This window comes from Paenibacillus sp. LS-5 (genome assembly GCF_056121505.1).
Genome location: NZ_JBWAVA010000016.1, coordinates 55,668 through 113,338, shown reverse-complemented (window position 1 = coordinate 113,338; position 57,671 = coordinate 55,668). Strand labels below are relative to the sequence as shown.

Sequence of the window (57,671 nt, the reverse complement as noted above, 5' to 3'; positions counted from 1 at the left end):
ATCCCCCTCGTGCACAAAAGTCAGACGCTCCGATTCAATGACATCCTCTCGGTGGGTGATACCCCCCTTCTCGTAGTAGAGCGCACTATGCAGCGCTACATCTGCGACCACCTCGAACGGGTTCTGCCGAACGGTCCGCAATGTACGGACGCCTGTCTCGGAACGAAGCGGAGTAATGCCTCGCCGCTGGTACCACTGCGCCAGACGGCGGGAACGCTCGCCCTGCTCCACGAGGAACCGCGGGTCCTTGACAGCACTTCTGCGCTGCTGATCAGCTCCCGGCGCCACACGGCCCTTATTCACTTGATCTACGTATACGTAGAGACTTTTTTTCCACTGCTGTTCCATTCTATTCCCCGCCCTTCACCCCTGTTTGGCTGCTGTTCTATGTATATGAGGAAAACCTCGCAGCTATACAGATAGCAAAAAGAAGAAACACTTTAGAATATCTCCTTAATAGATAGAGGTTTTTGTTACAGCAATCCCTTTATTCCCCAGGTGCCAAACCTCACATCCCATTGAACAATCTGGGCGTTTCTGCGGCAAAAAAAACTTTACTCGCCCCTTTGTAACCGTTATACTTAAGGTACACGAAATATTGAAATGTAGTTTCACCAGATGAAACAAGGAGGCGCATATATGCCAAGCAAGGACCATTTTTCGCTGGCCCGTACCCTGGAGTCAGGCGGCAAAAGCTATCGCTACTATCATCTTAACTCCCTGGAAGAACAAGGTGCAGGGAACATCTCTTCTCTGCCGTTTTCCATCAAAGTATTGCTGGAGGCCGCTGTCCGCCAATATGACGGACGGGCGATTACAGAAGAACATGTGAAGCAGTTGGCGGATTGGTCTGGCGGTATCGACCGCAACAAGGAAATCCCCTTCATTCCTGCCCGGATCGTACTACAGGATTTCACCGGCGTACCGGTGGTTGTCGATCTGGCCGCTATGCGCGATACCGTTAAGAAAGCCGGCGGTGACCCGAAAAAGATCAATCCGCTCGTACCGGTTGACCTGGTCATTGACCACTCAGTTATGGTCGATGCCTTTGGCACCGCAGACGCGCTTGAATACAATATGAATGTAGAATTCGAACGCAATGAGGAGCGCTACCGGTTCCTGCGCTGGGCGCAGACAGCCTTCAACAACTTCCGTGCGGTTCCACCGGCAACAGGTATTGTTCATCAAGTTAACTTGGAGTATCTGGCTTCTGTGGCAACCACTAAGACTGTGGACGGTGAAACCTTCGTCTACCCGGATTCCCTGGTTGGCACCGACTCCCATACAACGATGATCAATGGTCTCGGCGTTGTAGGCTGGGGTGTAGGCGGCATCGAGGCAGAAGCCGGCATGCTGGGTCAGCCGCTTTATTTTGTGACACCGGATGTAGTGGGCTTCAAGCTTACCGGCAGTCTGGTAGAAGGAGCTACGGCAACCGATCTGGCGCTGACCGTCACCCAAATGCTGCGCAAAAAAGGCGTAGTCGGCAAATTCGTTGAATTCTATGGACCGGGCCTGGCCAACATCAGCCTGGCGGACCGCGCAACGGTAGCCAATATGGCACCGGAATATGGCGCAACCATCGGTTTCTTCCCTGTGGACGATGAGACGCTGGCCTACCTGCGCAGCACCGGCCGTCCGGATGAGCTTGTAGAGCTGGTTGGAGATTATTACAAGGCTCAAGGTATGTTCCGTACCGCAGGCACTCCAGATCCGCAGTTCAGCGACACCATTGAGTTAGACCTTGCTTCTGTGGTTCCAAGTCTTGCCGGACCGAAACGTCCGCAGGACCGTGTTGAGCTCACACATATGAAAGAAAACTTCGAAGGTATTATCCGCACTCCGGTCGACAAAGGTGGCTATGGCCTCAGTGACGAGAAAATAAACGAAGTAGTCGAAGTGCAGCACAAGAACGGCACGAGCAGCAAGCTAAGCACAGGAGCAGTTGTGATCGCAGCCATTACAAGCTGTACCAACACCTCCAACCCGAGTGTAATGCTGGGAGCAGGCCTGCTTGCCAAGAAAGCGGTAGAACGCGGATTGACCAAACCGGGCTATGTAAAAAGCAGCCTTACGCCAGGTTCGCTGGTTGTTACCGAATACCTGGAAAAGGCTGATCTGCTGAAGCCGCTGGAAGCACTGGGCTTCTATCTGGCCGGTTACGGCTGCGCCACCTGTATCGGTAACTCCGGCCCGTTGCCGGATGAAGTCAGCCAGGCCATCGCAGACCATGACATGACGGTTGCTGCCGTTATATCCGGTAACCGGAACTTTGAAGGCCGCGTGCATGCCCAGGTCAAAGCCAATTATCTGGCCTCCCCTCCGCTTGTGGTAGCCTATGCACTGGCAGGCACGGTCAACATTGATCTGAAAACCGAGCCGCTGGGTTATGATCCTCAAGGCGAGCCGGTCTTCCTGGCTGATATCTGGCCAACGTCCGCCGAAATCCGCGAAGCCATCGGCCTCTCCCTGAGTCCGGAAATGTTCCGCCGCAAATACGAGAATGTATTCACGGCGAATGAACGCTGGAATTCGATTCCGGTACCGGAAGGCGAACTGTATGAATGGGACGACAACTCCACGTACATCCAGAACCCGCCATTCTTTGAGCATTTGGCAGACGGTGTCGGCGATATCGAGAATATCCGCAATGCCCGCGTGCTTGCACTGCTTGGCGATTCTGTAACCACTGACCATATCTCACCTGCAGGTAATATTTCCAACTCCGGTCCTGCCGGTGAATATCTGCGGAGCCATGGCGTGGAACGTGCTGACTTCAACTCCTACGGCTCGCGCCGCGGGAACCATGAAGTGATGATGCGCGGCACATTCGCAAATATCCGTATCCGCAACGCAGTTGCTCCGGGAACGGAAGGCGGAGTGACCACCTTCCTGCCGAGCGAAGAAGTGATGTCGATCTATGATGCGTCCATGCTATATCAGTCCGCAGGACAGAACCTGATCGTCATCGCAGGTAAGGAATACGGTACCGGCAGCTCCCGCGACTGGGCGGCCAAGGGCACACTCCTGCTGGGCGTCAAAGCCGTCATCGCCGAGAGCTTCGAGCGGATTCACCGCAGCAATCTTGTCGGCATGGGCGTGCTGCCGCTGCAGTTCCAGGAGGGCCATGGCTGGAGCAGCATGGGGCTCACCGGACGTGAGACCTTCAATATTACCGGACTCGGCAACGATGTAACGCCTGGTCAAGAATTGACCGTCACGGCTACCCGTGAAGACGGCACCCAGTTCGAGTTCCCGGTCATTGCCCGTCTCGATAGCACTGTAGACATTGACTACTACCGCAATGGCGGGATTCTGCAGACCGTGCTCCGCCAGATGCTGGCCGATGCCGCAGCTTCAGATTCCGCGCTTCCGGTGGAATAGACCGTTCATAGAAGACCGGCAGCCTGTATCCCTAGGCTGCCGGTCTTTTTCTATCACAAACAGCCTCCAATCTCTCCCTGCGGGAGGATTGGAGGCTGTTTATATTTTGAATAGGCACACCCGGTTGGAGGGAAACTTCAAGCCCTAAATCTCAATCCGCTCCGAGTTCAGAATTCTATTATAGACAAGGGCAATAATCTGCGAGCGGTCAGTTACGTTCATTTTATCAAAGATACGGCTCAAATGGTTCTTAACGGTATGTTCACTAATGAACAACGCCGCAGCTATATCCTTATTCGTCTTGCCAAGGATGATCAGCTCTAGCACCTCTTCTTCACGGGGCGAGATTCCCCACTCTTCCTTCGGTGACTTAAGGGCTGTATTATTTAGGAGTTTAACGGGCGAGACTGGTTGATTATTGTTGCGCTGTTCCCCGGCCCTGCTGAGCAAGAAAGACTGAAACGCCACCCGCGGCTCGGCATCCATTACAGCCTTCGGATTAAAGTCCATATGAAATCTTGAAGAATCGATCCATTTCCCATTGTTGTCTTTCAGCGTCTCTGACTGCTCCTGTTGGCCTGTATGATGCAGCACAAGCGCCAGCAGCTGGGCTTCAAAGGACAGAACGGGTTTCTCTATCTCAAAATAAAAGGCTGACAATTGATCCACCTGATTCAGCAGCAAAACTTCTTCAGTGTAGTAATCATACTCTTCCAGCACCTCCAGCGGAAAAGGCGCCAGTATACAAGTACGCTTCAACCGCTCGGACTCGCTCTCCGACAGTCCTGCGTAACGGGCAAAATCATAAGCCAGATTCGAGGCATCCAGCGACATGCGCTGCAGTACCGGATTACTGTTCTGCAGATGGTGGAGGAGATTGTTCAAAAAAGTCTCCGCATGTTTAGCATATCTACTGTCCTTCTCCAGAAGACGGATGACCGTTATAGCCAGCGTAGCAAAACACTCTACGAAAGTCCGCCATTCCTGTACATCATTCCGCTGGCGGAATCCGACAGACAACATCCCTTTGTATATATTTTCTGCGATTAACGGGCATTCCAGCAAAAATTGTCCGCCTGGGGTCTCAGTAGTGATTGATGCGATGACAAAGGATTGGGAAGAATATCGCTTCTCAAGTTCCATCACATAAAGGGATTCTTCCTCCTGCCCCCAGCCCCTGGCATAATATGTACTCTGATCGGCTTGCGGGTTCTGAAAAAAGACAAAAACAGACGATGGCGAAAAAGGCATGCTCATTACGGTATCCATCAATTTGTCGCCAAGTTCCTTATAGGATGCCGCCAGCGGCAACAGCCGCACCGCTTCTTTGAGAACCTGGGTTCCTTCTTTCCGCAGTTCTTCCCGCTGCACCAGATTCTGGCCTCTGTCGGAAATCCCCAGCAATGAGGCTACGCACTGTTCCTGAGGATCATAGTTCTCTATATGTTCACTTTTACCGAAGCCAACCGTCAGCAAAAGCGCTCTTCTGCCACCATAGATCGTGACCGGATAACAGGATAAATATTCTGGTTGAGGAAGTCCTCGCTGTGTGAAGAACAGGGATCTCGGGTCCATTGCGCTCGTTCTCCAGTGCCTTGGCTCCCTACCTAGGGCTGCCTGTCCCAGGAATCCGTCACCTTGCTGGAAAGCGGCATTCATTAACATACCCGCTCCTTTGCCAGCGGCATACTTCACCTGAAACTCTCCAGCTTCATTCTCTTTGGCAAAAGCATACAAATCCCCGGCCGAAGGAGTAGCCGCTAGTTGCTGCAGCACCTCCTCAATCTTGAGATAACCCTTCTCCAGATTTGTTAAGAGCCCTGGGATCATATCTCCGAAACCATGCTTGGCAGAAGCTCCCGCGTAATTGGCCAACAACTTGCTAAGGACACGTCCAAGCACAGTGATCTTTTCCCGCACTTCATCAACACGCTCCCGGCTTAGCTCAGGCAGGGCAAGCAGCGCCTTAGACAAATGGTCATATACTGGATGATTCTTCATTTTTGCTTCAAAAGCAGGCATTACCAGCGCTTTGCTGCCCTCTTCCATATAGATGCCCCACCATAAATAATAGACCTGTCCATAACCTGGAAACAATGGAATGATGTTATATTTCAATCCGGGGATCCATTGCTCCAGAACCACAGGATGCGACAAAGGGCCCAATTTACGAATAGTCGGCTTGAAAGGGCTGTCTATATCCTGAAGTGAGGTCAATATTATCTCATAAAACATTCCTGATACTGCCGGACGTGTGAAGACATTCCCCTCTTGATCCGTCAGCACGATAGCCTGCCCAGTAACCATGTTGAATGTTTCCTGGAGCTGCTCCATCTCCTCTATTAATGAATCAGGTACTACCGTTACCATCCTATCACCCCATGCCCCGGATTTAACCACAATTTCCTACAGCTAATGACTTCAAAATTGCCTCCACTTACTAATTACCCCCTAAATCGACTATATAACGGAATTCAAAGGTATTAACCCATCATCAGACCCATTTCTGCAGCTTTCTCCGCCAGAATCACGGCATATTGCTCCAGCGTCTCACGGGAAAGGCGGCTGACGGGTCCTGACAGCGAGAGGGCAGCGACTACATTGCCTGCCCTTCCGGTTATAGGAACCGCTACCGCTGCCGCACCCGGCTCCCGTTCCTCGAAGCTTGTTGCATAGCCCCGTTGTGAAATTTCATTCAGTTGCTCCAAATACACGCTCCTATCTACAGCCTCCGGCCAATTCGGATCAGCCAGCAGGCGGGACTGCACCTCAGGCGGAGCGTAGGCGGCAAGCACCTTGCTCGACGCACCAACCGAGAGCGGGAGTCTGGCCCCAATCTGTGCGACCCGGCGGATCGCCTGCCTGCTCTGAACAGCCTGAATGCGTACACGTTCCAGATCGTCGCGCAGATACAGGCTGACCGTCTCTCCCAATGAGTCACGCAGCTTCTCCATGGCTGGAAGCAGCAGTGCAGCCGGTTCATCCAGCGTGGGCAGATGTGTGGACAACTCCCAGATGCGGATCCCCAGGCGGTACTTCTCCGTGGCTTCCATGCGCAGAAGAAACCCCTTCTCCTCAAGCGTAGTCAGTAGCCGATGCACTGTGCTTTTGTGCAGGCTGATTTTGGAGGCGATTTCCGTCAGGCTCAGCTCACTTTCCTGAGTGAAGCACAGCAATATATCCAGTGCACGTTCTACCGCACGTACAGTCAGTTTTCGGTCCTCCACAACAATCTCCCTTTCAACTGTTTCACTAAATGAAACCCGGTTACATTATTTAAGATATCCATTCTATCTTAGAGCATATGCCCCGGGTAAGTCCAGCAGTTTCAGTGAGCGGAAAAGACTGGGCGGCACTTTACAGTTAGATTACAAAAGCGGCGAATTCATTGACTTTGTAAGGCCATCATCATACGATTAAATATATGAATTATATAGCCTGTAACAGAGAATGAAAAGCCATATTTCTAACGTTCACACTTTATTTTTTTATTTTAAAAGGTTATGTTTCTATACCACAACACAACTTGCTAATTATGGACCATTATAGGAGGGGACCTTATGGACTTAGCAACCACGCATACCGGCACGCCGGTCTCCCGAATGCCAGGTGAGCACAAACCAGGTACATCACCTAAGCTTTCATTGCGGATGATTCGCGTTAAACATATTATAGTTTCTTTGCTCTTGTCGGTGTTTTTCTTTTTTGTCTTTTGCTTCATCGCACTGCATGGCTATATCGCCTGGGTACTGTCCAATCCAACAGTGGCTCCGCTCTATTCCACGCCTCAAGTAGCCAAGGGGTTGAGTTATGAGGACATCACCTTTCCGGCGCTGGATGGCAGCCGCATGATGCAGGGTTGGTACATCCCGTCTATAGGCTCAGCCAAGACTATCGTGTTCAGCCACGGTTATGGCGCTAACCGCGAGGAGACCTGGGTACCCATGTACGATCTTGCCCACTATGCCCACAGCCTGAACTTCAATGTGATCATGTTCGATTACGGCTTCGCCTCCAAGACCAACAAGGATATCGCCACCGGAGGCAAAAAAGAATCGCAGCAGCTCCTCGGAGCTATAAAGTACGCCAAGGAGCATGGAGCCAAAGAAATCGTTGTCTGGGGCTTCTCGATGGGGGCAGGCACCGCCCTTCAGGCAGGGCTTGTCACCAAGGATGTCGATGCCATGATTCTGGACAGCACTTTCCTGCTTGAACCGGATACGCTGTACCATAACATCAAGCAGAATATCAACCTCCCGCGCCAACCCTCCCTGGAGATAATGGAGCTGCTCTTTCCAGTGCTGAACGGTACAGGATTGAACCAGATTCCATATTCCAAGGTCAAAGCAGAGGATTACCCGTTCCCTACACTCTTCCTGCACGGCACCAATGATGACAAAGCGCCTTATCCGATTGCTGAAGAACTTGCAGCGAACCAAAGCAACCCTTACTCCGATTCCTGGATTGTGCAAGACAGCCACCATGAGCTGCTGTTCCGTGAACACCCTCGTGAGTATCTGCGGCGTGTGTCCGCTTTTCTGGGCAATGTTCAGTTGGCTAAGGCTGAGCAGAACAAGCAGACGCTTTCCGCCATCAAATAATACCCAGCCTGGAATTCAACCCGCCTGCTTCGCAATTGTAGTGTGCAAGGATGTTAGTATTACATCCTTGCACGCTATTTTTTTGGAGAGAAACATACTAAGCCGCTGACCCCATACATAGAATGAACTGTTGAAGACTTAGGATGGGAGGACTGCATGCAATGGTAGGGTTATACGGGCCGCAGCTGCCCGCACAGATTCTTGAAGAAATTATTTTCTGGAAAAAACAAGAGCAGGAGCACATGGCGGTCATCAAGGCGATTGTCCCTCATCTTGAGAAGCCGTATGTGCAGCTGCTGGATGAATGGGCCGTGGTCTTGGAGTCCACCGGACATGCGGCGCGTCAGTTGCTCGAGTCTGCTGCAGGCTACAGTCCGGCAGAACTGGCTGCCGGAACTGAACCGCTTCTCCAGGTGGCGCGTTCCCAATCCCGGGAATTAATCCGGCAGCTGTATGCCTTAATGGAGGGAAGCACCGCTGTGAAAGATCAGCCGCTGGCCGGAACCGTTCTGCCTCATATCATCCGGGAATCAGAGTATTTCGTGAATACTCTGGATGCACTTAAGCGGAAGTCACCTCTGACTCTGCCAATTTCCGAGAACCGGGAAACGGGTTCTGTTCCGGTAGGGGGCCACACCCTGCCGCCTCTTCCCTATGCCTATAACGCGCTGGAGCCGTATATCGACGAAAAAACCATGAGAATCCATCATGACAAACATCATCAAAGCTATGTAGACGGGCTTAATAAGGCAGAGAATAAACTGTCTGAAGCCCGAAAAACCAAGGATTACGATCTAGTGAAGCATTGGGAGCGCGAGCTTGCCTTCAACGGTGCCGGCCATTACCTGCATACGATCTTCTGGAACATCATGTCTCCGCAAGGCGGAGGCCGACCGACCGGGACCTTGCTGGACGCCATAGAACATGGCTTCGGCAGCTACGATGCCTTCAAGGAGCAGTTCACAGAAGCAGGGAATAAGGTTGAAGGCGGAGGCTGGGCCATCCTGGTCTGGAGTCCGCGCAGCCGCAGGCTGGAAATTCTGACAGCGGAGAAACACCAGAATCTCTCCCAATGGGATGTGGTTCCTCTGCTAGCCCTAGATGTATGGGAGCACGCTTATTATCTCAAGCATCAGAATAACCGTGCCGAATATATCAAAGACTGGTGGAAGGTTGTGAATTGGCCTTATGTATCCGAAAGGTTCACAGCCGCCCGCAAGCTTGTCTGGCAGCCCTACTAAGGAGAGCAGTCTCATTCTCCCAGGCATAGAAATAGAGCCCTTTCGTCACTTCACAGTGATGGAAGGGCTCTTAATCTTATGAAGCAACGGGGTATTCCCCTGTATTCTATTCCTTGATTAAAGCCAGAAATTCTGCCCGAGCGGCAGCGTCCTCCCGGAAAGTACCCCGTGTTGACATGGTTACCGTCTTGCTGCCGGGCTTTTTGACCCCGCGGGCACACATGCAGAGATGCTCTCCTTCCACAACGACCATCACCCCATGAGGATTCAGAACCTCTGTCATAATGTCGGCAATCTGCGCCGTAATGCGCTCCTGCACCTGCAGGCGCCGGCTTACAGCCTCCACGAGGCGGGCCAGCTTGCTGAGCCCTGCAATCCGTCCGCTCGGAACATACCCGATATGCACTTTTCCGAAGAACGGAGCCATATGATGCTCACACTGGCTATAGTAGACGATATCCTTTACGATCACCAATTCTTCATGAGACTCATCGAAGGTTACACCGAGCGCCTCACGGGGATCAATCGAATAACCGCCAAATATCTCCTCATACATCCGTGTAACTCTGGCCGGCGTTTCCAGCAGTCCTTCGCGGCCTGTGTCTTCGCCAATCAGCTCCAGTATTTTCTCAACGTGGTACTCGATCTGCTCACGGTTTGCAGCAACCTTGTCATTCATGTAATCTTTGGTGCCCCCCATGAAGCCTCCCCCTTCCGTACCCGTATCTAATTCGGCTATATCCGCGACCGGTTACTTGCCTTTGCGGCCTTGTCTTTTGCCAGCAGCTGGCATACGTCCCGGCGGGTTACCGTTCTTCATCATCTGCTGGGCACGCTGCATTTGCTTTCCATTCAAGTTATACCCCATCTGCTTGGCAACCTTCTGCAGCATTTCCGGATCATTCTGCATCGTTGTCATTTGTCTGCGCAGATAATATACCCCGATGAAAAATCCGCCGATCAGACCTACGACAAGCGTAATAATAGGCAATGCAATATTCATCCAAAGTCCACCTCTTACTCTAATGTCTGCAATGCCCGCTATAGGCACGCGAATCTATCATAGCATTTCAACAACTCGACAGCAATTGGTAAATACAATGAAACAGGTCACTGCAAATACTAATAACTGTGTCTAGCAGAAACGGCTACTGAGGATTGGAGCATCCATTGTCTCAGTCTTGCTTCTGAACCTCCTGCGCTAGCAGGAGACTGTCCCGCGAGCGCTCAAGCATTTCCCGGACCGTATGGTCTTCTTCCGCTTGCAGCGCCAGCTGTACCGCCGCAAGCGCTTCTTCACCTCCGATACGTCCGAGCGCCCACGCAGCACTCCCTCGCATCTCCGGGCGGGTTTCCTTCAGCATAATCTCTGTCAGCTTCGGCACAGCCGCAGCATCCTTGAAATTGCCGAGCGCGATTACCGCATTACGCTGAATCGGCTTTTTCCCCCTCCAGGCTGCAGAACTGCTGCCGAACTGCTCCTTGAACTCGCGGTTGCTGAGTTCCAGAATCGGCAGAAGCAGCGGTTTGACAATCTCGGGATCAGGCAGAAGCTCCGGACGATGGTCCCAATGTTTTCCCCGGTTCTTAGGGCAGACGATCTGACATGTATCGCAGCCGTACAGCCGGTTGCCGATTTTGGTCATGTATTCCTCACTCAGAAAGCCCTTCGTCTGCGTCAAATAAGAAATGCAAGCCTGGGCATTCAGCTGTCCGGGACCTACCAGAGCCCCTGTAGGACAGGCATCGATACACTTCGTGCAATCTCCGCAACCTTCCTCTACCTGTGTATCTGGAGGAAAGGGGATATTCGTCACCATCTCACCGAGATATATCCATGAGCCCCATTTGGGGGAGATGATACTGCAGTTCTTGGCACTGAAGCCGATGCCCGCCCGTTCAGCCACGGCCCGATCAACCAATACCCCGGTATCCACCATACTCTCCAGCACCGCTCCAGGTACCCGCTCCCGGATGAAACCCTCCAGCTTGCCCAGCGCCTCGCGCAGGACATGATGATAATCCCGTCCCCAGGAGGCGCGGGCAAGAATACCACGGCGTGCACCTGGCTCCGACTGGGGCGGATTCTCCATTTTGGAGGGGTAAGCTACAGCTATGGCGATAATGGACATCGGCTGCTCACCGGACTGTAGTGCCGGGAGAGTACGCTTATCAAGATCCGGCTCCTCGAAGCCCGAATCATACCCGTTGTCACGGTGCTCCTGGAGAATATTTTTCAAATATAAAAACGGCTCCGCACCCGCAAACCCGATATCATCAATCCCAAGTTCTTGTGCGGCAGCCTTAATCTCAGCTTTGAGACCTTCCCATTTCGAAGGCGGTGGGGCATAGGATGTCTGGATTTTATTGTTCATTACCGCCTTCTCCTTCACTTATAATGCACTTGCTTTGCCAAGGGGCCACCAAATATACGCCGCCTTGCCAACCAGTAGATCTTGCGGAACAGCACCGAAATACCGGCTGTCCTTACTGGCTCCCGCATGCCGGTTGTCTCCCATCACGAAATAGGCTCCCTTATCTACGGTAATCCGGGCAAAGTCCGGGTCTTGTATTTCTGTATCCACATAGGGCTCTTCCGTAAGCTGGTCGTTCACATACAGCTTGTGGTTCCGTACTTCAATCCTGTCGCCTGGCAACCCGATGACCCTCTTTACCAGATACTCCTTGCGGTTCGGTCCCGTGCTGGGGTCATGAAGAACAATCACATCCCCCCGTCTTGGGCTGGCAAAGACTAGTGATATCTTGCTAATAATTAATTTCTCGCCTTCCAGCAGCGTTGGCTGCATGGACTGGCCGATAACCGTGGAGACATTGAACACAAAAATATTGAGCAGCGACATTAATGCGAAAATAACTGCGGCAGTAACAAGCCAATCCCGCAGATCGCGGACCCAGTGTCTTCCCGGTATAGAGCCGGGTTTGCCATGGGTAACGGACCGGTATCTCTGCCGGCGGCTCCGCATGATATCTTCTTCAAGCTCCTGGTTCATAGGCCACCTTCTTGCTTCTCATTGGTCATTCATGTCCATAACAATAGAAAAGCATATCTTCCGGCCATTTGCAATGGACCGTGGGAAGATATGCTTCAGTATAAGGAATCAGACTATGCAAGCACGCTCTCAATAACTATTGAAGACGTAATCATCGCTATAGTTCTCTACTCTAGAAATGTTTCCGCTTACGCAGCACCGGAATTAAGCTTCTCTATCCGACAATGCTAAGCTTCCGTACTGACTTGAAGATTTGATCCTCGCCATAACCCATAGCCTCATACAGCGGCAGTGCAAATGAGTTATGCTCGTCAATCGCTACAAAAATACCACTGACCTTGCGGGCCTGAAACTTGTGTTCCATCGCCGTGACAAGACCTCTGCCAATTCCTCTGCGGCGGTAATCGGGATGAACGGCAATGCGGAAATAACAGCCGTGATTCTTCTCGATTGTACCAATCAACGCACCAACAATCTCTCCTTCAACCTCGGCAACAACAATGAGATCGGAATCCCATGATAGCTGCCTGGAGAAAGGCTCGATAGTGCTCTCGAAACATTCTTCCGATAATGCGGTCTGCAGCAGTTCAGTCACAGGGGTAACGTCGCTTAATTGAAAGGAACGAACGTGCATTCTTTAAATCTCCCTTTTCTATGGCTTAGAATTTAACAAAAAGAAGGAGTTCCCGTAACAGCGTGGAGAGGAAAAAAAGAAAAGCAAAAAATGCCTTTCGAAGAAGTCGCCGAATCTGTAATAGGGAGCAGCTTTTCATGCGACTAAAGAAGTATTAACCTATTGTTAAACAGATTATTGCTTCTTTAAACTTCAAAAAACGAGGAATACCTGCTTTTAAGTCTATTAAAGCATATTTTCCTGCTGATATCATCACTTTTCTTTTGAAAGCGCTTGATATAAAGCGTTTACATCGATTATTGTTACAGAATTTCGTTGAATACTACCATTAAGACTATGTAAACGAATGCCTTGGTGGCCCTTTACGATTTTAACACAGCGTTAACACATATGGGTGGATTTCCAAAGGCCTCCACTTAATAAACATTAATGTTTGTTTAATGTTGCATTATTGTTCCAGATACGGTTTAATAATAGTATCTTATCGGATACAAACCTATAAGATTCGTCGGAAATAAGGGGTTTTGACGTCAAGACCGCCAAAATTCTTTATCCATACAAATTCTAATAACACTCAGGAGGGATTTTTCCATGGCATTTCAATTACCGGCACTTCCTTATCCGAACAACGCTCTCGAACCGCACATCGACGCATTGACGATGGAGATTCACCATGACAGGCACCATAACACATACGTGACGAATCTGAACGCTGCTCTGGAAAAGGCACCTGAACTGCAAAGCAAGAGCATTGATGAGCTTCTTACCGACCTGAACGCTGTACCTGAAGCGATCCGCACGGCTGTCCGCAACAACGGCGGCGGTCATGCCAACCACACCCTGTTCTGGGAAGTTATCGGACCGAACGGCGGCGGCGCACCAACCGGCGCACTTGCTGCTGCAATTGACAGCGAGCTTGGCGGTTTCGATAAATTCAAAGAAGACTTCGCTACTGCGGCAACTACCCGTTTCGGCAGCGGCTGGGCCTGGCTCGTAGTGAAAGACGGCAAGCTGGCAGTTACCAGCACACCGAACCAGGACAACCCGATCAGCGAAGGTGCTACTCCAATCCTCGGACTGGATGTATGGGAGCATGCTTACTACCTGAACTATCAAAACAAACGTCCTGACTATATCAAAGCCTTCTGGAATGTAGTCAACTGGGAAGAAGTCGGCAAACGTTACGACAGCGCTAAATAAGTAAACGCGGCACATTGTGCTGCACCTGAACATATGAAAACGGGTACCCTCTTCTTACGGAGGGTACCCGTTTTTTGCTAATATCACGTGATTCGCCGCATTCAACCAGTCCCCTGATCGGAGTCTTGCTCATCAAAATAACTATTCAGCAGCTTCAAAAAAACATTCGGAAAGGCGTAACTGGCCATATCCTCACGGTTAATCCAACGTACCGCTCCGCCATCCTCAGGGCTTCCGCTGCCGTCGGCGAATGGCTCTGCGGCTATGACGTCTTCAGCGAACAGACCTGGGGAAGCGGGAGTGTACCCGCCGGCATACGCCGCCCGCCCTTCCGCAGCCAGCGGCAGCGCGCGGACGTCCTCCTCCCTGCAGCGGTATACCTGCAGGGTCCACACAATATGGCTGAACGTATGTTCCGCAGCCATCCAGTGCTCTTCAGGCCGGGCAGGAATCCCGGCCTGCCTCAGGGACCGGCGCAGCCGGTCCAGCGCCGCGGCCTCCGGCAGCAGCGCGCCATTCGCGCCGCCCCCCGCAGGCGGCGCCGGCCAGTGCGGCAGCTCCCACATGCGGGCCAAAAGCCCGCTGGATGGCCGCTGCCGGATGAGCACCCGGCCCGCGTGCGCGCCGCGGCCCTCCACCAGAGCAGCCAGCCGCTCTTCGGGGCGCGGCGGCTTGGCCTTGGTCTTGACGGGCAGCGATGTCTCGCAGCCCGCCAGCCGCGCAGCGCAGTGCTCCATCACCGGGCACAGAAGGCAGCGCGGTGATTTCGGCGTGCACACCAGCGCGCCAAGCTCCATCAGCGCTTGGTTGAAATGCGAGGCTTCGCCTTCAGGGATCAGCTCTGCCGCCAGGCGCTCCATGGCAACGCGGGTAGGTCCTTTAGCGATATCATCTTCAATGAGGAAATACCGAGACAATACCCGCATCACATTACCGTCCACCGCTGGCTCGGGCCGATTGAAGGCGATGCTGAGGATGGCACCTGCTGTGTAAGGGCCTACGCCTTTGAGGCCAAATACAGCATCACGGTCATTCGGAACCTGTCCGCCATACTGCTCTTTAACCTGCCTGGCCGCATGCTGCAGATTCCGGGCACGTGAATAGTAGCCAAGTCCCTCCCAGCACTTCAGCACATCTTCTTCAGGGGCGTCGGCCAGCGACTCCACCGTAGGAAAACGCTCAATAAAACGGTTGAAATAAGGAATGACCGTATCTACCCGAGTCTGCTGCAGCATGATCTCCGATATCCAGATATAATAAGGATTCCGGTGGCGCCGCCATGGCAAATCACGTTTTTGATCTTTGTACCATTTCAGCAGAAACCGGCTGAAGAATAACTTGGCTTCCTGCTGTGCTTTACCTGGTTGTTCATGTGTTGTCATTGTTATTCTCCTTGCCGCTCATATAGCATGTAGCCGGTACATATAAGCCGAAATCTATTTTTCCAACTGTTCCACCACCACGAAGGCCGAAGCCAAATCGCGGCTGTGCGTAATGGTGAGATGGATGGTATACTCATGCTCCGTCAACAGGAGCCGGCCCCATGCCTCAGCAGAGAGCGAGACCACCGGCTTGCCCTGGGCATCCGGCAAAATCTCAATATCCTGAAAGCCCACAGTTTTCCCGATTCCACATCCCAGTGCTTTGACTACCGCTTCTTTGGCCGAGAATCGTCCGGCTATGAACTCCGCAGCCTTCCCGCCCCTGCTGCTGGCCAGCACCATCTCCTGACCGGTAAGAATCCGGCGGATAAACCGGGTGCCCGAGCTACCGGCTGCTATTTTTACAATTCGCTGAATTTCCAGCACATCGTGCCCGATTCCGTATATCAAAACTTCACGCCCCTTATGCTTCCGCGATCATTAACTGCCTCATATTGCCTTCTATCCATAACCGTGCTGCTAATGGTATGATCTTCCTACGGATTGCTTTCTGCTATCTTAAAAGAAAAAGCCGCTGAAGTCTATTTTCGCAAGGAAAGGGAGATTGCCTTATGCCCCGTAACTTCGAATTGCCCGCAGGTGAAGATGCTGTCCTGCGTTGTTCCCATTTTCAGTCCCAAGGCACAGCGAGAAGCCTGATTGTCATTGCCCATGGATACAAAGGCTTCAAAGATTGGGGAATGTTCCCTTATGTCGCCAAAGCGCTTAGTGATGAGCATGAGGTTGTCACTTTCAACTTTTCGCATGCCGGAATTGGCGAGGATCTTCAAAACTTTACCGAGCTGGAGAAATTCGCCCGCAACACGGGTCAACGTGAGATCAGGGATTTGGAAATTCTGCTCTCTTATCTCGCCCAGCATCACAGATTCGGAGGTCTGCCCGTATTTCTGCTCGGTCACAGCCTTGGAGGCGGGATATGTCTACTCTACGCGCTTGAACATTCCGATGCAATTACCGGGGTGCTCTCCTGGAACGGGGTCACCAATCTCGATTTGTTAACAGAGGACCAAAAACACGAAATGAGGACAAAGGGACGAACCTATGTGCTCAATGGGCGTACTGGTCAGCAAATGCCGCTGGATGCTGTAATCCTAGATGATCTGGAGCAGCAAGCCGAACGCTACAATATCCTGGAACGGATGAAGCAGGCCAGTTTCCCGGTCATCCTGATCCAGGGTAGCGAGGATGGCGAGCGGCTGCGCCGCGGTTCAGAACAATTAACCCGTATGCGGGCGGATATTGAATGGTTGCAGATTCAAGGCGGCAACCACACCTTCGGGACTGTTCATCCTTTTGCAGGACCCACTCCTGAGCTGGAGCAAGCGATTGCTGCTTCCAAGGCGTTCATCAGCCGTGTTCTGGCATAGCAGCCGTTCACATGAAGAACCGCCGGAGCGGCTGTTATTGAAGACAGCGGCTCCGGCGGTTTCGGTATGCCCTCTTGTTCAGATCCCCGGAATCACATTGCGCTTATGCGCAGTTCTCCGGTACATGCTCTCAAGCTTCTTCGCTGCTTCAGAGCTGACCGGTTTGCCTTCCAGGTAGTCGCTGTTCTCATCATAGGTGATGCCCAGCTCAGCTTCATCCGTCTGTCCCGGCCACAGCCCTGCTGTCGGCGCTTTGGTGACAATATCGGCAGGAACTCCGAGATATGTAGCCAACTGGCGCACCTGACGCTTGTTCAGGGACGATAGCGGTGTAATATCAACCGCACCATCGCCCCATTTGGTGTAGAAACCGGTTATAGCTTCTGAAGCGTGGTCTGTTCCCACTACCAGCAGATTGTTCTCAAAAGCCAGCGCATACTGCATCACCATGCGTGTTCTTGCCTTGACATTGCCTTTGCCCTGATGGGTGATGTGGCGGTGCTGCCCAAGAGATTTCAGGCTGTGTTCCACCTCTAGTGCAATTTCGTTGACCGTTTCCTCGATGTTGGTCTCTACCTTATGCGTCAACTCAAAAGCCTCTGCTACCGCATAACTGTGCGCAATATCCTCTTGTTCGCCATATGGCTGAAACACGCCAAGTGTGATATATTCTGTACCCTCAGCGGCTGTAAGCTCGTCCGTCGCCCGTTTGCACAGACCTGCTGCTACCGCACTGTCTACCCCGCCGCTGATCGCGATCAACAGTCCTTTTGCCCCTGCTTCTAATATATACGTTTTCAAAAAATCCACCCGTTTCCGGACTTCTGCCTCGACATCAATGGATGGCTTAACACCGAGGGCGGCAATAATCTCTTCCTGCATACTCAAGTACAACACCCCGTTTCAACGAAAAGTATAAAGATACATTATAGCGTGAAACATATAAACCCTATTATTTTCAAAAAGTCCCGCAGACAGCCGGACTTCCGGCAGCCTGCGAGACCCTGGTGAATTCGTTATTTTACTGGCACAGACGGTTAAATACATCCTTCAGCTCAGCAGCGATTTCGGAAGCCGAACGGTCCTCAACACCATGACGTTCGATGAAGTGAACAAGCTCCCCATCCTTCATCAGTGCGATAGAAGGCGAAGAAGGCGGATACGGTGCAAAATACTCACGCGCTTTGGCTGTGGCCTCTTTCTCCTGTCCGGCGAATACAGTGAACAGATGATCCGGCAGGATCTCATTCTGCAGCGCCTGCGCTACACCCGGACGGCATTGACCGGCGGCACATCCGCAGACCGAATTAACCACAATTAGTGAGGTACCTTTGGAGGCAGGAAGAGCTGCTTCCACCTCTTCCGGAGTCAACAGCTCCTGAAACCCGATGCTTGTCAGATCATCGCGCATGGGCTGGATGGAATCCTTCATATATTGATTAAATGACATGGACATTCAATGCACTCTCCTTTATCCTTAAATATTTGTGAAACCGCATTGCAGCAGGATTTACTAACTTTATTATACATACATACTCTGTGAAAGCAAGCAAACCAGCCTTATTGTCCATGACCGGTGGGGATATCGCCAGAGGGAAAATCAGAGGTTTCCCGGGTGGCGGCAACTTCCTCGCTGGCCTCATGAATGTATGGAAAAGAAACGATAAAAGCCGTACCTTTTCCCTCTTGGGAATTCACTCTGATACTGCCGTGATGCCGCTCGGCAATGCTTAGGCACAGCGGCAGGCCAAGGCCTGTCCCCTGGCTTTTTGTTGTGAAAAAAGGGGTAAACAACTTATCCAGCTGACTCTGCGGAATCCCGCTTCCCGTATCCTGTATTATTAGCTCTACCTTGTCCTCATTGAGAAGTGTCTCCAGATACAGTACTCCCTTAGGCCCCATCGCTTCCATTCCGTTGCGGGCCAGATTAAGGATAAGCTGCTTGATTTCCCTGGAATTGAGTTGAAGCAGCGGGAGGGACGGACATAATCTCAGCTCTACACTCTGGCCGCGGAGATTAGCATCAGCCCAGAGAAGCGGGGAAAGTTCTTCTATAATATGATGCAGCTGAACCGTCTCCTTGTTCGATATCCGGCTCTGGGCAAGAGAGAGAAAGTCATTAATGATGCCATTGGCCCGGTCCAGCTCTTCCATAACAATCTGATAATACGAATCCATCTCACCGGGGCTTTTTTCCCGCATGAGCTGCAGGAATCCACGTACTACTGCCATAGGATTGCGGATTTCATGGGTAATTCCCGCCGCCATCTGCCCAACCAGGGTTAGCCGCTCCACATGATCCAGCTCGCTGCGGAATTTCTCCTCCTCGGTCAGGTCCTGGACAATCACAACCCTCCCTCCGGATATGCCCGCTCCCCCTTGCTGCAGAGGCACTGAGAATACTTGATAAGTCCTGGCATCGTACTGGAATTTCTCGTTGTAGCGCTGTTTGTGCAATGCATTATCCATCATACGCTTTAAGATCTGGGGATCCATCTCTTTGGAGAGCAGCCGCTCTACCCGCTGGCCTAGAATGGCCTCTCTTGTCATGAGGGGATCATGCTGCCGGAGGAGGCTCAGCATACATTCATTAAGTTCAGTTACACAGCCCATGTCATCCAGAGATATAATATTGACCGGCACAACATCAGTAATCTGCTGAAGCCTGACCGAATCCCTTTCGAACTTTTCTGATATTCCTTTCATCTGCTTCTGGATCTGCAGCCGGTCCCAAGCGGTTTCGATGAAGTAAATAAAACTGCACCCCAAGGTTACCGAGACAAACAAATAGAGCATTGCCACAACCATTTCTTTGGAATGGATATCATACTGGCTGTGCCCGTGCATATGGGGAACAAGAACAATAAACAGCATGCTCGGAAAAAGAGCACCCCATAAAATGGAGATTTTGCTCAGCAGCCCCCCGAGCTTGAACGGCTTCGCCATGCCGAACAACAGCGGATACAGCAGCACTCCTGTGTTCAGCACCAGATTACTGATACCAGGAGGCTCCGAGAATAATAGAGTGCAGAGTACAAAAAATACAGCCAGACTGACCCCCGAACGGGAGCTGGCGTATAGAATACCGATATAAGCCGGTATAATAGCCAAATTCAGATAGATCACACCAAACAACGTGGTGGACAAAACCATGCAGAATACAATGCTTAGTGCACAACTGATAATCAAAAAGGATTGGTCATCCGGGAATTTGCCGTTCCTGCGAACCATATGGCTCTGATCGAGCCACCACTGGAACAGGAACAGAAAGGAGCAAGCAGATGTTATTTGCAATAAAATATCCTTTACCGCGTAAATAATTGCAATCACTCCCCAAATTGGACAAATCATCCTGTTCCATTTGATTAAAACATAAACCCCGATGTTCTGACAATGGATTTTGCCGCTCTTTTCCGGGCCTCTGTCTTGCATCTAAAAAAGCCAGCCTCCATATGCTTAGGAGGCTGGCTTTTTGGGTTTGACATCAGGCGCTTCCTGATAAGTGAGCAGATGAATTGCTTAGCTGTGGCCGCTGCTACCCTTCAATCTTGGCGACGAGTATAGGCCGCCCTCTGGGCTGCTCACCTTGTCCATCCGGCTCAAGTGTAATCGCCACGGTGTCATAGCCCTGGGGGTCAAAGGTATAGTACATCGCACCCGTTCCCCCGGATGATACAAAGGTCCCGGCGCTCTTCTTCACATCGCCCTTGATCAGCCAGACCTGGAACGCTTCGCTTCCGCTGAGCTCAGGCAGCTTCTCTGCCTGCACCAGCAGATGGGTACCTTTGGCATCAATGACGATTGTGGCAAGACCCTTGGCCACAATGTCCTGTGCCGCAGGACCAAGCTGGACTACCTCATTAACCTTTAGCTCCGTGGAAGGAGCTCCGGTCAGCGCAAGCTGCTTCTTCAGCCCGCTTACATCCCGCTGCAGGGAAAACGAATAGATGGCAAGTGCCGCGGCCGTTACAGCCAGGGCTGCACATACACTACGCAGCAAGCGGCTGCGCCTCACAGGGACTGTATGCATTTTGGCAGCAGATGGAGAGAAAGGGGTTTCCGGAGCAGCAACCGGTGGCATGATGGTTTCATGAACAGCCTGTACGGCGTTCTGTTCTTCAGCTTCCGCAAAGGTTGTCTTCTTCATTCCTTCAATTGGCAATACCCGTCCGAGTACCCGCGCTCTCATCCCTTCAGGCGGCAGCACTTCCACCGATGCGAGAGGCAGCACATCTATAATCTCCCTCAGCTCATCCACCTGTTCCCGGCAATCTGCGCAGTCCGCCAAATGCGCTTCATACTCCTGCTGCTGAGCTTCGTCCAGACCGCCCAGCACATACAGCTCTGCCCAATCGCAGATATGATCGTCCGCTTCATCCATGGTAGCCTTCCCTCCTTTCCTGAGCTTTAAAATGCTTCTTCAGCTGTTTCAGGGCCAGCCGCACGCGGCTTTTGACCGTTCCCAGCGGAATGTTATACCTTGCCGCAACCTCCTGCTGTGTCATGCCTCCATAATAAATGGAGTCTATGACCTGCAATTGATCGCGGCTAAGCGCGGCCAGTACTTCACGCATGCGCTGGCCTTCAGTTCTCATTTCAACCACAACCGCAGGCTCGGAGGACTCGTCCGCCACAGCATGCAGCGCAGCGTCTTCCACAGGGATACCCCGGTCCCTGACCGATTTGCGCCGCAGCATATCCACCGCTATATTACGCGTCAGCGCGAACATCCAGGTCGTCAGCTTACCCTGGGATTGATCGAACCGTTCACTATGCGTCCATACACGCAAAAACAACTCCTGGACAACCTCCTCGGCGGCCATGGGGTCCTGTACCATCCTGTAAGCAAAGGAGTATATCACCTTTTCATAACGGTCATAGAGGTCTTCCAGCGCCGCAGGTTCCTTGTCTCCAATGCGTTTCATCAACTCTCTGTCATCCAGAGCTTCTGTCATAAGGGAACCCCTCTCATTAATCTCCCTCTATATTAACCTTCGCGGGAAACTTTGAAGAGGATTACTTTTTTTCGTAAAAAAATCTGGTTAACAGCTGTTGTTATTTGGCAAAACGGAAGGCGCTAAACATACTCGCGATCAGATAACCGGCTGCGCCGCCAATAGGAACAAACAGCAACAGCCCAAGCCAGCCATACAGAGGCAGACAGATGACTGCCGAGCACAGCAGGGCAAACGGCATCAGCATGAGCGGTAGTGCCTTGGTTCCCGCATCCGCTTTTTGTTCTTTGGTGAAAGGCAAAATCCCAATGTAGTCATCTCCTGCAAACAACAGCCAGAAGGAAGACAACCAGTAGGACATTAACGCGATAAGCAGCGCGAAGATCAGCCACTTCAACAGGGAAGGAACGATGAAGACCGCTATCATACCCACTCCGGTAAAAGACAAATACAGCTTCAAATGGGATGGGTTCCGCACCAATGCCTTGATGGCGGCTGCGGTGAACCGGCTCTCAGGCAGCGTAGACTTCAGCAGAGGCTGCGACTTGCGGAAGATCCATGGCTTGTACCGCGTTGGCCGCGGTTTATCGAGCACTCCGCGCAGCATCAGCGCAGCGATTCTCATCCGCTGCTTATAGTCTTCGCGCACATCATTCATGAAGGTGCCGCGTAAGCGCAAGCGATAGTGGACAGCCCAGGCCGTCACGGCTACAAACCCAGCGGTAACCAGCACCAGAAGCAGCGGGCTGCCCTTGAAGTACAGTCCGGCCCGGATATAGATGGCACAGGGTACGGTAACCGCAGGAATCAGCCATAACCAGCGGCGGAAGCCCTGGCGCTGGACCTTGACGATATGCCCTAGCAGCTTGACACACCAGCTGCAGGCAAGCGTCATCGCAAGCAGTGCCCAGGCTGCAGCCGGACTGATGTTGTAGCCGTGGACGATGAAGGGCAGTAGAATGGCATACAGAGCAGCCATCTTCAGGGCCGTGACTACAAGACTGTAAAGCGTTCCCCGCAGCACAATCGTCCGGATCCAGTCCTCCCGCTGCCTGAGGAACAACAGATCCCCTTCCTGCAACAGCAGGACTATCCCTCCAGTGACCGCCAGGATTGCCAGCAGCGTAAGAATGATTCCAAAGGGTAAATGCGATGTCCATGAAGGCAGCTCATTATTCCAGAAACCATAGTAGAACCGTCCGCCCAGCAAACCGCCTGGAATGATTATATACAACAGTACCGTCCAGTCCGCAGCTGTACGGATGATCGCCGATTGTTCACGGAAATGGGAGAACAGCCGCCGCCGAAACAGCTTCTGCGCTGTCGGAAAAGCAAATGCGCTTCTGCTCATGTCAGCTCGTCGAAGCAATCAAACAACGACGCCTCCGCTAGTCCCGCCTGGGAGCGGATATCTTCCAGTGTCCCTGTTGCTGTCATTCTCCCTCCGGAGACCAGCACGAAGCTGTCACAGATTTTCTCAGCCGTGTCCAGCACATGCGTTGACATCAGCACCCCAGCTCCGCGCTTGCGCTCAGCTTCCAGGAGACGAAGGAAATCCTTGGTCGCACGCGGATCAAGCCCGATGAACGGCTCATCCACAATATAGACATCAGGCTGGACCAGAAATCCCAGCATTAGCATCATTTTTTGTTTCATCCCTTTGGAGAAGCCGGCCGGAAGATCATTGCGCACATGATCCATGCCGAACTGGGACAGCAGCTTTTCAGCTGTGGCCTCAAAAGTTTCGTAGGATAAGCCATAAGCGGCTGCAGCCAGGTCCAGATGCTCCCATAGCGTCAGATCCTCATAAAATACGGGCTGCTCCGGCACGTAAGCATACGACCTGTTCTCTCCGCCGAGCTTCACCTGGGCCTTGGCATGCTTCAGCAGCCCTAGGAGAGTCTTGATTGTAGTACTTTTCCCCGCTCCGTTAGGACCAATCAAGCCCAGCAGCTGGCCTTGCTGTACCTGAAAAGCGATATTGGATATTCTCTTATCGCCTGCTTCATAACCCGCTTCTTCAATATAGACATCCAGTACAATGTCCCGTTCCGTACTCTCCAGTTCATGCTCTCCGCCAGATTCAAGTTCCTGTATCTGTGGTGCTTCCGTTTCTCCCATAGTACTCTCCATCTCCTAAACCATAATAGCTGGCGAATTATCCGCCTGTCGGACACTCCGGTAAACCGATCATATCACCCTCAGCCAACCTGTACCAGCTTAGTTCGTGGAGAACCCCTTTAGGCCACTGTTTGCTCAAGGCTTGGCGTCATCCCGTCTCTTTTTTCGATTCCCGGCCGCAGGAAGAGCAGCGATGCTCCAAGCAGGGCTGCCAGCACACCCGAAACAATGAACGCCGAAACCGGACCAGAGGCTGTAACCAGCGCCCCGCCGGCTATCGGCCCCAGAATGACTGCGGCACTGGTCAGGCTGCCCACGATTCCGAATACCCGGCCCGTATAGGCCTCAGGCGTCCGGCGCTGCAGCATGGAGTTGAACGGAATGATAACAAAGCCTGCACCGACACCGGCGAGAACAAACGAACCGAACATCATCATATTCATCCAAAGACCTGCCTGACCGTAAGCAGTCACAAGACCCGCACTCGCAAATACAGAGCCCATTAGAATTGTACCGGTGGCCATGAACACAAGCGGGTATCTGCCGCTTCCCACCCTTCCCACTACAAGGGCCGAGAATAGAGTGCCGAAACCGCTGGCAGCTACACACCAGCCCAACACATCAGCGCCCGCCCCGGGTATTTCCCGGAATAGGGTAACGATCTGGGAATCAGCAATTTGCAGCACCAGCAGGGCTGCTACGATCATCACGACTCCGCTGAGCACCACCGGCATACCGGCAATCAGCTTGAGTCCTGCTCCAGCTTCCTCGCGAAAAGAATGGCGGAGCTTTGACGTGTCAGACCCCTCATTCCCTCTGTCCGTCTTGAACGCCCCCACGCGCGGCAGCGCAAGCAGGATGACAGCCGAAATGAGGTAGCTCACCGAGTCAATGATATAGCAGGCAGAAATTCCGACGGCCGCAACGAGCAGGCCGCCAATCGCAGGACCGATAATTTTGGTGATCTGCTCTATGGAAGAGCTGAGCGCCACAGCCTGGTCCATTTGTTCAGAGGGCACAAGCTCCTTGAGCTTGCCGCTTTTAGCCGGGGAAAACATCACATCCAGCACTCCCTTCGCCAGCAGCAGAATATAGACTTGCCATAGGGAGCCCGCAAATACCAGGCAAGCCACAATCCCGGCACGCACCACATCTGACCCGATCATAATCGCTTTACGGTCCAGCATATCACTTAAGTATCCTGCGAACGGACCTCCGAGCAGCATAGGCACTGCCATGCATAAGGAGACGGCTGTAATCTCCCAAGGCGAAGCCTCCCATTTCAGCCCGACCATAGTGAGCAAGGCCAGAATATGCAGCCAGTCCCCTATATTGGATACTAGCTGTGCCGTGATTAGCAGCACAAACGGCTTGTTCGCCGTCAGTTTCACTGCCGGTCCCGTATTACCCTGATTTTCTTTCATCCTTATCCACTCTCCCGTACAATTGGTTATCTGCTATAACCATAATAAGGAATTGAACAGAAAGGTTCATCGAACCCTGGTTGTAATTTTCTGCTGCGCCCGAGGCTGATTTCCCCCTCCTTCCAGAGGCGGATTTACGGTAATCTCCAAAATTTTTACAACTTTTGTGCACCGGCAAAAAATTGTTTGATTTTTAATAATTAAAAGTGTGCTCATTGTGACAAATCACATGTTCAACATCTGTTCTTTGACGTATTGTAAAGCTAGATGTAAGAAGCAGGATTCCAAACCGTGCGGGCAAGCCCTCACGATTAACAATAGAGGTGGAGAAGCATGATACAATCCTATGAACGCGACACTCAACTGACGCTGCATTTGTACCGGGTTTTTGCCAAGTCCTTCAAGAGCATTAATGAGCATGCCGTAACCGGCAGCAAGATCGAAGGCTTCAATCCTACGGCTTTTGCTGTCATGGAGGTTCTCTACTACAAGGGACCGCAGCCTATCCAACAGATCGGCGCCAAGCTGCTGCTGCAGAGCGGCAACGTTACCTATGTAATCGACAAGCTGGAAGAACGGGGCTATCTGCAGCGCAAACCCTGCCCAAGCGACCGCCGGGTGATTTTTGCCGAGTTGACTGCAGAAGGCGAACGTCTCATGAATGAAATGTATCCGAAATACTCCGAGCGTCTGCACCTTGCATTTAGCGGCCTGAGTGATGAAGAGAAGGAACAAATGATTACACTGCTTAAGAAGATGGGCCTGCAGGCTGAGAAACTCTCACCGCTTCCCCGCAAATAGGGTTTAAGCCTCAATGGTTGTGAATGAATTCACGTTCTGTCCATCTGTAATTGCTAAACATCAGAAACCGGATGCATCCTCCTGTTCAGGAGAGTGCATCCGGTTTTTTTGTCCTTTTTAAGCTTCGAGAATCAGGCTCAGACTTTCTTCTGTACGCCGGGTGCCTTACTTACTGAAGGTAGTCCTTTGCGCAGCCCTGATGTGATCACAAGCGATAATACAGCCAAGACTGCCATCAGCATGAAAAGCGAATGCAGCCCGCCCTCCAGCGCATCCTTCAGGCTGCTCCAGGCCTCACTTGAGAGTATACTGCCGCCCTCCGGATGAAGCAGCTGATTCATATCCGCGCCGGCTGCGGACGAGACTGGTTCGTGGGCCAGCTGCCTGTCAATGCTATAGTTAAGCCACGAACCAAATACAGCCACACCTACGGTCTGTCCGAGCGAACGGGTGAAGGAATTCAGTGCCGTAGAAGCTCCCCGCTGGCTGTGCTCCACGGAGGACTGGGCGATTATGGTGAATACGATCGAGGCATAACCAAATCCCACTCCACAGGCGAACATCAGCATCAACAGGAGCAGCTGCGATGAATCCGCCGTCATATACACCAGACCTACAGCCCCAAGGGCGATTAATGATAGACCCAGCATCCCTGTCCGGCGGGAGCCAGAACGCAGAATCATTCTTCCGCCGGCAATCGAGCCAAGCATCCATCCCACCGACATCGGGGCCAGCAGCAGCCCAGAGAGGGCAGCGCTCTCACCGGATACTCCCTGCACCCACAGGGGTACGTAAGTGCTTAATCCGATAATCAATGTGCTGACGAACAAGTTGGCAGCGGAAGATACCGCAATATCGCGGATAGAGAATAGCCCCAGCGGAAGCATCGGCTCTGGCGCTCGGCGCTCCACGAACCAGAAGATTATCAGAAGTGCCGCAGATGCGGCGAACAGGAACAGAAGCAGCGGAGAGGTCCACGGCAGATTCTGTCCTCCTGTAGTCAACCCAAAGAGCAGTGCACCCATACCTGCTGCGAACAGCAGCACACCCGGCAGATCCATCTTCGCCTTGCGCCGTACTCTCTCTTCCTTCAGGAACCGGGAGATAAATATAATCGACAACAGGCCAAAAGGCAGATTGAACACAAATACCCAGCGCCAGCTCAAGTAATCCACCACATAACCGCCCAGCAAAGGGCCCACCAGCGAGGATATCCCCCAGACGGAGCTTAATAGCCCCTGGGTCTTGGCACGTTCCTGAAGGCTGTAAATATCTCCTATGATGGTAAAAGTCATCGGAATCAGCGCTCCCGCTCCAATCCCCTGCAGACCGCGAAACATAATCAGCTGTGCCATGTTCTGAGAAACCCCGCACAGCAGCGAGCCCAGAAGAAAAATAACCGTCCCGCCAATAAACACCGGCTTCCGGCCAATCAGATCACTGAGCTTGCCGAAGATCGGTGTTGTAACGGCCATAGCCAGCAAATAAGCGGTAAAGATCCAGCTCAGCCACTGTATCCCCTGAAAGTCACCAACAATAGCCGGACCGGCTGGCCCGGTCACTGTCCCTTCAATCGCTGCCAGAAAAGTAGCCAGCAGTACCCCCGTCAAAATAAGCTTACGTTCTCTTATACCCGGTGACATCAATAACTCCCAATCCTCTCTCTATATGTATCTGAAACGGCTTCAGATGCGCCGGCCCTGCAAAAGGGCATACAGGACTACATCCTGAAATCCGGCTGCCGTATGCCGGTATTCATGCAACAGGCCTTCCCTTTGAAACCCGATCGATTGAAACAGCCGCTGTGCCCGGATATTGTCCGGGTGGCATAATGCCTCGATCCGGTTGAGCCCCATTACTGCAAAGCCATAGTCCAGCATCAGCTCCAGTGACTCCCGCATGTAGCCTTGCCCCCAATATTCAGGCAGCAGCTCACAGCCGATTTCTCCCCGGTACGCTCCCTGCAGCTGCCAGCTGTTATAACCGCAGCTGCCGATGACCCTCCCGTCATGCCCAAGGATGCTCCAGCGCAGACTTTCTTCCTCACGGGACATTTGCAGGAGAATCGATATCAGCTGTTCTGCCTCCTCAGGAGAAGACAGCGGCGGTGCAGCTAGCCAGGAGACAACCTGAGGATGCGACCAGACAGCGAACAGGTCTGCAGCGTGCCCCGTATCCATTGCACGCAGTTCTACTTTTTTGCCGGGCAGGGCAGGAACTTCTCCACCACATATATACACAACGATCGTCTCCCTTCAACTTCATTAGTATACATCAGATACAAGTCTTCTCTGAATTGGACGGGTTGCCTACATCCCCCGGCCCCATAAAAATAGCGCCTGTCGTGGGCTTCTTGATCGCCACCCGTTACAGACGCTGTTGTTATTCTAATGTAGCAGCCGCCGGAAGTTATCCAGACGCACCTGCCGCTTTGACTGGCTTAAGTACTTCATCGCACAGCACCTGAAGCTTCTTCTGAATGGCCTTGAACTCCTCAATTCCCGTTCCGGTAAGACTGTAAGCCTCACCATGGGCCGTCAGGAAATTCTCCTGGGAGAGCCGCTCCAGCTCCTGCTTCACCTCACGTTCTGCTACACGGTACCCCAGGTTCTCGAGCTCCGGCAACATCTCCGTCAGTGTAAGGTCCTTCTCATGTGCACAATACAACATATGGATTCCTATGAACAAGTTCTGTACATCGGCGCGCATATTCCACTCCTTCCGGCCAGAAGCCTTCTGTATTTATAACTGCATTACCCTGAGGAGAGAATTCGGAAACATAAACCAGATATGGTAACCAGGTAATCTATCCCACATCCCCGCGATGTAAAATTCAAACCTTTGGCCAAAATCCCTGGAATGCTTGACGTAGCCCGCCACACTGTACTATGTTGTTAGTTACAGTTAAGGAATATGCTGATTTATCGTACAGGAAGGTGATGCTTCATGTTTCAAGCCATGCCCTATGACGGCACACGCAGCGAGCGGTTTGAATCGGTTCTAAGCCAGCTCAGTGCACTGATGGAAGGCGAGCCGAGTGCCATTGCCAATCTGGCCAACGCTTCTGCACTGCTTAAGTACTCTCTGCCGGATACCAATTGGGCCGGCTTCTATTTATTCGACGGCAAGGAACTGGTACTTGGGCCGTTCCAGGGATTGCCTGCCTGCCTCCGCATTCCACTTGGTAAAGGGGTATGTGGTACAGCAGCAAGTGAGCGCCGTACGCTGGTTGTTGGTGATGTGCATGCTTTCCCCGGGCATATCGCCTGTGACGAAGCTTCGAATAGCGAAATTGTTGTTCCGCTCGTTCAAGGCGACCGCCTGCTGGGGGTACTTGATATTGACAGCCCCATCAAGCACCGTTTTGATGACGAGGAGCGCCGTTTTCTGGAACGGTTTGCCGCACTAGTTGCCGAGGTGATCTGATCCACCTCCATGATCAGACAAAAGACCTTCACCGCCGCAGAATAATCTGCGCTGGTGAAGGTCTTTTTGGGGCCACTTGGTTGCCGGAGAGGAAAAACCAATCTTCCAGTATTCCAGCTTCTTCCGTCAGGCCCTGTCTACAGGCGTACCGGACTGATATTCCAAATCTCGGATGCGTAGCGGGCAATGGTATTGTCGCTGGAGAACTTGCCGGAATGGCCAATATTGATAATGGATTTCTTCAGCCACTCCTTCTGATTGCGGTAAGCCAAGTCAATATTGACATGGGTCTCCACATAAGAGGCAAAATCTTTAAGCACGAAGAATTCATCATTATTGTCGAGTAACGACTGGTACAGCGTATCGAATTCCTGGGTATTGCAGCAAATCGGGCCAGGAGTCACCAGTTGATCCAACACTTCCTTCACCCGGCTGTCACCGTTATAAATATCACGGGAATGGTAGCCGCCGAATTGGTAGTAATCCATAACCTGCTCCGCACGAAGGCCGAACAGGAACATGTTGTTATCCCCGACCATTTCATGCATCTCTACGTTTGCCCCATCCATCGTGCCGATGGTCAGCGCCCCGTTCATCATGAACTTCATGTTCCCGGTGCCGGACGCTTCCTTGCTGGCAGTGGAGATCTGTTCACTGACATCCGCCGCCGGGATAATCTTCTCCGCCAGGGATACCGAATAATTTTCGAGGAAGAAAATACGGATCTTACCCTTGATCTGCGGGTCCTTATTAACGACATCAGCAACGGTGTTGATCAGCTTGATGATCCGCTTCGCCAGGTGATAGCTTGGCGCTGCTTTGGCACCGAAGATAAAGGTGCGCGGCACCATATCCATGGAAGGGTTATCCTTAAGCTGATTGTACAGATGCATAATATGGAGCACATTCAGCAATTGGCGCTTGTACGCATGCAGACGCTTAACCTGCACATCGAAGATCGAATCCGGATCCACCTGAACCCCATGCTTGCCAAAAATATATTCGGAGAGGCGCAGCTTATTGCGGCGCTTGATGCCGGCCACCTGTTCCTGGAAGGAAGCATCCTCACTATATTTGATCAGGCCGATCATCTCCTGCGGATGATGAACCCAGCGCGAACCGATGGATTCCGTAATCAATCCGGCAAGCTCCGGGTTCGCGTGAAGCAGCCAGCGCCGGTGGGTGATTCCGTTTGTCTTGTTATTGAAGCGGTGAGGATACATTTCATTGAACAGACGCATCTCGCGCTTCTGAAGAATCTCTGTATGCAGAGCCGCCACACCATTGACGCTATGGCTCGCTACGATCGCCAGATGGGCCATACGAACCTGGTCATCATGAATGATCGCCATTTGATTGATCCGGTCCTGATCTCCCGGATATTTGCTCATCAGCTCTCCGCAGAATCGGGCGTTGATCTCTTCAATAATGAGGAAGATGCGCGGCAACAGCTCCCGCACCATTCCAATCGGCCATTTCTCGAGCGCTTCACTGAGAATGGTGTGGTTGGTGTAGGAGACCATACGGGTAGTCATGCTCCAGGCCTCATCCCAGCCGAGTCCGTGCACATCCATCAAAATCCGCATCAGCTCCGGGATAACCAGTGTAGGATGCGTGTCATTGATATGCAGGGCCACCTTGTCCGGCAGCGATTCTATGCCAAGCCCGGTCTTGCTGTAGGTCCGCAGAATGCTCTGCAGCCCGGCGCTGCACAGGAAGTACTGCTGCTTCAACCGAAGCAGCTTGCCTTCGTACCGCGAGTCATCCGGGTACAGGAACTCCGAGATCGATTCTACCGAACGCTTGTATTCCAGAAACTTGTGGTAATCACTTCCGGCCAAGGAACCGAACATCCGCGAAGGCTGGTTGATGGACTCTGCGCTCCAGTTGCGCAGTGTGTTCACATGCCTGCGGTCTGCCCCAATGACAGGTACATCATAAGGAACCGCGCGCACTGCTTCATAATCTTTATGCTCGAAGGCCAGTTCACCGTTCTCCTCACGAGTCTCGATATACCCCCAGAACCGTACCTCTACCTGCTTGTCTTCCCGCCGCACTTCCCATACGTTATCATTCTGCAGCCAATAGTCTGGCAGCTCCACCTGATATCCGTCAACGATCTTTTGCTCGAATAGCCCGTATTTATATCGTATTCCGCAGCCGTGCCCAGCATATTGCAGGGAAGCCAGTGAATCGAGGAAGCAGGCCGCCAGACGGCCCAGACCTCCATTGCCGAGGCCCGCATCCGCTTCCTCCTCTTCCACATCCCGAAGGGAGATCCCCAGATCCGCCAGTCCGTCACGTACAACCTCAAGCACACCCATGTTAAGGAGGTTATTGCCTAGAAGTCTGCCGATTAGAAACTCCATGGAAAAATAGTATACCTGCTTATCCTTATCGGCTTTGAACTTCTGGTTGGTATCCGCCCAATCCTTACCCGCATTCTCACGGATCATGTTGCCGAGAATATTATAGATGTCGGCGTTCGATGCTTCCTCCAGCGGCTTGCCCAATTTCCCGATGAGTGTCTCGCGGAACACTTGTTTAAAAGTCTCTTTATCGTTGAACAACAGCTGGTTCCTCCTGACACATGCTTTTTTTAGAAAATCGCCTCACGGTTAAATTTTGCTGCTCTTGGCAATCACAAATGGACGTTTGCTGTCTCCGACGAGTATCCGGTCCTTGCTCAGCTGCACATCTTTATCCATAATGACATTCTCAATCACGGCATTCTCCTCGATGACACATTTCTGCATAATCACCGAATTGACGATGCGCGCCCCTTTACGGATCTGCACCCCCCGGAAAATCACGCTGTTCTCCACGGTTCCTGCAATAATGCAGCCATTGGCTATCAGCGAATTACTGACCTCCGCGCTGTCCAGATAACGGGTAGGCGCTTCATATTTTATTTTCGTCTGAACCGGGTTTTCTTTGAAGAGTCCAAAATAATTATCCTGCTGCAGCAGATCCAGACTGTTCTTGTAATAGCTCTCCAGCGAGTTAATTACCGCATGATAGCCTGTATATTCGTAAGCGGCGATCTTGAACTTGTGGCGGTTTTTCTGAATGGCATCACGGAAAAAGAAGCTCTCTCCATGAGCTATGCAGTATTCCACCTGCTCCAGGAACATCCTCTTCTCCATAATGAAAATATCCAGATATACATTGTGATGATCCTTCTCCTGATGAATCTCGGTCACATTGCCGTCCTCATCCAGTTCAACCCGCAGGCAGGGATCATGCTCCGGCTGAAGATTGTCAATTTTTTTGTAGACCAGCGTTACGTCCGCACCTTTTTCCAGGTGATACTGGTATACATCCTGTAGATCCACGGTATTGATATGCTGGCTGCCGGAGAACACAATATATTTGGCTGAAGCCCGTTTGAAGAAATCGAGATTGTTGTGATAATGCTGCAAATCTCCCAGAGAAGTATCTGTCGGATCATTCCAGTCAGGCGGCAAAATGAAGAGTCCTCCGTGCTTGCGGTTCATGTCCCACGACTTGCCGTCGCCGAGATGATCCATCAGAGAACGGTATTTGCGGCGGACAAACAGCCCCACACTCTCCAGTTCTGCACGCATCATGTTGGAGAGAACAAAGTCGATCAGCCGGTACCGGCTGGCAAAAGGTACCGCTGCACCGCAGCGGAAATAGGTCAGTTCGTTTAATTGGTCCAGTTCATGGTCCAGATTGATAACACCCATGAGTTCTTTCATCGAAATCCCCCTGTCCTCTGCTGATTATATGGTTTTGGCTGCAACGGACTTGCGTTTTTTGCTCCGATTGTCGATCAGCAGAATTTCTTCCTCCCGCTCACGCTCGATCCCGATCTCCATGTAATCTTCAATGACCGTATTCTCACTGATGATAGCTTTGTGGATCCTTACATTCTTTCCGATCTTGACCTTTGGCATGAGGACAGAGTCCGTAATCACACTGCCTTCCCCTACCTCCACGCCGTAAAAGAGCACCGAATGCTTCACTTCCCCATGGACAATGCAGCCTTCGTTAATGATGCAACCCGATACCTTGGCTCCCGGAGCCACATATTGTGCCGGCTGGTTGGGGTTGCGGGTGAAGATGCGCCAGTATGGATCGTTCAGATTCAGCGGCGGTGTATCACTCAGCAAATCCATGTTCGCTTCCCATAGACTGGTTACAGTACCTACATCTCTCCAGTATCCTTCAAAAGGATAAGCAAAGAGGGATTGGCCATCGGCCAGCATAAGCGGAATGATATCCTTGCCAAAGTCATGGGACGAGCTGGCGTTCTCTCCGTCCTCCAGGAGATGCTTGCGGAGCACCTCCCATTTGAAAATATAGACACCCATAGAAGCCAGTGTACTCTTCGGCTTGGCCGGCTTCTCGTCAAATTCATAAATTTTAAGATCTTCATCCGTATTCAGTATGCCAAACCGGCTGGCTTCCTCCAGCGGCACATCGATCACCGATATGGTGCAGTCGGCATTTCTGGCTTTGTGATACTGCAGCATCGCATGATAGTCCATCTTGTAGATATGGTCACCCGACAGAATCAGCACATGCTCCGGATCGAACTGATCCACAAACTTCAGATTGCGGTAAATGGCGTCTGCTGTGCCACGGTACCAGCTGCTTCCGTTCTCCCGTTCATGCGGCGGCAAGACAAACACCCCGCCGTCCTTGCGGTTCAAATCCCAGTCGCTGCCTACTCCGATGTATGAATGAAGCACAAGCGGTTCATACTGCGTCAGCACACCGACCGTATCAATTCCCGAATTGGAGCAGTTGCTCAAGGGAAAATCAATAATCCGGTAGGTTCCCCCAAAGTATACAGCGGGTTTTGCGAGCGATTTGGTCAAACCCTTCAACCTTTTCCCTTGGCCTCCCGCCAATAGCATAGCTACCATTTCTTTTTTCTTCATGGATGAGCCTCCCTTGACTTATGGGTAGTGAAGCATGTGATCAATTAGGTTGGATAGTGATTAGTGCAGCGTAGATTTAACCCAGTGTAGAAATAGAAATTTCAGAAAGTAGCGTAGCGAAAGAGACTTGCATGACAGGAAAGTGATAAGGTCAGAAACGGGGGGAAACCCATAGAATTGGGACTTATTTCCGAACCCGAGAGGAAGCCTCAGGCCGGGTAGTATCCTTATTGTAAAGTGTTCTATAGCCGCCGTCAAAACCATTTATCGTCCCGTTCTAAAACTTTTAAATTCTGACTGAATTTCTTATTAATAGCATTAAAATCTCCGTATAATTAGATTAACCATTATGATTAACCCTGAAAGGCTATTTTCGAATCCGTTCTAATTAATGTTTCCATCTTCAGCTAAATTTCATCCTGATATGTCATAATGGAGCTAACTATAGCAATGTGGAGGAACCCTATATGAAGGCTGCCCAAGGTGTAAAATTACTGCTCGTAGATGACGAGCCTCATATTCTCCAGTTCCTGGAGCTGGGTCTGAACAATGAGGGTTTTGAAGTAAGAACCGCTCCGGACGGGGCCAGCGCAATTGCCGTTGCTGCGGACTTTAAGCCCCATGTGGCCATTCTGGATGTGATGATGCCTGGGATGGACGGATTCGAGCTCTGCCGCTACCTCCGTTCGGAAGAATCAGAACTTGCCGTGATTATGCTTACGGCCAAGGATGAAGTGGATGACCGGGTTAAGGGTCTGTCCATTGGAGCTGACGACTATATGGTCAAGCCATTCAGCTTCGAAGAACTGCTGGCCCGGATTCAGGCGCGCCTGCGCAACCAGTTCCCTGGACTGCTCGGCGAGGTGCGCTGCGGACCGTTCCGGATTGACGGCCGGCGTAAGGAAATCCGCCACAAGGACGAGGTGCTGGAGTTATCTCCTACCGAATATGAGCTGTTACAATACCTGGTCATCAATCATGGGCTTGTGCTGAGTAAGCCTATGATTCTGGACAAGGTATGGGGCTATGACTTCGGCGGCGAAGAAAATATTGTAGAGGTCTACATCCGTTCCCTCCGTGAGAAGCTGGGAGATAAAGAACACCGGATCATCCGAACGCTCCGGGGTGCAGGATACCGGGTGGACCTGGTATGATTGGCCGTGCCAAAGGCCTGTTCGGCAGGCTCCCCGCGCCGCGCTCCTTGCGTAAGCAGCTGCTGATCATCTCACTGCTGATTCTCTCCGGCCTGCTGCTCTTAATCGGTGTACTCCAGTATGTACTCATGCGTGATTTTATCTACACCAACCGCGCGGAATCCATGCAGACCCAGATCCGCTCCGTACCGCGTGAGATTTTTTTCAACTCACTGGCCTTCAATAACAATAGCGAGAAGGCAGCCATAACAAGCAGTGGAGAACAAGGAAATGGAAGTACTGGTACGGCAACGCCTAGGCTGCCGCTTGTAGACGGCACGATTGGCGGCAACGGAATCCCTGAAGGCAGTAGCCCTATCACTCCCGGTAATATGCCTAACCCCTCCAGCCGGCGGCCGCTTCTGCTGGATGCGCATACGACCCTCGCTATTTACAGTGCAAGCGGAGGATTCAAGGACTTCCAGGAAGAGACACTGTCCGTTTCCCCTGCTCCGAGATTATCCGATGCGGAATACAACAACCTGCTAAAGCATACTACCGACAAGGCTACCGGCAACTACCAGCTCATTACCGCAGCGGACGGCAGCGAGCAGCTGGCTGTCTTTATGAACCTCGGCAAGCCGAAGGAAGCCAGAATGCTACTGCAGATGAGTGTAAGCACAGGGCCGCTTAAGGATGTCATCCTGCAGCAGCTGCTGATTTTTGCAGCCTTATCTTTTGCGGCTCTCCTGGGAGGGCTTCTCCTGTATCTTCCGGCCCTGCGCAAAACGCTGGTTCCCTTATCCAACATGGGGGAAACTGCACAGATTATCGATGCAGGCAATCTGAACGAGCGGTTCCCCGTGAACCAGGGACAGACGGAGATTGACAAGCTGTCCCGCTCATTCAACGGAATGCTGGAGCGGCTGGAGATTTCCTTTCATAGTGAGCGTGAAGCCAAAGAGCAGATGCGGCGTTTTGCCGCCGATGCCTCCCATGAGCTTAGAACCCCGCTGACGTCCATCCATGGATTTCTGGAGGTACTGCTGCGGGGAGCTGCTGATAACAAGGAGCAACTCATGAGTGCGCTGACCAGCATGCACGGAGAATCGAAACGGATCAATAAGCTGGTAGAGGATCTGCTTCTCCTGGCCCGCATGGATGGAGCACCGCAGCTAAACATCCGAAACATGATGCTGGGGGACGTGATCACCGAGATGCAGCCTCAGCTCCTCATGCTTGCCGGGGACCGCAGGGTTACCTTTGAGATCCCCCACGGCATCCGCGGCATGTATGATCCCGACAAGCTGAAGCAGGTAATTCTTAATCTATTCCAAAATGCTGTGCAACATACCGATCCCGGCAAGGGAATCATACATGTTGGCCTGATTGCCAGTGGCACTGAAGCCGACCTCCTTGTAAAGGATAACGGCTCCGGGATTGCGGCAGAGCATATCCCTCATGTATTTGAAAGATTCTACCGAAGTGATTCTTCACGCACCCGTAAATACGGCGGCTCAGGACTCGGTCTCTCCATAACCAAATCCATTGTAGACGCACATCACGGTGATATCTGTGTGGAGAGCCGCCCCGGTGAAGGAACCGCCTTCAAGGTTACGCTCCCCTGCCTGACGGAATAGCTAATGAAGAATCATTAACGTTATAATAGTAAGTGGGAAGCTCACAAAACTTAAGTCTATGCTTCCGAAGCGAGTTTTGTATGAAGCGGTTTGGAGAGGCATAGGCTCACAAAAATTAAGTCTATGCTTCCGAAGCGAGTTTTGTACGAAGCGGTTCGGAGAGGCATAGGCTCACAAAACTTAAGTCTATGCTTCCGAAGCGAGTTTTGTACGAAGCGGTTCGGAGAGGCACTGGCTCACAAAACTTTTAGGAGGTTATACTATGTACGAAATTGCCATCATTGGGGCCGGCCCTGCCGGTGCAAGTGCAGCCCTGTTCGCCGCCAAGGCGGGCAAAAAAACGCTGTTGATCGACAACGATAAAGGGATGACACGCAGAGGCTGGTACGAGAATTATTACGGGATTGCTGAGATTGGCGGGCCCGAGCTCGTGGAAACCGGACATAAGCAGGCTGTAAAATTCGGAGCGGAATTAGTGGCAGATCAAGCGGTGAATCTTACTGCAGCCGGTGAAGGCTTCGTCATTGAGAGTGAGAGCGGAGCTACTTATGAAGCGAAGCATGTAATCCTGGCAACAGGTGTGCTGACGGATCTGGCTGCCAAAGCTGGTGTGGAAACGAAGGACGGTACAGAGCCAAGAATCAAGACCGTTGTAGCCGTAAATGCGGAAGGTAAAACCAATGTCGATGGGATTTGGGCAGCAGGTACGGTAGCCGGAGTAAGTGTTCATGCCATTATCACTGCCGGAGACGGTGCGAAGGTTGCCATTAATATCATTAGCGAACTGAACGGCGCTAGATATGTGGATCATGATCTGATGAAAGCTTAACGTTACTATTCGTACAAAAGAGCTTCAGATGTGTAAGGCCAGCCAGAGATTCATTCTGGCTGGCCTTTTCGGTCATCGGTGTTTGATTCACTGGATTAAGCCTTGCTATCAGCGATTCCGGCCGTTTGCCTCTGCACCTTCGCACAGACTGCCCAGCAGCTGCTTCAGATACGGGATAAGCTGCGGGCGCAGCTCTTCCCGTTGCAGACCCATCTCCAGCGTAGCCTGAATATAACCGAATTTGTCGCCGATATCATAGCGCGTACCTTGCAGATCCAGTGCAAGCAGCCCTTCATCTCGGCATATCTCATGCAGCGCATCCGTCAGCTGATATTCGCCCCCGGCTCCGCGCTCCAGCTTGCTTAGTACCGGGAAGATGGAGGGCTGGAGAATGTAACGTCCCATAATGGCATTCGTCGAAGGCGCAGCTTGCGGCGAAGGCTTTTCCACCAGACCCTTTACTACATGCACACCCCTGACAGCACCGCCGGAAGCAATGATTCCGTACTTGTTCACCTCAGATGCCGGTACCGGCTGAACACCTACAACAGTCTGCTCGGACTGCTCGTACAGCTTCATCATCTGTGACAGTGCAGGGGGATCGGAGACCATAATGTCATCACCCAGTAGCACAGCGAACGGCTCACCGCCGATGAATTGTTCTGCACACAGAATGGCATGCCCCAGGCCAAGCGGCTCTTTTTGCCGGATGTAATGAATGCTGGCAAGCCCGCTGATCGCCTGCACATCGCGAAGCAGGTCCAGCTTGCCTTTTTCCAGGAGAGTCTGCTCCAGTTCTACCGACTTGTCAAAATGATCCTCAATGGACTTCTTATTGCGGCCAGTCACGATAATGATACTCTCAATGCCGGAGCGCACCGCTTCCTCAACAATATATTGAATCGCCGGTTTGTCTACAATGGGCAGCATTTCCTTGGGCTGGGCCTTGGTAGCCGGCAGAAACCGTGTGCCCAGACCTGCTGCGGGTATAACCGCTTTGCGGATTTTCACGTGGGACCCACTCCCTTGCCTTTTATTTATGAAGCTGTGCTACCCTCTGCTCCCGTGTACTCTGCTGCTGCTTGCCGCTGTAGAATTCCTGGACGATGTATAGCGGGCGTCTCTTCGTTTCATCATAGATCCGGCCGACATACTCGCCCAGGATACCCAGCATAATTAGTACAAATCCGTTGAACGTCAAGGTAATGCCGATCATCGATGCCCAGCCCTTAACGGCTGCGTCCGTAAACAGCGCCAGGTACAGCACATACATAAGATATATAAATCCGGCTGCGGACAGCAGCCCTCCCAGATAACCCGCCAGCTTCAGCGGTTTGTAGGAAAAAGAGGTGATCCCGTCCAGTGACAACTTAATCATCCGCTTCAGCGGGTATTTGGTTTCACCGGCCAGCCGTTCATCACGCTCATATTCGATAGCCTTCTGGCGGAAGCCTACCCAGCTGACCAGGCCGCGGACAAAACGGTTTTTCTCCGGCAGCCGTTTCAGTTCCTCGCACACCTTGCGGTCGATCAGCCGGAAATCACCAGTGTCCACCGGGATAGAGATGTCTGTAGAATAACGCAGCACCCGGTAAAAGAGGCTTGCCGTCCACTTTTTAAATAGAGACTCGCCGTTCCGCTTAACCCGTTTGGCATATACCACCTCATAGCCGTTTTTCCATTCCCGGATCATATCCAGAATCAGCTCCGGCGGGTCCTGCAGATCAGCGTCAATGATGACTACTGCGTCTCCCAGTGCATAATCCATACCCGCGGTAATGGCAATCTGATGACCAAAATTACGGGAGAGATCAATCAGCTTCACGCTCTCATCCCAATAGCTGTATTCCTCAATCATCTGCGCACAGTTGTCCGTGCTTCCGTCATTGACGAACAGCAGCTCGTAGACCTCTCCTGTCGTTCCCATTACCTTTTTGATCCGCCGGTAGGTTTCCTGAATGACCGCCTCTTCGTTGTACATCGGTATGATTATGGAATAGCGCACGTGCGTACTCATGAGCAGCTCCTCCTTAATTGGTATTGATATCCTACTTAACACTCACCTCATATAAGGTTCCGCCATTAACGCCTGTCTCGGTTCCCTGCCAATCTGCTGTTGGAACTACAGTCCCGTTCTCAGTGATCCAGGTGTTAATTTCGGAGTTACCCCCGCGGCCGCCGCCCATGCCTCCGGTAGTGACAAGGAAGTATTTCACTTTACCGCTCGCCACGAGCGCCTTCAGGGTATCGGTAGTGTAAGGCACATCCGAGTTGTTGAATCCGTTCAGAATGACGACTGACTCATGGTTATCGATAATATAAGGGCCAGCCGTTCCGTAATCCATTGCTGCGAACAGATATTTCTCACCGGTGTTATGCTCTTTCAAATAGGTCAGCAGATTGTTGTTGACTCCCGCTGTACCGTTTCTGCCGCCCATTCCTCCCATTTCTCCCATACCACCCATGCCGCCAAAACCGCTGCTGCTGTCCGGTCCAGCCGCCGGGGTCATGCTGTTTGAGCCGTAAGTGATAGGTGTCAATGCCCAGTAGACGGGTCCGACCAGCAGCACCAGCAAACCAAGCACCGCTGCCCCATGTACGAATGACTTTTTCTGCCCTTTCAATACCCGCAGTACGAGCAGCAGCACAGTAACAGCAATCCCTCCAGCCAGTACGCCTATAGACCAGCCGCTTCCAATCGTATCGTCATAAGGATGAATGATGTACCATTGGAAGATTGCTGTGACGAGCGTTGCCGCCGGGAGCAACCAGGACAGCCAGGTGGAACGTTCCTTGTAATAGCTCCACAACTGCAGCCAGCCTGCGCCGGCCAGTGCCGCAATCGGCGGAGCCATCATAATCAGGTAATATTGATGGAAAAATCCGGCAATACTGAAGAATCCCATAGCCGGCACCAGCCAGGCAAGCCAGAATAAGGCTTCTTTATGCCGCCATGTGAAGTTCCGTCTGCGCAGGCTGGCAAAGATTCCGATGCAGCCGAACAACAGGAACGGAAGCAGCCAGCTGGCCTGACCGGACAATGCTGATTGGAACAAACGGAGCGGACCGGCAGTACCTGTGTTGAACATTCCGCCTGCTCCGCCGTTCATCCCGCCGCGGCCGCCTTGCCCGAAGTCAAACTGGCCTCTACCGTCCATTCTTCCGCCTGGCGCCTGTCCCGGTGAGCCGCCGTCATCTGCGGCCTGGCCGCGGCCATCCGGACCTCCTGTTACCTGTTCGCCTCTTGTGCCGCCCGGTGGCTGTCCCTGAGCCTGCCCGTCTGTTCCGTTCAACCTTCTTTGACCGTCCTGGGCACCGGATCCGTTAATGCCCGGCATCTCTCCGCCATTCCAGGACGGCATTTCGCCGCCGAACATTCCGCCGCCGCCAGGAAATCCGCCGCCGCTGCCTCCGGTACTGCGGTCACCGGTCAAGCGTGACACCCCGTTATAGCCAAAAGCCAGATTCAGCACAGAGTTCGTCCCGCTGCTGCCCATATAAGGCCTTTTGCTAGCCGGGATCGAATCCACGATAACCGCCCACGATAGCGAAACCACCAGTAGTACTGCGGTGCAGGCTGCCAGCACTCCGGTTTTTTTCTTCCAATTCCCTTTCGCTGCCAGCACATAGAAGAGGTAGAATGCCGGTAGCACCATGTACGCCTGCAGCATTTTTTCGTTGAAACCTACACCAATCACGGCAAATGCTGCGAGGAGACTGCTCCATTTATTGTGCTTGGTACCCTTGAAGAGAAACCATGCCGCCAGCAAAAGTGTGAACACCAGCATGGCGTCAATATTATTCGTTCTGCTGACAGCAGCAGCTACAGGTGTAGTAGCCATTGCCAGAGCCGCGAGCCGCGCTGCTGTAAGGCCAAAGGTTGGTTTCACCAGCAGATATACCAGCAGGACAGAACCTACTCCGCACAGCACCTGCGGCAGGATCACACTCCAGCCGTGCAGTCCGAAGATCAGCGCGCTGAGCGTCTGAATCCAGAACGTCACAGGCGGCTTATCGACCGTTACCGAGCCCGCCGAGTCCAGCGAGGCGAAGAAAAAGTTGTGGAAGCTCTGAAGCATGCTTCCCACTGCTGTGGTATAGTACGTATTTGCGTATTGGTCATTCCAGATACCATAGCCGTATAAAAAAGCCGCAAGGAGCAGAATACCCAGCAGAACGACATCGGAACCCATTTTTTTTATCCATTTCATTTCTCTCCACTCCCATCGATCGATACACTATTCCGGCACTGCTCTCCCCCGGTACAGCTTGCTTAGGTGTATTATGGCATCCCTACCTTAACTGATAATGAAATCAGGCTGAATGTTTGCTGAATGCCGGAACGGGAAACGGAACGGGAAATAGCCCCACAACGTGGGGTATGAATTCATGCTTACAATATTAATGATTAGTAATTGGAAGGAAGAGAAATATGTCTGCACCCAGGAACTTATTGTATTTATCTGGTAAAATAACATTCAAACGATAAGATTAGATAAAGGAGCACGGCAATGATCTATTTAAGAAGCTTTAAGCTTTCTGATTATACGGATCGAAATCCCAACATATATCCTGATCATGTATTTAAGCATTTGGCCGGAGAGGTGCTTTTGTTTGATCGGATTACGGTGTTGTATGGCAATAACGGTAGCGGAAAATCCACTTTACTCAATGTAATTTCGGAGCAAGCTGGGCATCCCTGGGGCGGAAAGAATGACAAGCTATGGGCATAGTCCTTATGTTCAGCGTTTCCTTGATAGTAGCAGCTATCAGTTTGGACAGAATGAGCAAGAACGTGAAATCTGGCAGTTGCCAATAGGAAGCCGGTATATGAAGTCTGAGGACATTTTATATGAGATCAAGAAGATCCAGCAATCCTCTGTGCTGCGTGAGGGAATCATAAAGGAGCAAATGAACAAGGGGATGAGCGAGGCTCAGGCGGCAGAATATGAAGCTACTTATGCGTTTAAGAAAAAGCTGGAGGACATTCAATTTTCTCAGGAAAAATACTCCAATGGGGAAACGTCCATGCAGTTTTTTGAGGAACATCTGCTGCCTGGGCAATTATATTTATTGGACGAGCCGGAAACGTCACTTTCTCCTGCTAATCAAATCAGAATGGCAGAGCAAATCAACGAGCTGGCAAGGTATTTCGACAGTCAATTTATTATTGCCACTCATTCTCCATTTGTTCTAGGCACGCTGCATGCAAAAATTTATAATCTGGATGCGTCGCCTCTTCAAACAACAGAATGGTACGAGCTGGACAATGTGCAATTTTTCTATCAATTTTTCAATAAGCATAAGGCATTGTTTGAAGGGTAAAGGCAGCCGGTGTACGTTGAAGCAAAATTACAATCGTTCTGTTTCAACGTACAAGTATGCCATCCGTCCTGCTATTCACCCCGCCCGATTGCCGCCAACTTATTCACCGTATTCCAATTCCGTGCGGTGATAGTTGTGCCAAGCCATTTGTCGAACGGAACCTTGAACAGTGGAGATTGACTGACACTTACTTCATAGAGAGTGTACATCTCTTTGCCGGCGACGCGCAGCTTATCCGCGCCATCTGCATAGGGGATTAGCTTGTCCAGCGCCTCCTCCGAGGGAGCCTCACGGAGGAAAGTAACATACAGCCGTTTATAATCCTCTTGTGACAGGTTCTGAAAAGGGTTAGCAGCTATAGCCGCCTCCAATTCCGCAAGTGTACGGATAATCACGGAAACCTCGAACCCAAAGGTATCCTGGATCGCTGCACCGATCACAGCCTCAAGCTTGGCGCCAGTCGAATCCCCGCTTTCAAAAACAACATTTCCACTCTGGATATAGGTCCGCACCCGTTCATATCCAAGCGACTCAAACATTGCTTTCAAAGCCTGCATTTTGATGATTTTGTTGCCGCCTACATTAATGCCGCGCAAAAGTGCAATATATGTATTCACAGCACACCTTCTTTCCTTAATGTTCCTGATGATTGTCCCTAACGGGGGAATTAGATCTTAGACGTCTGCGGATTTCACGGGCTAGCTGCTCTTTCTCCGCCAGCGGAACGCCTTCCGATAGCCGGGCTGCTGCTACCGGCAGCACCCATGCATTCACTTCGGCGTAAGTAAGTCCCGATAATCTGAGATATTCCCTGATATACCCTTTCGTGAGCCTCTGTCTTATAAAGGCAGTAATGAATCTGGTGGTGAGTGACGCTCCCGGCGGCAGGGCCCCCATACTGAGAATAATCACAGACCTGGCCGCATCCCCGGCCGGATGGCCGGAACCCCCGGTCATCCAGTCGATAATCCACGGCTGCCCATCCAGCAGCACATTGTCCGGATGGAAATCCCCGTGCAGGAGCCGGTCTCCCTCCGGCAGCCGCTCCAGCTTGGCCAATATGGCCGATTTCTCTTCCAGTGCGAGCATGGGTGCAGAGATAATACTGCCCTTCAGGTTCTCCTTCTGATTCCCGAAGGCCTCTGCACCCTGGAGCTTATGCAAATTATGATGGAGTTCAGCCATTTGCCTTGCATACCTGGGGAGCTTCCACGGCTTCTCACCGATCAGCCTAAGCATGGATCGTCCTTCAATTTGTTGAAACACAATACCCATGCGCCCCTCGAAGGCGGCAATCTCCATAGGCTGCGGGGTAGGAACGTTATGCTCATAGACATATTTACTGAACACATATTCGTGCTCCGCATGCCAAGCAGGAAAATCCTCATGATAGAGCTTCAGAATCCTCCCTGCTTCATGTTCGAGGACCTCTGCGGTTCTTCCTTCCCCAATCTGCTTTCCCTGCATGCTGTTTCCTCCAAGCTACTCCAGATTAACCGTATTGAAATGCTCCACTACCGGGAAGGGGCTGTAATAATGATGGAGCAGTGCTTTCCACTCCTGATATTGGCTAGACTCCCTGAATCCGATGGTGTGATCCTCAAGATTGCGCCATTTCACGAGCAGCAGATATTTATGATCATCCTCCAGACAGCGCTGCAGCTCATGACCCAAATACCCTTCTATCGAAGCAATCAGTGCGGACGCCGCCTTGAAGCTCTGTTCGAACTGGCTGGTGAGTCCCGGCTTTACCTGAAGCATAGCTGCTTCCAGAATCAACACAATCATCCCCTTAGCATAGTCTTCATGATCTCAATCTGTGAGCGCATCTCGGAAAAACTCGTGATAGAAATTAATAATGACAAGCAGCACCGCCAGCGATTCGTTGACACTCCCTACTTCGAGCGCATGATTGGCATCGTCAATCCGGTACACCCGAAGATTCTTCTGTCCGCTAAGCCCTGCAGCATGCTCCTCGGTGAATAAGGGGTCGCTGCCACCGTAGATAATACTGCCCCGGCTCTGTTTCAGCAGCGGGATCGAGTCTGCAACTGGTGTTATATATAAATGCGAAGTGTTCTGCTGAAGGTTCATCTCTGACGCCACGCTTCCGGCAATGACACACCCCATGCTTTTGCTGATGAAGAGCAGCTGTTCATAGTCTGGAAGTGAAGCCAGGGCCGCTTTGCACTCCCCGGTAACGATATCGATTTCCTCACGTTTAAGTTCTGCCCGTGCACTCTGATAGCCATATTCAAGCAGCAGGATATCACAGCCATATTCCCGGGCCAGCTTGGCAGCATAATCCAGCAGCGAACGTTCAGCGGAGTAGTTCCTGCCCGGAAATATTACCGCAAGCGACTTCGATTCCTGTGAAATATATTTATGTCTGACTTCTCTGCCCCAATGGGAGGGCATGACGATACTGGATACACTCACCTGTACTTCCTCCTACGCCAGAAATTTAGCTCTCTGCCTCCCATTATAGCTATCTTCTCCGGGGGATGGAAATATAAATAAGCCCTGGCACAAGCACAGGGAGCACAATAGCCGGACCTTTCCTTACTACTAAGCGGCTTTCTGCTTACGGCTTTTTCGCCGGGCCAGGATTTCAGCAGTAATCCATAAGATCACTGGAATGAACACCTGGAACGGCAGGGCATAAATCTTGTAGATATGGTGGGCAAAATAATCCATTTGCATAATATCCTTATAGATAAAATCTGCCATATAGACCATGATCAGCCCCATTTGAAGCACTACCGAACGGTAGCTGCTCAGCTTGAACAGCTTAGCCACCCCATTGCAGGCGGTATACAGACACAGGCTCACCTTCACAAACAGCGTAGTGACAAAAACAATAGCTGATGAACCTTCAATCCGGGTCAGGAAATCACCAATATTGATTCTGCTAACCGCCACATACGAGGGGAAGTATAGGCTGGATAAGATATCCGGGCCCAATACGAGCAGATTACGAATCGTGATGAGCAGAATAATAACCCCGGCAATCAACGTGCCGCTGAGCAGAATCCTTACCGCAGAACCCTTTGGAGGCAATGCATGAAAGGCCCCCAGGAACACCACAATTTCGGCAAACGGAAAGGTGAAGGTACCCAGCGTATCAGAAAATACAGACTTCCAACCACTATCCAATACTGGAAATAGATGATGAAAATGAAATTTGGGAATGGAGAGCAACTGCACCACAATAATCACCATGAAGGAAAATAACATCAGGAATTTGGCACTTCTCCCCACCACCTCTATCCCCTCTTTTACAACCCACACACACAGCAGTCCAATGATGAGCATGGGGACCAGCATCGGGGTTGAAGTCAGGGCCACGGACTTACAGAACTCCCCGAAATTCCGCAACACCAGCACCCCCAGATGCAGCGCATACCAGATATACAAACAGGAGAATATTCTTCCGGTTACTGCTCCGAATACACAAATCAGCATGTCGAACAGATCCTTGCCGGGAAATAAAACATGCAGCCGCGCATAGATAAGCATGAGTGGAACGGCCAACAGAAGGGCAAGAATTATTGCGATCCAGCTGCTGTTGCCGGACTGCCCTGAAGCCCCCATAAAAAGAGAACTACCGATAATAAATAGGACCGCTATACTTATAGACTGTCCTGCCGGTATGATTTCCTTGCCCATCTTTCCTCCCCCTTATAAAGTCTGATCCTAAAATAATTTCTTTATCATATTAACAATCGGAGGGGAAGGGCTGGGGAGGTCCCAATGCATGGACAGGGCAAAGGCCAGAGAGAATGACACCAGGCACAGTACCGAGCATACATAGAAGTACCGTTTCATCCCTTGCTTCCAGAGAGCGTAAGAGTCGGTTACCACGACAATGGCATAGATGAGCAGCAAGTATATAATCATATTGGTTAATCTCCCAGCTTAATAGAACGCGAAGTTTTGGCACTGTTCTCTATCCTCACCTTGGATTCTACTGAAATATCCAGTTTTGCGAATTCGTTATCCCATTGGTCACGAAGCTTGGTCCAGACCTTTGGAAGATGTTCATGAATAATTTCCCCGTACCCAAAAATATCGGCATGGTACTCCTGCTGCACTTTTCGTATGACGGACTCGATGTTCTGCTGAAGGTCCCTACCCGCACGCTCTTCAATGCTACTAATGCCACCGCTGCCTGAGAGGCCTTCTGTAGTCATGACCTCATCGAGGCCGGTACGTGTGAGCGTTCGGACCTGTAGGGTCAGTTTACCGTTCTCCAGCTTTGGCACCACCTTTGTTCTGCTCGATAATATCTCCAAAGAGTAGGTGGGAACCCCGTGTATATCATTCACTGCAAGTACACCCCCCTTAATACCGTCTTTGGCAAACAGCATATGCTTGGTCTCTTTCCCATTCAGCTTGCCGATCATTTTGTCCTTTGAAAAAATAGCACACCCGTCAACACGCCCATTCTTCTGTCCGTTCTGCTCATGAACGCGGACCAATGGTGCCACCGCGTGATTTCCCGAGGTTTCCATTTTGTCGATGAAATCCCATATTTCTACGGTTGGCGCAGTGCTGGTGAACTTCTCATCACGCATCATTTGCGCCAGTTCAAATGACATAATCGCTTTTGTGGTATTGTTCAGGTTCAGGATCTCCCGAGCGGTTGGCTCAGTGGACACAAAGATGAACACATCAGATCTTGTTTCGGTGTCCCTGCTGTACCAATCCATGGTCTTGATTAGCCCCTCACGGGCAACTTCTTCGCTGTAAATAATCGCCTTGGCATGGCTCCAAAACAGCTTTTTACCGGTTATGGATATCATATTGCGTACAATTTCAAACATCGTATTTCCCGTAAGAGTGAGCATTTTGAATCCGGCCTGATTCTGGTCCAGCCCTCCTTTAATGTTCACCATCTCCGCCGTCAGCTGGATTTTACCGTTAGCAGCATCCTTGTCGATGGCTACTCCCGCCACAATGGACATATCATCGACCTCGGTATAATTCCAACAGCCGCTAAGGCACAGCACCAGGAATACACAGAGCAGCAGCGACAGCAATCCACGGGCTGTTCTCATCGGCTACCCGGCTTCTTCCGGGGTGCCTTCCGCTTCCTATTGCGCACGCCAATTACTGCTGGCCGAAGGTACATATCCCACCAAGGCACGCGGATCGCAGTATCTTTGATATCCTGCGGACGGATGGATCCCACACCCAACATATAGGGAACGCCGAAAGAGCGGAGACTCATCAGATGAATTACCAGGCCCAGCAGTCCAAAGAAGTACCCATAGATTCCAAGGAAGAATGCTGCTATCAATAGAATCAGACGCACGATAATCAGGGGTCCGGTAAGCCTGGGGTTGAGCAAGGTCGTAATTCCGGTAAGACCTACCACAATCACCATGGGCGCACTCACAATCCGTGCATCAACAGCCGCTTGCCCCAGCACCAGCGCCCCCACAATGCTTACCGCCTGGCCAATAGCGGTTGGAATTCTGGCGCCTGCCTCACGCAGAATTTCAAATATTGTCAGCATTATAAAGGCTTCGATAATCGTAGGAAAAGGAACGGACAGTCTGGCAGCAGCAATGCTGAGCAAAAGCAGGGTGGGAACCATTTCCTGTGCATAGGTAACCAGAGCGACATATACTGCCGGAATACTGATGGACATGAAAGCTCCCACGACCCTTAATAACCGGTTGAAGGAGGCAAAATAATAATTGATGTAATAGTCCTCACTGGCCTGGAAATTCTCCACAAAAACATAGGGCAGCGTCAAGGCAAAGGGGCTGCCTTCAATCAGCACGGCAATACGGCCCTCCATAATCTTGCTCACAACCGCATCCGGTCGTTCTGTGCTGCCCATCGTCTCGAATGGAGAATAGGGCTCGTCACGAATCAGTTCAGCTAGATAACCAGTATCCAGGACATGGTCAATTTCTACCCTAGCAAGCCTTCCCTGCAGTTCCTCCAGAATATCCGGGGAAGCCAGGCTCTCCATATAGCAGATGCAAATCTGTGTCTTGGACCTTGTCCCGATGTGACTAAAAACAAACTTCAGATCCGAATTCTGGACTCTCCGGCGAATTAGAGTTAAATTAACAATCAGCGACTCTGTGAAGCCTTCTCTTGGACCCCGAACCGCCTTTTCTGTCAAAGGCTCTTCTATTGCACGTGTCTGCCAGCCTTGGGCATTAATAATCAGCGCACCGGTATACCCGTCCAGAAGAAATACTGTTTTGCCTCCGACAACAGCTCCAGTTAGTTCATCTAGCTCCGTAGAAACCATAATGTCACTGATATTAATAATCTCCGTGCGGATTTTCTCGATCAGCTCAGCCGGATTCCCATGGTCTTCTTCCTTGAACGGATAAGCCATTACAGGCTTCGTAATCCCATTCTGTATTAGATCCCTGTCGGTCATTCCATCTAGATAGATCAGTCCGCACCTCACAGGAGCTCCATGATTATTCTCGATAACCCGTACCCGAAGCGTCCCATCATTGTTGAATACCTGCCGGAACAGAGCCACATTGCTGTCCAGCGAGGGACTAAGCGGCTGGTTGGAGTCTATTTTGGAGGCAGCCTGTCTATTTCCCAGGGCAGCGTCTGTATTCCTCACAGCAGTCACTCCTGTCACAATTGTTTTGATCAGATTATCCCCCGACTTTGGTTCTCCTATTCGCCATAATTATACTGTCCAGGAAATAGACCTCTTAGCTTTACAACAAAACCCGCAATGCTCTTTAGGAGCATCACGGGCCTCATTGTTCTGCTATAATTTAAGTGAATCCACTCTACCGTTTGTACAAAAAGGAGTTCCTGCATGACACCATTCACACAAAAGGTTATTACCGTTATCCGCTCCATTCCCGAAGGGTATGTTATGACCTACGGGGGGATCGCAAGGGCTGCCGGCAGCCCGAGAGGGGCCAGACAGGTCGTCCGCATCCTTCATTCCATGAGCCGCAAGTATAAGCTTCCCTGGCACAGAGTAGTCAATGTCAAAGGGGAAATCGCCCTGACTGATGACGAGTCAGGCTCTCTGCAGCGGCTATATTTGCAGGGAGAAGGCATTATTTTTGATGCAAAGGGATTGATCGACCTTCAGCGTTACCAGTATCACCCGAAGTCTGAGGATGATCTTCTGCCGCCATTGGAATAAGGCCGGTCACTTCCTTTGCCCAGCACATTCAGCAGGCAATACATTGTTGCATAAATAGCCAGCAGCACACAGGCAATGAACAAGCTGAAAAAGACCGACTGCCTGTTAAGGCTATCGACAACAAGCTGGTATAGCTGATGCCGATCAGTGAGCACATCCCAGCTGTTCAGACGATACACCCGTCCAAGCAGGACGCCATAACCACCAAGCGCACAGGCAAACACCACAAAAACCCAGGAAAGCAGCAGATTGCTTTTCCGGTAAATCACGGCCTGGAATTGGTACAGAGAGAAGAAACCGGTCAGCCAGCCGCTCCAAGTGAACAGAAGCAGTGTAATCAGATCATACCAGTAGCGGCTCTGGATCGTCCCACCGATGAAATACAAATTCTTGCGGATCGTCAAATGCACCAGATCCGTCATGATATATGGCGCGTTCGGAAAAAACAGCAGCCAGGCAATGCCGAGCGGAAGCACCAGCAATCCGCCGATTTTCCTTTTGTCCAGCTCATGTGCTGCCATAGAGAACACGAATGGAAGCCAAGCCAGAAACAAATTCCAGATTAGAAACTTGTAGAAGGTATCTGTACGCTGCGATACTACGCCGTAGACCGCCAGGGTGGCAAGGGACAGTCCTGCCAAAAGCAGAAACACCTTGATATAATTCAATTCCTTCATGAGCGGGTAATCTCCTTATCCGTATGAAATTCGCTAACCGTCTATCTGTAATTGTACAAATATTTCTAGGTATTGTACAAATCTAGGCGGTGGGCGCATTCAAAGGCAGCACTAAACATAAATAGCGCTTCTCCAAATGACCGGAGAAGCGCTATTTATGCTGGCTTATGAATGTTGCAGAAGCGGGCTACAATTCACCGCTCAATTTGCGCGCTACAGCTGGCACGCGCCCTTTGAAGGCACTGCGCCCAGTAGCTTCGTCCAGTCCGGCAAAAGCGGCGCATTCCCGGAATGCAGCATGCCGGCAGCCCAGACATTTATTATAATTAATGACCTTAAGGGCATCATTGATTGCCTCTCCGGTATGCTCATAGAACTGCGTGGCTCCGATTCTGTCATACAGACCGGTCTTCTTAAGCAGCTCCAGCGGCTGAGATTGAATGCCTGAGATCATCAGGCAGCCGCCATCCTCGTGCAGTTCCTTCACCAGTTCAGCAAGATTGGCTTCACCTGTGGTGTCAATGAACGGCACTTTGCCCATCCTCAGCAGAATCACTTTTGGCTTATCGGGTCCGAAGCCCGGCATCGTATTCTCGAACCGGTAAGCTGCTCCGAAGAACAGCGGCCCTTCCACATTATAAATACCGATCTGCGGACAATCGTGGCTGTCCGTGACCATATGTGCTCCGACCTTCACGGAGTCCGGGTCAGGCAGTACCTTGGACACCAGATGGACCTCGCCCATCCGTTTGACGAACAAGACCACAGCCAGCACCAGTCCAACCTCAACCGCGACGGTCAAGTCGGCAAAGACGGTCAACAGAAATGTAATGAACAACACCAGCGAGTCTCCGGTCTTCAGCTTAAGCAGATGAAGGAATTCTTTGCGTTCGCTCATATTCCAGGCAACGACCATCAGGATCGGTGCCATCGCGGCCAGCGGAATACTCGATGCATAGGGAGCAAACAGCAGCAGAATGAGAAATACCACCACACCATGGATCACACCTGACAAGGGGGAAGCGGCGCCGCTCTTGATATTGGTAGCAGTCCGGGCAATCGCGCCGGTAGCCGGAATCCCGCCGAATAGAGGGGCGGCAATATTGGCAACCCCTTGCCCTATCAGTTCGCGGTTGCTGTTGTGGCGGCTACCCGACATGCCGTCTGCCACCACGGCGGACAACAGAGACTCAATAGCGCCGAGCATGGCGATGACAAAGGCCGGACGAAGCAGAAGCCTAATCCGCTCCCAGGTTATGACCGGGAAGTGGAAGCTCGGCAGCGTATTCGGTATGTCCCCGTAAGCAGAGCCGATTGTAGTCACTTTGCCGCTTAAGAACAGCGCAGCTATGATAGTTGCACAGAGCAGTCCGACCAGTGCCCCTGGCACTTTGGGCGCAAACCGCATGCCCAGCACAAGCACAGCCAGACAAATGGCCGCCGTAAGAATACTGTACAGATTAATCGTGGAAATATGCAGGCCGATCTCCTTCATGTTGTCCACAAAGCTCTCATGCCGCTTCATATCCTTCAGACCCAGGAAGCTCGCGATCTGACCCGTGAAGATAATGACGGCGATTCCTGCAGTGAATCCGATCGTTACAGGCTTGGGGATGAACTTGATCAGTACCCCCAGCCGCAACAGGCCCATGAGGACAAGTATGACTCCGGCCATCATTCCGGCAAGCAGCAGGTTCTCATAGCCATACTGCATGGCAATGGCGAATAAAATAGGAATAAACGCACCCGTAGGCCCGCCGATCTGAAACTTTGAACCACCGAACAAAGAGATTAAAATCCCTGCCACAATAGTTGTATAGATTCCGTACTCTGGCTTTACACCCGAGGCAATAGCAAATGCCATCCCCAGAGGGATAGCAATGACACCAACAATAACCCCTGAAAGGAGATCCTTACGCAGCGAAGCAATAGTATAGCCTTTAAAACGGCCCCACCCAGTCATCCTATAACCTTCTTTTCTCTAAATATCTGATTATTTGAATATAAGAGCAACATTACTCCTGCATGCCTCTCTTGTCAACGGGAAATCCGCCCAGGAGACCTATGGGTTATTCGCTGCGGATCCCTTCCAGGAGGGAGATCGCATTCACCAAATGATTATCGAATATTTGTTTGGCTACGGCCAGAAGGTCTTTGATCAAAGGATCACGGAGGGAGTAAATCACCGTTGTACCTTCTTTTACACTGGCTACCACATTCTTGGCGCGGAGCACGGCAAGCTGCTGGGATACGGCTGATCCTTCGGACCCTAGAATGGCCTGGAGCTCGTTGACGTTCTTCTCGCCTTCGCTTAGCAGCTCCAGAATACGAATCCGCATCGGATGAGCCAGCGCCTTAAAAAATTCCGTCTTGAATTGCTGAATTTCGCTGTTCATTGAACCTCTGCTCCTCATAGCTTACTTCTTGTTTATTATTTATCTTAGCCTATTTAGCCAAGAGTGGCTATGCCGATGGGAGAATTTGATAATCCATATTCACAGAAAGAACGGATACAAGCGAATCTCCCGCGTTCTAACCTCCACCAGGCTGCCCAGCGCCATCGGCTCGCCGAGGCTTTCGAACATCACCAGATCCCCATCCAGCTTCAGGCAGCCGGTCCCGTCCTCCTCGATATTGTCCAGCACACCGGTGAGTACCACCACATCGCCTTCCAGACGGATGCCTTGCTCTCCTCCCTCTGCCGGAACGATGTCCACCCAGCGCATAAGCAGTTCCGGAAGTTCGAATTCCACCACAGCCATGTCACCCGGTTTCACCGGAGTCCCGCACCAGATCCCCCTACCCTCTCCGGCATCCGCCTCAAAATAAACCTCGTCCTTCTTCAGACCAGTCTTCTGTATTTTGATATTCATTGCAATGGCTCCATTTGCTAGGATTTACTGCATATTATACATGACATCTGCATGGCTGCGCGATCAGGTATAATTCCGGGTTGCTTTATTCACATAAGTACTGGGGTGCATCCACGGGTGCTTGAAGAATTCCTTCTTGTCAGTGATCTTGCGTGATACACCGAGGTCATAATCGATCATAGCTTTTACTTTTGCAGCAAAGGCCTCCCCCTTCACTAGAAGACCCAGCTCAAAATCGTGGCAGGCGCTTCTTTCATTGATATTATACGAGCCGTGGAAGACCGCGTGTGATCTGTGGTCATAGGTGATTTTCCAATGGGAAAAGCGTTCTGTGGCACTGTAGTCATAAAAAGACACCCCGTTGCAAAAAGGCACAAACATATTGCTGCGCACAGCCGCACGGTTGGTGGGATGATCATTGACTTCCAGCGGATTGCAGATCGCAAGATGGCAGGAGCACTCCGGTCCGAGCTCGTTCAGCCGGTCCCAGAAGGCCTGGTCAATCAGATACGGGTTCACAATGACTGTCTCATCAGCGGCGTACGTGATCAGATCCAGATAATATTGCTGAATCAGATTGACCGGGTTTCCCGGAAAACTTACAAACAGCGTACATTCCTCTGAGCCGAAATTCGTGTTTCCCTCAGGAAGATAAAAGGTTTCCCCGGGATCAAAAAAATCTCCTCCGAGCAGAAGCCATCTGGACCGGAACACGTCATTCAGCGGCAAGGCAGCAGCTCCCCGGATGCGAAAACAACCGTCATGCCATTCCTCCTCCCGGACCGGAACCCCCATAGGACGCCCGTCTACCTGAACAGAGGATGAAGCCTCAATCGGTGTAGCAAACGTATACTGATCTCCAATATTCAGACTGCCCACAATAGAGGTAATTCCGTCGATAATCATGAATTTGCGGTGGTCAATCACATTCAGCCCCGTAACCTCAACGTCCTCCTGTACTTTATCCTGCAGGAAAAGGATACTCTCGGGCACACCCTGAGCCTTCAATTCGGCCCGTCTTCTGCTCCACTCTATAGCCGAATAATAGGAGTGGAAGGTATCCTTCAGCTTCGCTCCCGCATTCTCCAGCCTGTCGGAGATTTCCTGGAACCGTCCCACCTCCAGGTTATGTCCATACCCAAGTAGGGTGACGGTATAATTCACCATTATCCGGACCTGAACCCCACGCTCCAGCGCACGCTGCAGCTCATCCGCAATCCGGTTGCCCGAATCATCATTAAAAAACAGCATTACGGACAGATGAATATAACGCCGGGCTTTGGCGATCTCTTCAAGAAGCATTTCCAGACACTGCGGGCCATTCACATAAGCATCTACCTGGTTATTACGGGTAGTCCGCGGAGCCAGTGCTCTGAGCTTGCCAGAATCCAGCCGGCTGATCTCTGCGGCCAGCTGTTCAAGCAGCTCCTTACTGAAGCCCGGCAATTCAGTAAGCTGCCGGAGCTCTGTGATGACACCACCAATGGCCTGGCGGTATGCGCGGGTAGCGCCTCCTTCCAGAGCTGCAGTAATTAAGGACGATACCCGTTCCGACAGGTCAGCAACAGCCTTCAGTGATCCGCCCGAGATATAATAATTCACAAAATCTATAACATCCTGCTGAAGCTCTTGATCCCATTCTCCGAGAGGTATTCCGGTGTCGCTATGTATATTCTTCATTGGCTTGTCCTCCATCCGTCCTTAGATGTAAGCGGCCGATTCAAGGCCCGCAAACAGATGCCGGGTCTAATCGGCTAAGGTTAGATACCCCGGATGGCCCGTCTATGAACCTCACGCGGCTTGAAGATTCACTTTTCCTTTTCTCCGGAAATAAACAAACAGGGACGTATCAATAGCCGTGCGGCTCTTGATACGTCCCCTTGCTTCTTAGGAATTAGAATCAACCGGTTCCGGATGCCAACACCACATGCGCTTCATCCAGCGGCAGAACCTTACGGTTGCGGATTATTTGCCTGCCGGTTCTCCGGTGAACACCTTAACGTCCAGCGGAGCGGTCAGGAACTCAGGCGCTTTCGCTGCAAACCCTGTGAAGTGAGCACTTGTATTATGGCTGGCTACAGCTTCCATATCACGCCAGGTTTCCACCATGATATAGGTATTGTCCTGTTCGATATGATTGTACAGCTCATAAGAAAGGTTGCCTTCTTCTGTATGGGTTGCAGCTAACAGCTGTTTCGCCTCAGCCAGGAACTTTTCCTTAAAAGCGGGATTTACTTGCATTACAGCATGAATAATAATCATTGGTTAGTCCTCCTAAAAGTGTTGTGAGCTTAATCTCTTATTTCCACTGGGCAATAGTGTCGATAGGCAGACGGACGGAAGCATAACCTTCTTCCGCGGCTTTGCCGATGGAGATGAGCATAACTGGAAGATAGCGTTCTTTGTCCATACCGAAGACTTCGGCAATCTGGTCTTTCTCGAAGCCGCCAATGGCGTTGGTGTCATAGCCGTGCGCACGTGCTGCCAGCATCAGTTGCATGGAGACAAGGCCCCCGTCAATCATAATGGTCTCTCTGTTGATATCTGCAGGCAGCTTCGCGAAATGTGCTCCCAGTGCGGCAAGCTGTCTTTCTTTTACTTCAGCAGGCATCAGTCCGCGCTCTACAGCAGTGCCATAAATTTCTTCGGCATAATCGAAATTGTTCATATCCCCGAACACAGCAATCATGGCTGCCGAGGTCTCTACCTGAAGCTGGTTGAACTTGGCGAGCGGCGCGAGCTTAGCTTTGCCTTCCGCACTTTCGATGACAAGAAACCGCCAAGGCTGCATGTTCACCGAGGAGGGTGCCAGCGTAGCTTCAGTTAGGATTTCGGTCATTTCTTCTTTGGAAATTTTGACAGAGGTGTCGTATTTACGGATGGAGCGGCGGCCTGAAATAATACTTGTGAAATCATTAGTTCTGGTTGTGTTCATGAATAATTAACTCCTTTGATAGTTGGATTATAGGATACAGCTACAGCAAACTGATATTATACTGGAGCCGGATAAGCATATCTGCGAGCAAAGCGCGCTCTTGTTCATCAAAACCGGAGAGCAGACTGCCAATGAAGCGGCTTCTCTCTTCCTTGTAAGTACGGATTCTGTCTCTTCCCTGCGCAGTCAGCGAGACCAGCGTCACTCTGTTGTCATCGGGATTGTTCCGGCGGGAGATCATTCCGTTCTCCTCCAGCCCCTTAAGGTGGCGGGTGACGGCCGCAGCATCGATATCCACTTGTTTTTGCAGTGAAATCTGGCTGATCTCAGTAACCTGAAACAGCTCATGGAGCAAACGGAGACGGGTGGGACTAATGCCCGCACAGCGTTCAAAGGTAGGTGTAATGGCTTTGTTCAGCGCCTGCAATCGTTCAAAGATGCGGTCTTCCTCTGGCAGATGTCCAGTCAAGATTAACCCCCTAACACAAATAGATTGCGCAAAACCTTTTTGACATTCATCACTTTACACCTTTATCATTGACCCGTCAACTAATATTTTATAATGTCTGTCCACCTTGCCCCGGCAACCGCT

Annotated in this window: 53 protein-coding genes and 2 pseudogenes (1 of these 55 only partly in view); 12 read left to right on the top strand and 43 right to left on the bottom strand. The window is 51.4% G+C overall.

Features of this window, described 5'->3' with window-relative positions; all coding sequences use genetic code 11:
* A protein-coding gene (locus tag AC0MA3_RS20890) for an amidase domain-containing protein (protein WP_474657589.1) crosses the window boundary here: on the bottom strand, positions 1 to 348 show its beginning. It extends 684 nt beyond the left edge of the window; only the first 348 of its 1,032 coding nucleotides appear in the window; it begins with the start codon at positions 346 to 348; its stop codon lies beyond the left edge, outside the window.
* 291 nt (positions 349 to 639) lie between these two features.
* Here AC0MA3_RS20890 and acnA point away from each other — a divergent pair, with 291 nt between their 5' ends.
* Entirely contained in the window at positions 640 to 3,384 is a 2,745-nt protein-coding gene (gene acnA / locus AC0MA3_RS20885; RefSeq protein WP_379158623.1) for an aconitate hydratase AcnA, read from the top strand.
* 144 nt (positions 3,385 to 3,528) lie between these two features.
* Here acnA and AC0MA3_RS20880 read toward each other — a convergent pair whose 3' ends face one another.
* Together AC0MA3_RS20880 and AC0MA3_RS20875 are read right to left on the bottom strand one after the other, a co-directional pair.
* Positions 3,529 to 5,754: a response regulator transcription factor gene (locus tag AC0MA3_RS20880; protein WP_474657588.1), complete on the bottom strand. Its 2,226-nt coding sequence runs from the start codon at positions 5,752 to 5,754 to the stop codon at positions 3,529 to 3,531.
* Between the two features lie 113 nt (positions 5,755 to 5,867).
* Entirely contained in the window at positions 5,868 to 6,611 is a 744-nt protein-coding gene (locus tag AC0MA3_RS20875) for an IclR family transcriptional regulator (protein ID WP_379158617.1), read from the bottom strand.
* Between the two features lie 375 nt (positions 6,612 to 6,986).
* Between AC0MA3_RS20875 and AC0MA3_RS20870 the strand changes: the two genes are divergently transcribed.
* On the top strand, positions 6,987 to 7,985 hold the full coding sequence (locus tag AC0MA3_RS20870; protein ID WP_474657599.1) for an alpha/beta hydrolase: 999 nt from the start codon (positions 6,987 to 6,989) through the stop codon (positions 7,983 to 7,985).
* Positions 7,986 to 8,146: 161 nt separating this feature from the next.
* The gene (locus AC0MA3_RS20865; protein WP_474657587.1) at positions 8,147 to 9,226 is read left to right on the top strand and encodes a Fe-Mn family superoxide dismutase; all 1,080 of its coding nucleotides are present in this window, start codon (positions 8,147 to 8,149) and stop codon (positions 9,224 to 9,226) included.
* 106 nt (positions 9,227 to 9,332) lie between these two features.
* Here AC0MA3_RS20865 and folE read toward each other — a convergent pair whose 3' ends face one another.
* From folE to AC0MA3_RS20840, 5 genes and pseudogenes are all read right to left on the bottom strand, one after another.
* On the bottom strand, positions 9,333 to 9,926 hold the full coding sequence (gene folE / locus AC0MA3_RS20860; RefSeq protein WP_379158611.1) for a GTP cyclohydrolase I FolE: 594 nt from the start codon (positions 9,924 to 9,926) through the stop codon (positions 9,333 to 9,335).
* A gap of 51 nt (positions 9,927 to 9,977) precedes the next feature.
* Positions 9,978 to 10,229 carry a YneF family protein gene (locus AC0MA3_RS20855; protein ID WP_379158608.1) on the bottom strand — a complete coding sequence of 84 codons (252 nt, stop codon included), beginning with the start codon at positions 10,227 to 10,229 and terminating at the stop codon, positions 9,978 to 9,980.
* Between the two features lie 205 nt (positions 10,230 to 10,434).
* Positions 10,435 to 11,601, bottom strand: a pseudogene (queG, locus tag AC0MA3_RS20850) (tRNA epoxyqueuosine(34) reductase QueG); the annotation flags it as partial.
* An 18-nt stretch (positions 11,602 to 11,619) separates the two neighbouring features.
* Positions 11,620 to 12,237 (bottom strand): signal peptidase I, encoded by a 618-nt coding sequence (gene lepB, locus AC0MA3_RS20845; protein WP_474657586.1) that lies wholly within the window; start codon positions 12,235 to 12,237, stop codon positions 11,620 to 11,622.
* A gap of 214 nt (positions 12,238 to 12,451) precedes the next feature.
* Positions 12,452 to 12,871, bottom strand: coding sequence for a GNAT family N-acetyltransferase (locus AC0MA3_RS20840; RefSeq protein WP_379158602.1), 420 nt, complete (start codon positions 12,869 to 12,871; stop codon positions 12,452 to 12,454).
* Positions 12,872 to 13,462: 591 nt separating this feature from the next.
* Between AC0MA3_RS20840 and AC0MA3_RS20835 the strand changes: the two genes are divergently transcribed.
* A complete protein-coding gene (locus AC0MA3_RS20835) occupies positions 13,463 to 14,071 on the top strand; it encodes a superoxide dismutase (protein ID WP_379158599.1) in 609 nt (202 codons plus the stop codon).
* Positions 14,072 to 14,172: 101 nt separating this feature from the next.
* Here AC0MA3_RS20835 and mutY read toward each other — a convergent pair whose 3' ends face one another.
* Positions 14,173 to 15,453 carry an A/G-specific adenine glycosylase gene (mutY, locus tag AC0MA3_RS20830; protein WP_474657585.1) on the bottom strand — a complete coding sequence of 427 codons (1,281 nt, stop codon included), beginning with the start codon at positions 15,451 to 15,453 and terminating at the stop codon, positions 14,173 to 14,175.
* Positions 15,454 to 15,507: 54 nt separating this feature from the next.
* Positions 15,508 to 15,903: a holo-ACP synthase gene (gene acpS / locus AC0MA3_RS20825; protein WP_474657584.1), complete on the bottom strand. Its 396-nt coding sequence runs from the start codon at positions 15,901 to 15,903 to the stop codon at positions 15,508 to 15,510.
* Between the two features lie 161 nt (positions 15,904 to 16,064).
* Between acpS and AC0MA3_RS20820 the strand changes: the two genes are divergently transcribed.
* The gene (locus AC0MA3_RS20820) at positions 16,065 to 16,880 is read left to right on the top strand and encodes an alpha/beta hydrolase family protein (protein ID WP_474657583.1); all 816 of its coding nucleotides are present in this window, start codon (positions 16,065 to 16,067) and stop codon (positions 16,878 to 16,880) included.
* Positions 16,881 to 16,958: 78 nt separating this feature from the next.
* Here AC0MA3_RS20820 and nadE read toward each other — a convergent pair whose 3' ends face one another.
* From nadE to AC0MA3_RS20780, 8 genes are all read right to left on the bottom strand, one after another.
* On the bottom strand, positions 16,959 to 17,768 hold the full coding sequence (gene nadE / locus AC0MA3_RS20815; protein ID WP_379158586.1) for an ammonia-dependent NAD(+) synthetase: 810 nt from the start codon (positions 17,766 to 17,768) through the stop codon (positions 16,959 to 16,961).
* Between the two features lie 133 nt (positions 17,769 to 17,901).
* The gene (locus AC0MA3_RS20810; protein ID WP_474657582.1) at positions 17,902 to 18,336 is read right to left on the bottom strand and encodes a BrxA/BrxB family bacilliredoxin; all 435 of its coding nucleotides are present in this window, start codon (positions 18,334 to 18,336) and stop codon (positions 17,902 to 17,904) included.
* 104 nt (positions 18,337 to 18,440) lie between these two features.
* Positions 18,441 to 20,174: a two-component system sensor histidine kinase NtrB gene (locus AC0MA3_RS20805; protein ID WP_474657581.1), complete on the bottom strand. Its 1,734-nt coding sequence runs from the start codon at positions 20,172 to 20,174 to the stop codon at positions 18,441 to 18,443.
* Between the two features lie 241 nt (positions 20,175 to 20,415).
* Positions 20,416 to 21,261, bottom strand: a complete 846-nt coding sequence (locus tag AC0MA3_RS20800) for an anti-sigma factor domain-containing protein (protein WP_474657580.1) — start codon at positions 21,259 to 21,261, stop codon at positions 20,416 to 20,418.
* A complete protein-coding gene (locus tag AC0MA3_RS20795; RefSeq protein WP_474657579.1) occupies positions 21,254 to 21,835 on the bottom strand; it encodes an RNA polymerase sigma factor in 582 nt (193 codons plus the stop codon). The genes AC0MA3_RS20800 and AC0MA3_RS20795 overlap by 8 nt, the downstream gene beginning before the upstream one ends.
* A gap of 100 nt (positions 21,836 to 21,935) precedes the next feature.
* Complete coding sequence (locus AC0MA3_RS20790; protein WP_474657578.1) at positions 21,936 to 23,186, bottom strand: ABC transporter permease; 1,251 nt, start codon at positions 23,184 to 23,186, stop codon at positions 21,936 to 21,938.
* Entirely contained in the window at positions 23,183 to 23,956 is a 774-nt protein-coding gene (locus AC0MA3_RS20785) for an ABC transporter ATP-binding protein (RefSeq protein ID WP_474657577.1), read from the bottom strand. The genes AC0MA3_RS20790 and AC0MA3_RS20785 overlap by 4 nt, the downstream gene beginning before the upstream one ends.
* A 119-nt stretch (positions 23,957 to 24,075) precedes the next feature.
* Entirely contained in the window at positions 24,076 to 25,380 is a 1,305-nt protein-coding gene (locus tag AC0MA3_RS20780) for an MFS transporter (protein WP_474657576.1), read from the bottom strand.
* A 333-nt stretch (positions 25,381 to 25,713) separates the two neighbouring features.
* Here AC0MA3_RS20780 and AC0MA3_RS20775 point away from each other — a divergent pair, with 333 nt between their 5' ends.
* Positions 25,714 to 26,181, top strand: a complete 468-nt coding sequence (locus AC0MA3_RS20775) for a MarR family winged helix-turn-helix transcriptional regulator (RefSeq protein WP_074086810.1) — start codon at positions 25,714 to 25,716, stop codon at positions 26,179 to 26,181.
* Positions 26,182 to 26,318: 137 nt separating this feature from the next.
* Here the strand turns inward: AC0MA3_RS20775 and AC0MA3_RS20770 are convergent, their stop codons facing one another.
* The 3 genes from AC0MA3_RS20770 to AC0MA3_RS20760 form a co-directional block, all read right to left on the bottom strand.
* Positions 26,319 to 27,824: an MDR family MFS transporter gene (locus AC0MA3_RS20770; RefSeq protein WP_474657575.1), complete on the bottom strand. Its 1,506-nt coding sequence runs from the start codon at positions 27,822 to 27,824 to the stop codon at positions 26,319 to 26,321.
* Between the two features lie 42 nt (positions 27,825 to 27,866).
* The gene (locus AC0MA3_RS20765; protein ID WP_474657574.1) at positions 27,867 to 28,421 is read right to left on the bottom strand and encodes a GNAT family N-acetyltransferase; all 555 of its coding nucleotides are present in this window, start codon (positions 28,419 to 28,421) and stop codon (positions 27,867 to 27,869) included.
* Between the two features lie 169 nt (positions 28,422 to 28,590).
* Positions 28,591 to 28,890 carry a hypothetical protein gene (locus AC0MA3_RS20760; RefSeq protein WP_379158556.1) on the bottom strand — a complete coding sequence of 100 codons (300 nt, stop codon included), beginning with the start codon at positions 28,888 to 28,890 and terminating at the stop codon, positions 28,591 to 28,593.
* Between the two features lie 237 nt (positions 28,891 to 29,127).
* Here AC0MA3_RS20760 and AC0MA3_RS20755 point away from each other — a divergent pair, with 237 nt between their 5' ends.
* The gene (locus AC0MA3_RS20755; protein ID WP_474657573.1) at positions 29,128 to 29,607 is read left to right on the top strand and encodes a GAF domain-containing protein; all 480 of its coding nucleotides are present in this window, start codon (positions 29,128 to 29,130) and stop codon (positions 29,605 to 29,607) included.
* Positions 29,608 to 29,744: 137 nt separating this feature from the next.
* Here AC0MA3_RS20755 and AC0MA3_RS20750 read toward each other — a convergent pair whose 3' ends face one another.
* Genes AC0MA3_RS20750 through AC0MA3_RS20740 form a run of 3 tightly spaced genes read right to left on the bottom strand, consistent with a single transcriptional unit; the run spans position 29,745 to position 34,517 of the window.
* Positions 29,745 to 32,177 carry a glycogen/starch/alpha-glucan phosphorylase gene (locus tag AC0MA3_RS20750; protein WP_379158550.1) on the bottom strand — a complete coding sequence of 811 codons (2,433 nt, stop codon included), beginning with the start codon at positions 32,175 to 32,177 and terminating at the stop codon, positions 29,745 to 29,747.
* 48 nt (positions 32,178 to 32,225) lie between these two features.
* Complete coding sequence (glgD, locus tag AC0MA3_RS20745; protein ID WP_474657572.1) at positions 32,226 to 33,329, bottom strand: glucose-1-phosphate adenylyltransferase subunit GlgD; 1,104 nt, start codon at positions 33,327 to 33,329, stop codon at positions 32,226 to 32,228.
* Positions 33,330 to 33,353: 24 nt separating this feature from the next.
* A complete protein-coding gene (locus AC0MA3_RS20740) occupies positions 33,354 to 34,517 on the bottom strand; it encodes a glucose-1-phosphate adenylyltransferase (RefSeq protein WP_379158544.1) in 1,164 nt (387 codons plus the stop codon).
* Positions 34,518 to 34,984: 467 nt separating this feature from the next.
* On the opposite strand from AC0MA3_RS20740, the gene AC0MA3_RS20735 reads away from it, so the two are divergent.
* From AC0MA3_RS20735 to AC0MA3_RS20725, 3 genes are all read left to right on the top strand, one after another.
* Entirely contained in the window at positions 34,985 to 35,671 is a 687-nt protein-coding gene (locus tag AC0MA3_RS20735) for a response regulator transcription factor (protein ID WP_379158541.1), read from the top strand.
* Complete coding sequence (locus AC0MA3_RS20730) at positions 35,668 to 37,290, top strand: sensor histidine kinase (RefSeq protein ID WP_474657571.1); 1,623 nt, start codon at positions 35,668 to 35,670, stop codon at positions 37,288 to 37,290. The genes AC0MA3_RS20735 and AC0MA3_RS20730 overlap by 4 nt, the downstream gene beginning before the upstream one ends.
* A gap of 262 nt (positions 37,291 to 37,552) precedes the next feature.
* Entirely contained in the window at positions 37,553 to 38,119 is a 567-nt protein-coding gene (locus AC0MA3_RS20725) for an FAD-dependent oxidoreductase (protein WP_474657570.1), read from the top strand.
* 108 nt (positions 38,120 to 38,227) lie between these two features.
* Here AC0MA3_RS20725 and galU read toward each other — a convergent pair whose 3' ends face one another.
* Genes galU through AC0MA3_RS20710 form a run of 3 tightly spaced genes read right to left on the bottom strand, consistent with a single transcriptional unit; the run spans position 38,228 to position 42,330 of the window.
* On the bottom strand, positions 38,228 to 39,130 hold the full coding sequence (gene galU / locus AC0MA3_RS20720; protein WP_474657569.1) for a UTP--glucose-1-phosphate uridylyltransferase GalU: 903 nt from the start codon (positions 39,128 to 39,130) through the stop codon (positions 38,228 to 38,230).
* A 22-nt stretch (positions 39,131 to 39,152) separates the two neighbouring features.
* Positions 39,153 to 40,136 (bottom strand): glycosyltransferase family 2 protein, encoded by a 984-nt coding sequence (locus AC0MA3_RS20715; RefSeq protein WP_379158529.1) that lies wholly within the window; start codon positions 40,134 to 40,136, stop codon positions 39,153 to 39,155.
* Positions 40,137 to 40,167: 31 nt separating this feature from the next.
* Complete coding sequence (locus AC0MA3_RS20710) at positions 40,168 to 42,330, bottom strand: glycosyltransferase family 39 protein (RefSeq protein WP_474657568.1); 2,163 nt, start codon at positions 42,328 to 42,330, stop codon at positions 40,168 to 40,170.
* A 300-nt stretch (positions 42,331 to 42,630) separates the two neighbouring features.
* Between AC0MA3_RS20710 and AC0MA3_RS20705 the strand changes: the two are divergent.
* Positions 42,631 to 43,444, top strand: a pseudogene (locus AC0MA3_RS20705) (AAA family ATPase).
* 71 nt (positions 43,445 to 43,515) lie between these two features.
* Here the strand turns inward: AC0MA3_RS20705 and AC0MA3_RS20700 are convergent.
* The 8 genes from AC0MA3_RS20700 to AC0MA3_RS20665 all read right to left on the bottom strand — a co-directional run bounded on the left by AC0MA3_RS20700 (position 43,516) and on the right by AC0MA3_RS20665 (position 50,051).
* Entirely contained in the window at positions 43,516 to 44,061 is a 546-nt protein-coding gene (locus AC0MA3_RS20700; protein WP_474657567.1) for a DUF1697 domain-containing protein, read from the bottom strand.
* Between the two features lie 16 nt (positions 44,062 to 44,077).
* Positions 44,078 to 44,911: a phosphotransferase family protein gene (locus AC0MA3_RS20695; protein ID WP_474657566.1), complete on the bottom strand. Its 834-nt coding sequence runs from the start codon at positions 44,909 to 44,911 to the stop codon at positions 44,078 to 44,080.
* A 15-nt stretch (positions 44,912 to 44,926) separates the two neighbouring features.
* Complete coding sequence (locus tag AC0MA3_RS20690; RefSeq protein ID WP_474657565.1) at positions 44,927 to 45,223, bottom strand: antibiotic biosynthesis monooxygenase family protein; 297 nt, start codon at positions 45,221 to 45,223, stop codon at positions 44,927 to 44,929.
* A 33-nt stretch (positions 45,224 to 45,256) separates the two neighbouring features.
* Positions 45,257 to 45,883, bottom strand: a complete 627-nt coding sequence (locus AC0MA3_RS20685; RefSeq protein ID WP_474657564.1) for a hypothetical protein — start codon at positions 45,881 to 45,883, stop codon at positions 45,257 to 45,259.
* Positions 45,884 to 46,012: 129 nt separating this feature from the next.
* On the bottom strand, positions 46,013 to 47,113 hold the full coding sequence (locus tag AC0MA3_RS20680) for a GerAB/ArcD/ProY family transporter (protein ID WP_474657563.1): 1,101 nt from the start codon (positions 47,111 to 47,113) through the stop codon (positions 46,013 to 46,015).
* Between the two features lie 27 nt (positions 47,114 to 47,140).
* Positions 47,141 to 47,344, bottom strand: coding sequence for a hypothetical protein (locus tag AC0MA3_RS20675; RefSeq protein WP_474657562.1), 204 nt, complete (start codon positions 47,342 to 47,344; stop codon positions 47,141 to 47,143).
* A 5-nt stretch (positions 47,345 to 47,349) separates the two neighbouring features.
* On the bottom strand, positions 47,350 to 48,504 hold the full coding sequence (locus AC0MA3_RS20670) for a Ger(x)C family spore germination protein (RefSeq protein WP_474657561.1): 1,155 nt from the start codon (positions 48,502 to 48,504) through the stop codon (positions 47,350 to 47,352).
* Positions 48,501 to 50,051, bottom strand: coding sequence for a spore germination protein (locus AC0MA3_RS20665; protein ID WP_474657560.1), 1,551 nt, complete (start codon positions 50,049 to 50,051; stop codon positions 48,501 to 48,503). Before AC0MA3_RS20665 ends, AC0MA3_RS20670 begins: the two co-directional genes overlap by 4 nt.
* Before the next feature lie 204 nt (positions 50,052 to 50,255).
* Between AC0MA3_RS20665 and AC0MA3_RS20660 the strand changes: the two genes are divergently transcribed.
* Positions 50,256 to 50,594: an MGMT family protein gene (locus AC0MA3_RS20660; protein ID WP_474657559.1), complete on the top strand. Its 339-nt coding sequence runs from the start codon at positions 50,256 to 50,258 to the stop codon at positions 50,592 to 50,594.
* On the opposite strand, the gene AC0MA3_RS20655 is transcribed toward AC0MA3_RS20660, so the two are convergent.
* The 8 genes from AC0MA3_RS20655 to AC0MA3_RS20620 form a co-directional block, all read right to left on the bottom strand.
* Positions 50,552 to 51,271, bottom strand: a complete 720-nt coding sequence (locus tag AC0MA3_RS20655; protein ID WP_474657558.1) for a DUF1361 domain-containing protein — start codon at positions 51,269 to 51,271, stop codon at positions 50,552 to 50,554. The genes AC0MA3_RS20660 and AC0MA3_RS20655 overlap by 43 nt on opposite strands.
* A gap of 187 nt (positions 51,272 to 51,458) precedes the next feature.
* Positions 51,459 to 53,234, bottom strand: coding sequence for a SulP family inorganic anion transporter (locus tag AC0MA3_RS20650; RefSeq protein WP_474657557.1), 1,776 nt, complete (start codon positions 53,232 to 53,234; stop codon positions 51,459 to 51,461).
* A gap of 106 nt (positions 53,235 to 53,340) precedes the next feature.
* On the bottom strand, positions 53,341 to 53,667 hold the full coding sequence (locus AC0MA3_RS20645; RefSeq protein ID WP_019913776.1) for an ArsR/SmtB family transcription factor: 327 nt from the start codon (positions 53,665 to 53,667) through the stop codon (positions 53,341 to 53,343).
* Positions 53,668 to 53,766: 99 nt separating this feature from the next.
* Complete coding sequence (locus tag AC0MA3_RS20640; protein WP_379158493.1) at positions 53,767 to 54,144, bottom strand: hypothetical protein; 378 nt, start codon at positions 54,142 to 54,144, stop codon at positions 53,767 to 53,769.
* A gap of 63 nt (positions 54,145 to 54,207) precedes the next feature.
* The gene (locus AC0MA3_RS20635; protein WP_474657556.1) at positions 54,208 to 55,824 is read right to left on the bottom strand and encodes a phospholipase D-like domain-containing protein; all 1,617 of its coding nucleotides are present in this window, start codon (positions 55,822 to 55,824) and stop codon (positions 54,208 to 54,210) included.
* Between the two features lie 285 nt (positions 55,825 to 56,109).
* Entirely contained in the window at positions 56,110 to 56,406 is a 297-nt protein-coding gene (locus AC0MA3_RS20630) for a putative quinol monooxygenase (RefSeq protein ID WP_379158488.1), read from the bottom strand.
* 37 nt (positions 56,407 to 56,443) lie between these two features.
* Positions 56,444 to 57,079: a nitroreductase family protein gene (locus AC0MA3_RS20625; protein WP_474657555.1), complete on the bottom strand. Its 636-nt coding sequence runs from the start codon at positions 57,077 to 57,079 to the stop codon at positions 56,444 to 56,446.
* Positions 57,080 to 57,119: 40 nt separating this feature from the next.
* The gene (locus AC0MA3_RS20620; protein ID WP_474657554.1) at positions 57,120 to 57,548 is read right to left on the bottom strand and encodes a MarR family winged helix-turn-helix transcriptional regulator; all 429 of its coding nucleotides are present in this window, start codon (positions 57,546 to 57,548) and stop codon (positions 57,120 to 57,122) included.
* Positions 57,549 to 57,671 lie beyond the last annotated feature (123 nt).

Coding starts and splice junctions, on each gene's coding strand:
- AC0MA3_RS20655 (WP_474657558.1), bottom strand. CDS start 51,271: ATGAAGGAATTGAATTATATCAAGGTGTTTCTGCTTTTGGCAGGACTG.
- AC0MA3_RS20650 (WP_474657557.1), bottom strand. CDS start 53,234: ATGACTGGGTGGGGCCGTTTTAAAGGCTATACTATTGCTTCGCTGCGT.
- AC0MA3_RS20675 (WP_474657562.1), bottom strand. CDS start 47,344: ATGATTATATACTTGCTGCTCATCTATGCCATTGTCGTGGTAACCGAC.
- AC0MA3_RS20630 (WP_379158488.1), bottom strand. CDS start 56,406: ATGATTATTATTCATGCTGTAATGCAAGTAAATCCCGCTTTTAAGGAA.
- AC0MA3_RS20840 (WP_379158602.1), bottom strand. CDS start 12,871: ATGCACGTTCGTTCCTTTCAATTAAGCGACGTTACCCCTGTGACTGAA.
- AC0MA3_RS20625 (WP_474657555.1), bottom strand. CDS start 57,079: ATGAACACAACCAGAACTAATGATTTCACAAGTATTATTTCAGGCCGC.
- AC0MA3_RS20855 (WP_379158608.1), bottom strand. CDS start 10,229: ATGAATATTGCATTGCCTATTATTACGCTTGTCGTAGGTCTGATCGGC.
- mutY (WP_474657585.1), bottom strand. CDS start 15,453: ATGACAACACATGAACAACCAGGTAAAGCACAGCAGGAAGCCAAGTTA.
- lepB (WP_474657586.1), bottom strand. CDS start 12,237: ATGAACCAGGAGCTTGAAGAAGATATCATGCGGAGCCGCCGGCAGAGA.
- AC0MA3_RS20810 (WP_474657582.1), bottom strand. CDS start 18,336: ATGTCCATGTCATTTAATCAATATATGAAGGATTCCATCCAGCCCATG.
- AC0MA3_RS20645 (WP_019913776.1), bottom strand. CDS start 53,667: ATGAACAGCGAAATTCAGCAATTCAAGACGGAATTTTTTAAGGCGCTG.
- AC0MA3_RS20680 (WP_474657563.1), bottom strand. CDS start 47,113: ATGGGCAAGGAAATCATACCGGCAGGACAGTCTATAAGTATAGCGGTC.
- AC0MA3_RS20880 (WP_474657588.1), bottom strand. CDS start 5,754: ATGGTAACGGTAGTACCTGATTCATTAATAGAGGAGATGGAGCAGCTC.
- AC0MA3_RS20835 (WP_379158599.1), top strand. CDS start 13,463: ATGGCATTTCAATTACCGGCACTTCCTTATCCGAACAACGCTCTCGAA.
- AC0MA3_RS20795 (WP_474657579.1), bottom strand. CDS start 21,835: ATGACAGAAGCTCTGGATGACAGAGAGTTGATGAAACGCATTGGAGAC.
- AC0MA3_RS20770 (WP_474657575.1), bottom strand. CDS start 27,824: ATGTCACCGGGTATAAGAGAACGTAAGCTTATTTTGACGGGGGTACTG.
- AC0MA3_RS20790 (WP_474657578.1), bottom strand. CDS start 23,186: ATGAGCAGAAGCGCATTTGCTTTTCCGACAGCGCAGAAGCTGTTTCGG.
- glgD (WP_474657572.1), bottom strand. CDS start 33,329: ATGAAAGAACTCATGGGTGTTATCAATCTGGACCATGAACTGGACCAA.
- AC0MA3_RS20740 (WP_379158544.1), bottom strand. CDS start 34,517: ATGAAGAAAAAAGAAATGGTAGCTATGCTATTGGCGGGAGGCCAAGGG.
- AC0MA3_RS20755 (WP_474657573.1), top strand. CDS start 29,128: ATGTTTCAAGCCATGCCCTATGACGGCACACGCAGCGAGCGGTTTGAA.
- AC0MA3_RS20865 (WP_474657587.1), top strand. CDS start 8,147: ATGGTAGGGTTATACGGGCCGCAGCTGCCCGCACAGATTCTTGAAGAA.
- AC0MA3_RS20670 (WP_474657561.1), bottom strand. CDS start 48,504: ATGAGAACAGCCCGTGGATTGCTGTCGCTGCTGCTCTGTGTATTCCTG.
- AC0MA3_RS20635 (WP_474657556.1), bottom strand. CDS start 55,824: ATGAAGAATATACATAGCGACACCGGAATACCTCTCGGAGAATGGGAT.
- AC0MA3_RS20730 (WP_474657571.1), top strand. CDS start 35,668: ATGATTGGCCGTGCCAAAGGCCTGTTCGGCAGGCTCCCCGCGCCGCGC.
- acnA (WP_379158623.1), top strand. CDS start 640: ATGCCAAGCAAGGACCATTTTTCGCTGGCCCGTACCCTGGAGTCAGGC.
- AC0MA3_RS20660 (WP_474657559.1), top strand. CDS start 50,256: ATGACACCATTCACACAAAAGGTTATTACCGTTATCCGCTCCATTCCC.
- AC0MA3_RS20715 (WP_379158529.1), bottom strand. CDS start 40,136: ATGAGTACGCACGTGCGCTATTCCATAATCATACCGATGTACAACGAA.
- AC0MA3_RS20760 (WP_379158556.1), bottom strand. CDS start 28,890: ATGCGCGCCGATGTACAGAACTTGTTCATAGGAATCCATATGTTGTAT.
- AC0MA3_RS20775 (WP_074086810.1), top strand. CDS start 25,714: ATGATACAATCCTATGAACGCGACACTCAACTGACGCTGCATTTGTAC.
- AC0MA3_RS20820 (WP_474657583.1), top strand. CDS start 16,065: ATGCCCCGTAACTTCGAATTGCCCGCAGGTGAAGATGCTGTCCTGCGT.
- AC0MA3_RS20725 (WP_474657570.1), top strand. CDS start 37,553: ATGTACGAAATTGCCATCATTGGGGCCGGCCCTGCCGGTGCAAGTGCA.
- AC0MA3_RS20800 (WP_474657580.1), bottom strand. CDS start 21,261: ATGGATGAAGCGGACGATCATATCTGCGATTGGGCAGAGCTGTATGTG.
- AC0MA3_RS20780 (WP_474657576.1), bottom strand. CDS start 25,380: ATGAAAGAAAATCAGGGTAATACGGGACCGGCAGTGAAACTGACGGCG.
- AC0MA3_RS20640 (WP_379158493.1), bottom strand. CDS start 54,144: ATGAATATCAAAATACAGAAGACTGGTCTGAAGAAGGACGAGGTTTAT.
- AC0MA3_RS20785 (WP_474657577.1), bottom strand. CDS start 23,956: ATGGGAGAAACGGAAGCACCACAGATACAGGAACTTGAATCTGGCGGA.
- AC0MA3_RS20695 (WP_474657566.1), bottom strand. CDS start 44,911: ATGCAGGGAAAGCAGATTGGGGAAGGAAGAACCGCAGAGGTCCTCGAA.
- folE (WP_379158611.1), bottom strand. CDS start 9,926: ATGGGGGGCACCAAAGATTACATGAATGACAAGGTTGCTGCAAACCGT.
- AC0MA3_RS20870 (WP_474657599.1), top strand. CDS start 6,987: ATGCCAGGTGAGCACAAACCAGGTACATCACCTAAGCTTTCATTGCGG.
- AC0MA3_RS20710 (WP_474657568.1), bottom strand. CDS start 42,330: ATGAAATGGATAAAAAAAATGGGTTCCGATGTCGTTCTGCTGGGTATT.
- AC0MA3_RS20735 (WP_379158541.1), top strand. CDS start 34,985: ATGAAGGCTGCCCAAGGTGTAAAATTACTGCTCGTAGATGACGAGCCT.